Below are 57,671 nucleotides of genomic sequence, written 5' to 3'. Positions count from 1 at the left end.
CCGACCACGGCCCAGCGGGAGGGCAGGATGAGGAAGCAGAAGGCGGAGGCGGCGGCGTTGACGGCCGCGACGACCACCGTGTTGTAGAAGGGGGTGCGGGTGTCCTCGAAGGCGTAGAAGCCGCGCAGGATGACGTACTGCACCGAGTAGGGGATCAGGCCGCCGCCGAACGCCATCAGGACGAAGCCGATGTTGCGGGCCGAGCCGCCGCTGGTGCTCGCGTAGAGCAGGGTGCACATCGGGATGCCGAGCGCGAGGAAGGCGAAGGCGGCCGGCACGATCGCGACCGCCGAGGTGCGCAGGCCGTAGGAGATGTCGTCGCGCACCGCGGTGATGTCGCCGTCGGCCGCGGCCCGGGAGATCCGCGGCAGCACCGCGGCCATCACCGACACCGTGATGATCGCCTGCGGCATCTGCCAGATCAGCAGCGCGTTGTTGTACGCCGTGATGCCGGTGCCCTGGAAGCCGCTCTTGTCGGCGTTGGCGCCCGCCCAGGTGGCGAGCTGGGTGACCACGATCAGGCCGGCCTGGTTGGCCAGCACGAAGAAGAACGTCCACTTGGCGAGCCTGGCGGCCTTGCCCAGGCCGTGCCCGCGCCAGTCGAAGCGCGGCCGGAACCGGAAACCGGCGTCCCGCAGGTAGGGCAGCATCGCCAGCGACTGCACCACCAGGCCGAGCAGGGTGCCGATGCCCAGCAGCCGCACGCCCTCGGGCGAGATCGTCGTGGCGTCCATCCGCGTGGTGCTGTAGGAGCCGTAGACCCAGATGAACATGCCGAAGGTGAAGATCACCACGACGTTGTTCAGCACCGGCGTCCACATCATCGCGCCGAACTTCCCGCGCGCGTTGAGCACCTGGCCCATCACCACATGGATGCCCATGAAGAAGATCGTCGGCAGGCAGTAGCGGGCGAAGGTGATCGCCACGTCGTACGTGTCCGGGTTGTCGGCGATCTTCGCCGACATCAGCCGGATCAGCACCGGCGCCCCCAGCACGGTGACCATGACGATGGCGCCGAGCACCACCATCACGACGGTGAGCAGCCGGTTGGCGTACGCCGAGCCGCCGTCCTCGTCGTCCTTCATCGACCGCACGAGCTGCGGCACGAAGACCGAGTTCAGGCCGCCGCCGATGGTGAGGATGTAGATCATCGTCGGCAGGGTGTTGGCGACGGTGTAGGAGTCGCCGAGGGTCGCCACGCCGATCGCGCCGGCGATCACCAGGGTGCGGACGAAGCCGGTGAGGCGGGACACCAGGGTGCCGGCCGCCATCAGCGCGCTGGACTTGAGGATGCCGCCGGCCTTGCCCGTCGCGGCCGGGGCGGCCGTGGCGGCGGCAGCCGGAGCCGCCGCGCTGCCCGCACCGGCCGCCGCCGCGGCCCCCGCCGCCACCGGGGCCCTGCGCGGCGCTCCCGCGCCCACCGGGGCGCCCTGCTGCGGCTGCCCCTGCTGCACCTGCCCCTGGCCCTGCGGCGGGTACGGCTGCTGCTGCGGGTCCTGGTAGGGCTGCTCGTACGGTTCCTGGTACGGCTGCTGGTACGGGTAGCCGTAGCGGGGGTCGGCGTAGCGCGGGTCGACGTACTGCTGGTCGGCGTACCGCGGGTCGCCGTAGGACTGGCTCTGGTAGATCTCCTGGCCGTAGCCGGGGTCCTGGAAGACCGGGATCGAGAAGCCCGTCGTCTCGTTCGGCGACGGCATGTGCGGATAGCCCGCGGGGTAGCCGTAGCTCTGCTGCGGCTGGGGCTGAACCGGGGGCTGCTGCGCCGGGTAGCCGCCGTGCCCGCCCTGCCCGTGCCCGCCCTGCCCGTAGCCGTGCTGGCCGCCGTAGCCGTCCTGGTAGCCGCCGCCCTGCTGGTAGTGCGTCCGCGGGTCGTAGCCCTGCTGCGGATACTGCTGCTGGTAGCCGGCCTGCTGGTAGTCCTGCGGCGGGTACGGCTGCTGCTGTTGCTGCTGGGGATACTGCTGCTGGTCGCGGAAGAGGTGCGCGAACGGGTCCTCGCCCTGGCCGGGCGGGACCTGGCCGGGCGCGGGCGCGCCCTGGCCGCCGTACTGCGCCGCGGCGTCCTCGGGGTACGGGCCCTGCGGGTAGCCGCCCTGCTGCTGCCACTGCGCCGGATCCTGCTGCTGGTAGGGGTCGTAGGCGTAGGTGCCCTGCAGGTAGGGATCGGGCTGGGGCGCCGGCGGCTGCTCCGAAGAGTGGGGCAGCCGGCCCGCGGGGTCGCGGTCACCGTCGTACGGCGCGTTCATCAGTGCCCCACCTTATTGTCGCGGCTACCCGTCCACCTTCTCACCTGCCGGGGACGGCTCACGGCTTTCCTGCCCGGTGTCAGCGGCAGGGTCACCCGGGTGCCCCGGGTCCGTGCCGTCCGACTCGCCGCCCTCCCCGTCGTCCTCGCCGCCGCCGTCGGCGGCCTGCCTCTTGCGCTGGCGGTAGATCCGGACGCCGGCCAGGACCAACAGCAGCAGACCGGCGCCGATGACGAGCATCACCAGGTCGGTGACCTTGTTGACGTGGACCTCGAACGTGACGGGGTTACTCCTGTAGACGACATTGTCCACGGTGTAGAGAGCCGCGACGACCTGGACGGTGCCGTTCGCGCTGGCCTTGGTCTGGAACTTCAGGGTACGGGTGTGGCCGCCCTCGACGGTGATCGGCTGGTCGCCGCCCTTGATCTCCAACCGGATGTTCGCGCCGGACCTGAGCTTGAGCACCAGGTTCACCGGCTGGCTCAGCTCGTTCTTCACCGTGATCGGAATGGTGCCGCTGCGGCCCGACAGCGTCAGCGTGGTCTTGTCGATGATGTGGACCGCGTTGATCAGGTCCGTCAGATACCGGCCGGTCGCGTCGCGGTAGCCCTGCGCGCCACCGGGGTCGCCGCGCCAGCTGGTGGACATCGCCCGCATCATCGCGTTGCCGAACGGCACCGTCACACGGTCCTGGCGGGTCAGGATGACCACGAAGGCGTTCAGGTCGGCCTGGATCCGCTGGATCTGCTGGAAGGCGCCCGTGGGCAGCTCCTGGCGGCGCAGGCTCGCCGGGTAGGACTTGGCCGAGGGCACCTTGTCGTTGGCGCGCGGGTCCGGGTGGGCGGAGGCGACCTCGCCGAAGGCGACCGGGGTGACCCACAGCGCGGTGTAGGTGGCGTGGATGGCCTCGGCCATCGCGGTCGCCTGGGCGACGGTGGGCGTGCGCTGCGGGGCGAACAGCACCGTTCGCTGCTTCTCCGGCGACTCCATGGTGATCATCAGCGTCTGCGCGATGAAGTTCTGCACCGCGAGGTCGGCGTCCTGCGGGTCGGTGAGCGGACCGCTGAAGGCGGTGGACAGCGTCGCGTCGCTCACCACCGCCGTCGTGCCGCCGCCGATCGGACGGGCGGCGCTGGGGGTGTAGTCGAGGCTGTCGCTCTCGTGGAAGGTGTCGCTGCGCGCGATGATCCGCTTGGCGCCGCCGGACCGGGCCACCGACACGATGGACGGGTCGAGCGCTCCGTCGACCGGCCAGGCGGTGTCGCCGACCGGCGCGCCGCCGAGGATGGTCTGCACGGTGCTCACCCCGAGCTCGGCGCCGGTCTTGAGATGGCTCAGGGTGCCGGGGACGCTCTGCCCGTGGTGGGCGATCGACGCGAGGTCGGTGTCGCCGAACGGCAGGGCGATGACCTGGTCGCCGGCGACCGCAGTCTTGAGGTCGTTCAGCCACTCCCGCGCCGCTGTCGCGCCGGTGCCCGGGGTGGTCTTGGTGACGTCGCCGCCCGGGCCCGCGACGCGGTAGCCCTTGGTCATGAACTCCACGGTCGCCAGCAGGTCGGGATCGATGACCCAGGTCACCGGGAGGTTCCTGACCAGGTCGATCATGGTGCGCAGCCGGCCGCCCGCGGCGAGCTCGGTGGCCAGCTCGTCGTCCATGAAGATCGGGTTGCGCTGCGAGTCGGTGTCGCCGCGCGGCGCGATGTGCGACCGGTCGGTGAGCGGCCACAGATAGCCGATCTTGGTGTGCTTGGTGCTGTTGGCGTCCTGGTCGCTGTACCAGGGCAGGAACGTCCGCTTGATGCCCAGCACGCGCGTCGAGGAGTCCGACGGGGTGCCGCCCTCCAGCGCCACGCCGAGCTGGTAGACGCCGGCGTCGGACAGGCCGAGCGCGCTGACCGGCACGGTGAGGCTGAAAGTGCCGGTGCCGCCGGCCGGCAGGTCGGGGACGGCGGCGGTGTAGCCCTTCACCTCGTCGCCGTCCTGCGGGTAGCTGTAGCCGGTACGGGAGGCCGCGCTCTTGAGGGCGCTGCGGGTGTCCAGCGGGCCGTCGCCGCGGGTCAGCACGCCCACGTGGGCGCCGGTGACCGCGGTTTTGCCGTTGTTGGCGAGCCGGCCGGTCAGCGTGACGGAGTCGCCCTTGGCCGGGATGCGCGGGGAGATCCCGTCGACCGACACCGCGACCGTACGCGAGCCGGTGGCGGACGCCGCCCGGGCCGGGGCCGCGCCGGTGGCCTGCAGCAGCCCGGTCAGCAGGGTGGCTCCCGCCACCAGTGCGACGACCCGCGCCACCCGGCGGCGTGCCGGGGACGGGGGTTTCCCGGGTGACTGTGCCGCCTCGCCCACGCGTTCGCCCGTCCTCGTCATGTGTCGGGCGGTTCCGTCCGCCGCTGGTGGTCCATCGGATGTGCGTGCTGGCATGGTAACGAGCGGCGCTGTGCCGGAGTGCTGCGGAGCCCGGCTTGGTACGCGGTTGGTACGCGGCGCTGTACGCGGGGTGATCCGGCGCGCGGCCCGGGCCCGCGGACCCGTACCCTTTTACGTTGTGCCGAACGCCAACAACGCCGCTCAGACCCCGCCGCCCGTGCCCGCAGGACAGGCCGCCCGACGGGTCGAGCCCGTCGCGGAGGAACTGGGCCGCCGCTTCCGTGCCGCCGGATTCGCCCTCGCCCTGGTCGGCGGCTCCGTCCGGGACACCCTGCTCGGCCGGCTCGGCAACGACCTGGACTTCACCACGGACGCCCGGCCCGAGCAGGTGCTGACGATCCTGCGGCCGTGGGCGGACGCGGTGTGGGAGGTCGGCATCGCCTTCGGCACGGTCGGCGGCCGGAAGAAGGCGCCGGCCCTGGACGGCACCACCCGCGACTTCCAGATCGAGGTCACGACCTACCGCAGCGAGGCGTACGACCGGACCTCCCGCAAGCCGGAGGTCTCCTACGGCGACACCATCGAGGAGGACCTGGTCCGCCGGGACTTCACGGTCAACGCGATGGCGGTGGCGCTGCCCGGCAGCGACTTCATCGACCCGTACGGCGGCCTGGACGACCTTGCGGCCCGGACGCTGCGCACCCCGGGCTCCCCGGAGTCGTCGTTCTCCGACGACCCGCTGCGGATGCTGCGGGCCGCCCGGTTCGCCGCGCAGCTGGACTTCGAGGTCGCCCCGGAGGTCGTCGCGGCGATGACAGCGATGGCCGACCGGATCGGGATCGTCTCGGCGGAGCGGATCCGGGACGAGCTGAACAAGCTCGTCCTGTCCGCCCATCCGCGCAAGGGCCTGCGGCTGCTGGTCGAGACGGGGCTCGCCGACCGGGTGCTGCCCGAGCTGTCGGCGCTGCGGCTGGAGCGCGACGAGCACTTCCGGCACAAGGACGTCTACGAGCACACCCTGACGGTGCTGGAGCAGGCCATCGACCTGGAGGACGACGGGCCGGACCTGGTGCTGCGGCTGGCCGCGCTGCTGCATGACATCGGCAAGCCCAAGACCCGGCGCTTCGAGTCCGACGGCCGGGTCTCGTTCCACCACCACGAGGTGGTGGGCGCCAAGCTCGCCAAGGCGCGGATGCTGCAGCTGAAGTACTCCAACGAGATGGTCAAGGACGTCTCGCGGCTGGTCGAGCTGCATCTGCGCTTCCACGGCTACGGCAGCGGCGAGTGGACCGACTCCGCGGTGCGCCGCTACGTAAGGGACGCCGGGCCGCTGCTGGACCGGCTGCACAAGCTGACCCGGTCGGACTGCACGACCCGCAACAAGCGCAAGGCGGCGGCGCTGTCCCGGACGTACGACGCCCTGGAGGCGCGGATCGCCGAGTTGCAGGAGCAGGAGGAGCTGGACGCGATCCGGCCGGACCTGGACGGCAACCAGATCATGGCGGTGCTGGAGATCCCGCCGGGGCCGGCGGTCGGCAAGGCGTACCAGTATCTGCTGGAGCTGCGGCTGGAGAACGGGCCGCTGGGCGAGGAGGCCGCGACCGCGGCCCTGCGGGAGTGGTGGGCGGCGCAGTCGTCGCGGTGACGCTCCACGTCGCAGTGATGTTCCACGTGGAACATCGCGCCCGGCGGGCGGATCGCCGTCAGCCGGTCGGGGTGCGCACCGGCGATGTTTCACGTGGAACATCGCGCGTTCGCAGCATCCCGACCGCGGTTGCCGCGTAGATCAGGGCCAGCACCACGACCAGCCCGGTGGAGCGGCCGTCGGCCGGCAGCACCAGGGCCGCGACCGCTGCGGCGCCGACGAAGGCGACATTGAAGACGACGTCGTAGACGGAGAAGACCCGCCCCCGGTAGCCGTCGTCCACCTGGGCCTGGACGACGGTGTCGGTGGCGATCTTGGCGCCCTGGGTCGTGAGGCCCAGCAGTACGGCGGCCAGCATCATCGGCCCGATGCGGAAGCCGAGCGCCAGCGGCGGCAGCAGCACGGCGGAGGCGGCCGAGCAGCCGATGATCCAGCCGGCCGTGCCGAAGCGGGCGGTGGCCCACGGGGTGAGGAGCGCCGCCGCGAAGAACCCGGCCGCCGACAGCCCGACGGCCAGCCCCAGCAGCCCGAGCCCCGCGTCGGTGTCGGACGGGTCGGACCAGGCGTAGCGGCACAGCATCAGCAGCGTCACGGTGAGCGCGCCGAAGCAGAAGCGCATGGCGGTCATCGCGGCCATCGCCCGGGCGGCCGGCGGGCGCCGCCGCAGGTGCCGCAGCCCGTCCCCCAGGCCCTGGGCGGTGCCGGCGAGGGCGGCCAGGAACCGCGGGCGCACCCGGTCCGGCGCGGGGCCGAGCAGATCCCGGCCGAGCGTCAGCGCCGACAGGCCCGCGCACAGATAGAGCAGCGCCCCGAGCAGTACGGTCGCCGCGTTGGCGCCGTCCCCGTCGGGGGCGAACAGATGCACCACGAAGGCCGCGCCGCCGCCCACGGTGGCCGCGAGCGTACCCGCGGTCGGTGACAGGGCGTTGGCGGTCACCAGCCGGTCCCGGCCCACCACCCGGGGCAGGGCCGCGGACAGCCCCGCCAGGACGAAGCGGTTGACGGCGGTCACGGACAGCGCGGACAGATAGAACAGCCAGTCCGGCACCCGCAGCAGGATCAGCCCCGCGGTGCCGCAGGACAGCACGGCCCGCAGCAGGTTGCAGTAGAGCAGTACCTGGCGGCGCCGCCAGCGGTCGAGCAGCACCCCGGTGAACGGGCCGAGCAGCGAGTAGGGCAGCAGCAGGACCGCCATCGCGGAGGCGACGGCTCCAGCGGTCGCCTGCTTCTCCGGGGAGAAGACCACATAGGCGGCCAGCGCGACCTGGAAGACGCCGTCGGAGAGCTGGGACAGCAGCCGCACCCCGAGCAGCCGGCGGAAGTCCGGCAGCCGCAGCAGGACGCGGAGATCGCGCAGAAGGCCCATGGGCACAGCCTCACACGACGAGGAAGGCCCCGGGCACGCGACCCGGGGCCTTCCTGGCGTTCTTCACGTCCGCGCCCTACGTCCGCGCGTCACGCGAGCGCTGCGCGCTCGGCGCCATGACGGCTCAGCGCTCGACCTCGCCGCGGATGAACTTCTCGACGTTCTCGCGGGCCTCGTCGTCGAAGTACTGCACCGGCGGGGACTTCATGAAGTACGAGGAGGCCGACAGGATCGGGCCGCCGATGCCGCGGTCCTTGGCGATCTTCGCGGCCCGCAGCGCGTCGATGATGACGCCGGCGGAGTTCGGGGAGTCCCAGACCTCCAGCTTGTACTCCAGGTTCAGCGGGACGTCACCGAACGCGCGGCCCTCCAGCCGGACGTAGGCCCACTTGCGGTCGTCGAGCCACTGCACGTAGTCGGACGGGCCGATGTGCACGTTCTTGGCGCCGAGGTCGCGGTCGGGGATCTGCGAGGTGACGGCCTGCGTCTTGGAGATCTTCTTGGACTCCAGGCGCTCGCGCTCCAGCATGTTCTTGAAGTCCATGTTGCCGCCGACGTTCAGCTGCATGGTGCGCTCCAGGACGACACCGCGGTCCTCGAAGAGCTTGGCCATCACGCGGTGCGTGATGGTGGCGCCCACCTGGGACTTGATGTCGTCGCCGACGATCGGCACGCCGGCCTCGGTGAACTTGTCCGCCCACTCCTTCGTCCCGGCGATGAAGACCGGCAGGGCGTTGACGAAGGCGACCTTGGCGTCGATGGCGCACTGGGCGTAGAACTTCGCCGCGTCCTCGGAGCCGACCGGCAGGTAGCACACCAGCACGTCGACCTGGCGGTCCTTGAGGATCTGGACGACGTCCACCGGCTCCTCGTCGGACTCCTCGATGGTCAGCCGGTAGTACTTGCCGAGGCCGTCGAGGGTGTGGCCGCGCTGCACGGTCACTCCGGTCTGCGGCACGTCGCAGATCTTGATGGTGTTGTTCTCGCTCGCGCCGATGGCGTCGGCGAGGTCGAGGCCGACCTTCTTCGCGTCGACGTCGAAGGCGGCGACGAACTCGACGTCCCGCACGTGGTACTCACCGAACTGCACGTGCATGAGACCAGGCACCCTGCTGTCCGGGTCGGCGTCCTTGTAGTACTCGACGCCCTGCACCAGCGACGTGGCGCAGTTGCCCACGCCGACAATGGCTACGCGAACCGCACCCATACCCGTTGCTCCCTGTGTAATCGTCACGCGGTTCCCCGGGCTTCGGGTCGGCCGCCGTTCTCTTGGTTGTTGTCGTTGTCGTCCCGCTCGCCGGGCGGGCTCTGTGTCCGCCCCGCCCGCTCGGTCTCGATCAGCTCGTTGAGCCAGCGGACCTCGCGCTCCACCGACTCCATGCCGTGCCGCTGCAGCTCGAGCGTGTAGTCGTCGAGCCGTTCGCGGGTGCGGGCCAGTGAGGCGCGCATCTTCTCCAGGCGCTCTTCCAGCCGGCTGCGCCGGCCTTCGAGCACCCGCATCCTGACGTCCTTGGACGTCTGGCCGAAGAAGGCGAAGCGAGCGGCGAAGTGCTCGTCCTCCCAGGCATCGGGGCCGGAGTGGGCGAGGAGCTCCTCGAAGTGCTCCTTGCCGGCGGCCGTCAGCCGGTAGACGATCTTCGCCCGGCGGCCGGCGAGCGGCGCGGCGAGCGGATCGGCGTCCACCGCCGGCTCCTCCACCAGCCACCCCAGCGCGACCAGCGTCTTCAGGCAGGGGTACAAGCTCCCGTAACTGAAGGCCCGGAAGACCCCGAGCGAGGTGTTGAGCCGCTTGCGCAGCTCGTAACCGTGCATCGGGGACTCGCGCAGCAGACCGAGAACCGCGAACTCGAGGATTCCGGAGCGCTTGCTCACAACCGCGTCCCCTCGTCCTCTCGTCCGGTTCTGTCGTTCCGATGTATCGAGTCGATACATCGCGACGATAGAGCGGGCCGAGACATGATGCAAGGCGGCAGGTCGTGACCGGCGTCACATCCTCAAACCTGTGGGCCGCCAACTGTCCGCTATGTGATGAACATTCGCATCGTGCGTCTTTTGGCCCTGCGTACTCTGTTCGCCATGCAGAGCACCGGGAACCCCCCGCCGTCCGCGGGCGTCTTGATCCTCGGTGCGGTGCGGCCTGACACAGCCGCATCCAGGGGGACCGACCGCAATGTCATCGATGCCTTCAGGCGATCCCGCCTGTCGAGGAGTAGCTGTTCATGAGCGAGCACCGTCGCAAGCTGCCGCCGCAGTCGCCCTCGGGCGGCCGTGCTGCCGCCCGGCGCGGGGGGCAGCCACCGACGCCCCCGCCGTCCGGCGGCCACCGTTCCGCGGGCGGCCCACCGGCGGGCGCCCGCGGCGAACGTGACACCCCCACCGGCTCACCCAGCGGCGGCGAGCCGTACCAGGGCCGGGCGGCGGCCCGCCGCGCGGCCCAGTCGCGCGGCCGGCGCAGGGGCGCGGGCGGCGGCCCCGGTGGACCCGGCGGCCCGGGCGGTCCCGGCACCGGGGGCCCGGCCGGGCGCGGCGGTCGCGGACCCGGGCGGCGCCCGGCCAAGAAGCGCTTCATCGACTACCCGCGCTTCGGCAAGGAGGGCTGGCGCCGCTGGATGCCGTCCTGGCGCCAGGTCACCGCGCTGTTCATCGGCTTCGTCGGCACCCTGGTCGGTATCGCCGGCATCGCCTACGCCATGGTCGACATCCCCGACGTCAACAAGGCCTCCCAGGCCCAGAACAACGTCTACTACTGGGCCGACGGCTCCCGTATGGTCACCGGCGGCGGCAGCGTCAACCGGCAGAACATCCCGTACGAGAAGATCCCCAAGGCCATGCGCTACGCGGTGATCTCGGCGGAGAACAAGACGTTCGAGACCGACAAGGGCGTTGACCCGATGGGTATCGCCCGCGCGCTGGTCAACATGGCCAAGGGCGGCGAGACGCAGGGCGGCTCGACGATCACCCAGCAGTACGTCAAGAACACCATGCTCGACCAGTCGCAGACGATCAGCCGTAAGTTCAAGGAGCTGTTCATCTCGATAAAGGTGGGTGAGAAGGTCAGCAAGGACGACATCATGTCCGGCTACCTGAACACCTCCTACTTCGGCCGGGGCGCGTACGGCATCCAGGCCGCGGCCCAGACGTACTACGGCATCGACGCCGAGAAGCTCAACCCCAGCCAGTGCGCCGTGCTCGCCGCGCTGCTCAAGGGCCCGACGTACTACGACCCCAACGGCAACGAGAGCATCGACAAGACCGCGACGCCCGAGGCGAACCTGGCCAGGGCCAAGGAGCGCTGGGGGTCGATCCTCGACAATGAGGTCCGCTTCGGCCACATGAGCGCGGCCGAGCGCGCGAAGTACACCGAATTCCCGATGCCGCAGGGCCTCAAGGCGCAGGCCGGCATGAACGGCCAGATCGGCTATCTCGTCGACACCGCCAACAAGTACATAATCTCGCACTCCGATCCGAAGATCACCCAGGAGGAGCTGGAGCGCGGCGGTTACCAGATCTACACGACCTTCGACAAGGCCAAGGTCGAGGCGCTCAAGACGTCCGTCGAGACGGTCCAGAAGGCGAAGATCAAGCCCGGCGCCGGGCATATGTACACCGGCGACCAGAAGAAGGAGTTCGGCGGCGACGCCGACACCTATGTGCAGTTCGGCGCGGCCTCGGTCGTCCCCGGCGACGGCAAGATCGTGGCGCTCTACGGCGGCCCGGGCTACGACAAGGGCGAGTTCAACAACAACGCCGACACCCAGGGTGTCCCGGTCGGCTCGACCTTCAAGCCGTTCGTGCTCGCCGCGGCCATGACGTACGGCACGAACTACAGCGACGGCAAGCCGCTGACGCCGGACACCAAATACAACGCCGACGACCTGATCCCGATCAAGGACCACAACGGCAAGACGGTCCTCAACAAGGACAACAGCGTCTTCAAGCAGAAGAACGAGTCCGGCACCAAATGGGGCTACGTCACCTTGAACAAGGCGATGGAGCAGTCCATCAACTCGCCCTTCGTGCAGCTCGGCGAGGACGTCGGCCTGGACAAGGTCGAGCAGACCGCCCTCAAGGCCGGCCTGCTGGTGGACTCCATGAAGGCCACCGACAACGTCGCCTCGTTCTCCATCGGCACCTCGACCCCGAGCGCCATCCGGATGGCCAACGCCTACGGCACCTTCGCCGACTCCGGCCAGGCCGTCGAGCCGTACTCGGTGACCAAGGTCCTGCACAACGGCGAGGACTCCAAGGCGTTCAAGAAGCCGAAGGTCACCCGCACCCGCGCACTCGACGCCGACGTCGCGGACACCGTGACCAAGGTGCTGCAGAACGTCGTCAAGAACGGTACGGGCAAGAAGGCGCTGGAGCTGGACCGCGCGGTGGCCGGCAAGACGGGTACGACCGACACCCCGGGCGGTACCCGGTCGGCGTGGTTCGTCGGCTACACCCAGCAGCTGTCCACCTCCGTGGTGATGTTCCGGCAGAACTCCAAGGAGAAGATCCTGCTGCCGATGGCCGGCACCGGCGGTCCGACGTCCACCACCCACGGTGGTGACATCCCGGCCACCATCTGGACCGACTACATGAAGCAGGCGCTGGGCAACGCCAAGGACCCGGGCTTCCCGACGCCGGGCAAGATCGGCGAGGGCAAGACCATCAACGAGCCCGGCGCCCCGACGCCGACCCCGTCGATGACCCCGACGACGACGCCCACCACCGAGGCGCCCACCACCGCCCCGCCGACCAACACCCCGCCGACCGGCACGCCCACGTGGACGCCGCCGACCCAGCCCGATTCCCCGCCCCCCACCACGCCGTCGTGCAACTTCTTCAACCCGTGCGACACGACGACACCTCCAGGAGGGGAACCCCCGACCACCAGCGGGCCGCCACGTCACGGTCCCGGCGGCGGTGGCTGAGCACCCCTGACGGCGTGAACGCCTGAACCCCGGGCCCCGGACGGCCCGCCCAGGACCCCGTGGCAGTCGGCAGATCACATGACGACCGCCACGGGGTCTGCTGTACCCACAGCCCCGTACGGCAGGATGTCCGCATGACGAGCGTGCGGACACCACAAGAGGCCGACGGGCAGGACGTCCCGGTGCGCCCCACCGAAGAGGACGCGCTGGCCGCGGCGGCGAGCGAGCTCATCGGCGGCCCGGCCGGCCGTCATGCCGGCGCCGGCGGGCACCGCTGGTGGACCGCGCTACGCGTCATGGTGCTGGTCGTCATCGGGATGTTCGCGCTCGGCATGGTGCAGAAGGTGCCGTGCTACGACGGCGCCTGGTTCACCGGCGGCGACCCGCAGTACATCCACGCCTGCTACTCCGACATCCCGCACCTCTACCACGACCGCGGCTTCGCCGACGACGTGGTGCCGTACTTCGACAGCATCCCCGGCTCGCTGTCCGGCAGCGGCTTCCACTACCTGGAGTACCCGGTCCTGACCGGGCTCTTCATGGAGGTGGCCTCCTGGCTGACCCCGCACGGCGGCAGCATGCAGCACCGCTCGCAGGTGTTCTGGGTCGTCAACTCCGGCATGCTGATGATCTGCGCGGTCGCGCTCGTGGTGCTGGTGTCCCGCACCAGCCGGCGGCGGCCCTGGGACGGGCTGTTCATTGCCCTGTCCCCCGCGCTCGCCCTGTCGGCGACCATCAACTGGGACCTTTTCGCGGTGGCGCTGGCCGCCGCCGGGCTGATGCTGTGGTCCCGCAGCCGGCCACTGGCCGCCGGTGTGCTCATCGGACTCGCGACCGCCGCCAAGCTCTATCCGGTCCTGCTGCTGCTCGCGCTGTTCCTGCTGTGCCTGCGGGCCGGCCGTATGCGGGCCTACGGGGCGGCGCTGGGCGGCGCGATCGGGGCGTGGCTGGTGGTCAACCTGCCGGTGATCCTGCTGGCCAGGTCCGGCTGGGACCAGTTCTACGACTACAGCCGCACCCGGGGCGTCGACTACGGCTCGCTGTGGCTCATCGTCATGCAGCGCACCGGCAACCCGCTCAGCGGCGTCAGCGCGTACGCCGCCGCGCTGCTGATCCTGCTGTGCGCGGGCATCGCCGCCCTCACCTTCTACGCCCCGCGCCGGCCGCGGCTCGGGCAGGTCGCCTTCCTGGTGGTGGCCGCGCTCATCGTGAGCAACAAGGTCTACTCGCCGCAGTACGTGCTGTGGCTGCTGCCGCTTGCGGTGCTCGCCCGGCCGCGCTGGCGCGACCTGCTCATCTGGCAGGGCGCGGAGGTGCTGTACTTCCTGGCGATCTGGATGCAGCTGGCGTACGTCACCGGCGGCACCAAGCACCACGGGCTGTCCGCCGACGGCTACCAGCTGGCCGTCGCGATCCATCTGCTGGGGGTGCTGTACCTGTCCGCGGTGGTCGTCCGCGACATCCTGCTGCCGCAGTACGACGTGCTGCGGCAGGACGGCTCCGACGACCCGGCGGGCGGCGTGCTGGACGGGGCCGAGGACTCGTTCGTGCTCACCTTCGTCCCCGCCGAGCCCGGGCCGGGCCCGCAGGACGCGGCCGACGGCGGGTCCGTCCTGCCGCCGGCCGGTGCCCCCGGGGTGCCGGGGGCGCCTCGCTACGACGACTGACGGTCCACTATCCGGTCGAACTGCGTGGTGGTGTGCCGCAGGTGCGCCACCAGCTCGTCACCGACCGCGGGCGGCGCCACGTCGTTCGGCAGGAAGAGGATCGAGACCTGCATGTGCGGCGGCTCGGCGAACCACCGCTGCTTGCCCGCCCACACGAACGGCGACAGGTTGCGGTTGACGGTCGCCAGGCCCGCCCGCGCCACGCCCTTGGCCCGCGGCATCAGGCCGTGCAGCGCCTTGGGCGCCTCCAAGCCCACGCCGTGCGACGTACCGCCGGCCACCACGACCAGGTGGCCGGCGTCGGCGGCCTTCTCCTGCCGGTAGCCGTAGCGCTCGCCCTTGGCGATCCGGGTGACGTCCAGTACCGCGCCGCGGTACTCCGTCGCGTCATGGTCGCCGAGCCACATCCGGGTGCCGATCCGGGCCCGGAACCGGGTCTGCGGGAACTGCTGCTGGAGGGCCGCCTGCTCGGTGGCCTTCAAGTGGCTGACGAACATGGTGTGCAGCGGCAGCCGGGCGGCCCGCAGCCGCTCCATCCACGTGAAGACCTCCTCCACCGCGTCGCTGCCGTCCGGGCGGTCCAGCGGCAGGTGGATGGCGAAGCCCTCCAGCCGTACGTCGTCGATCGCGGTGTGCAGCTTGGCCAGGTCGTCCTCCGCGACGCCGTGCCGCCGCATCGAGCTCATCACCTCGATGACGACCCGGGCGCCGACCAAGCCCCGTACGCCCTCCACCGAGGACACCGAGCGGATCGCCCGGTCCGGCAGCGGCACCGGCTCCTCGCCGAGCCGGTAGGGGGTCAGCACCAGGATGTCGCCGCCGAAGAAGTCCTTGATCCGGGCCGCCTCGTACGTCGTGCCCACGGCGAGCATGTCGGCGCGCAGCCGGGTCGCCTCGTCGGCGAGCCGCTCATGGCCAAAACCGTAGCCGTTTCCCTTGCAGACCGGGACTATGCCGGGGAACTGGTCTGCCACCTGCTGCTGGTGGGCGCGCCAGCGCGCGGTGTCGACATACAGCGTGAGCGCCATGGCCTGGAGGACCTTCCTGTCGAGCGTCGGCCGGTCAGCGGCGCGACATGTAGATGTCGAGTGCCTTGTGGAGCAGCTTGTTGAGCGGGTAGTCCCACTCGCCCAGGTATTCGGCGGCCTGGCCGCCGGTGCCCACCTTGAACTGGATCAGGCCGAACAGGTGGTCGGTCTCGTCCAGGGAATCACTGATTCCGCGCAGATCGTAGACGCTCGCGCCCATCGCGTAGGCGTCCCGCAGCATCCGCCACTGCATCGCGTTGGACGGCCGGACCTCGCGCTTGTGGTTGGCGGAGGCGCCGTACGAATACCAGACGTGCCGCCCGACGGTGAGCATGGTGGCCGCGGCGACCGCCTCGCCCTCGTGCAGCGCCAGGTACAGCCGCATCCGGTTGGGGTCCTCGGCGTTGAGCTTGGTCCACATGCGCTGGAAGTACGACAGCGGGCGCGGGCGGAAGTGGTCGCGCTCCGCGGTGATCTCGTACAGCTGCTGCCACGTCGGCAGGTCGTCGTACCCGCCCTGGATGACCTGGACGCCGGCCTTCTCGGCCTTCTTGATGTTGCGGCGCCACAGCTGGTTGAAGTTCTTCAGGATGTCGTCGAGCGAGCGGTTCTCCAGCGGGACCTGGTAGACGTAGCGCGGCTGCACGTCACCAAAGCCGGCGCCGCCGTCCTCGCCCTGCTGCCAGCCCATCCGGCGCAGCCGCTCGGCCACCTCGAAGGCGCGCGGCTCGATGAAGTCCGCCTCGACGTCCCGCAGCCGCTTGATGTCGGGGTCGGCGATGCCGGCCTTGATGGTGTTCGCCTCCCACCGGCGGATGATCACCGGCGGGCCCATCTTCACGCTGAAGGCGCCCTGGGCCTTGAGGTGCTTGAGCATCGGCTGCAGCCACTCGTCCAGGTTGGGCGCGTACCAGTTGATGACCGGGCCCTCGGGCAGGTAGGCGAGATACCGCTTCACCTTGGGCAGCTGCCGGTAGAGCACCAGGCCGGCGCCGACCATCCGGCCGCCGCCCTTGGACAGCTGGCCCGGCTGCTCGTCGAACCAGCCCAGGCTCTCCGACCGCCACTCGGACTTGACGTCGGCCCATGCGGGGACCTGGCAGTGGCTCGCCGAGGGCAGGCTCTGGATGTAGGCCAGGTGCTGCTCTCGGCTGATGGTCCTCAGGGTCAGGCTCATGCGGGGCGCTCCCCATGCTCACGACTTCGGGGTTACTTGGCCCGAAGCCTACTGCTCAGGGGGAGCGGCCCCACCAGCCCTGTGGACAACGGCGCGGCTTTCCACAGCCCGCCGCGGCGCGCGTGCGGGGCGCCCGGCGCGCTACCAGAGCCCGCCGGTCAGGCCGCCGTGCGCCACGCCGATGTAGAAGCCGACGGCGGACGCGCCCAGTCCGATGATCAGGGCGAAGCGCTCGGCCGTGGTGACCGAGATGAACTGGCCGAAGCCGCCGGTGAAGATGCCGACCAGACCGGTCCAGGAACTCAGCAGATGCAGGTTGGACCAGATGGACGAGATCGCCGCGATGCCGCCGAGGACCAGCGTGACGATCGCGAGCGAGTTGACCAGGGGATGGCGTCGGCCGTCGGTGTTGAAGGTGAGGCGGTGGGGTCCTGCCGCGTGCTGTGCCATCAGTACCTCCGTTTCGGAGCCGTGGCACGCTGTGGCGCGTGCCACACCCGATGTGTACAGATTGCGGCCATAAGGGGGCGGATTTCAACCCGGGAGGCGGAGCCAGGTAGTGTGTACCGTCTGCACCGGTGTCTGCGCCGGGCCCGCTGGGGCAGTCCGGGGGATCGCCCTCGACTGTCAGTGGCCCGCGCTACCGTTGCGACGCAGATAGAAACCCTCCTGCCACGGAAACGCCGTGGCCGCCTGAGTCCGAAGGAGGTGGGTTCCACTATGCGTCACTACGAGCTCATGCTCATCCTCGACCCCGATCTGGAGGAGCGCGCCGTCGCCCCGCTGATCGAGTCCTTCCTGTCCGTCGTCCGCAACGGCGGCGGCAGCGTGGAGAAGGTCGACACCTGGGGCCGTCGTCGTCTCGCTTATGAGATCAACAAGAAGCCCGAGGGCATCTACTCGGTCGTCGACCTCAAGGCCACGCCTGATGTCGTCAAGGAGCTGGACCGCCAGCTCAACCTGAACGAGTCGGTGCTGCGGACCAAGGTCCTGCGTCCGGAACTGCACTAGCAGTACCGGACAGTCCGAGCAGCAGTTACCAGCACTGCCCAGAGCCAGTCGAGAGGTCACCCCATGGCAGGCGAGACCGTCATCACGGTCGTCGGCAATCTTGTCGACGACCCCGAGCTGCGCTTCACCCCGTCCGGTGCGGCGGTCGCGAAGTTCCGCGTCGCGTCCACTCCCCGCACCTTCGACCGGCAGACCAATGAGTGGAAGGACGGCGAGAGCCTGTTCCTGACCTGCTCGGTCTGGCGTCAGGCGGCGGAGAACGTCGCGGAGTCCCTGCAGCGCGGCATGCGCGTCATCGTGCAGGGCCGCCTCAAGCAGCGGTCGTACGACGACCGCGAGGGCGTCAAGCGGACGGTCTACGAGCTGGACGTCGACGAGGTCGGCGCCAGCCTGCGGAGCGCCACGGCCAAGGTCACCAAGACCAGCGGCGGTGGCGGCCGGGGCCAGCAGGGCGGCTACGGCGGCGGTGGCGGTGGCGGCCAGCAGGGCGGCGGCTGGGGCGGCGGCCCCGGCGGCGGCGGGGCTCCCGCCGACGACCCCTGGGCCACCAGCGCACCGGCCGGCGGCGGCCAGCAGGGCGGCGGTGGCGGCGGTGGCGGCTGGGGCGGCGGCTCCGGCGGCAACGGCGGCGGCTACTCGGACGAGCCGCCCTTCTAAGGGCGGACCCCTCACACACTTGTTGATCGCATAGGAGAAACACCATGGCGAAGCCGCCTCCGCGCAAGCCGAAGAAGAAGGTCTGCGCGTTCTGCAAGGACAAGACCGTGTACGTGGACTACAAGGACACCAACATGCTGCGGAAGTTCATTTCCGACCGCGGCAAGATCCGTGCCCGCCGCGTCACCGGCAACTGCACGCAGCACCAGCGTGACGTCGCCACGGCTGTGAAGAACAGCCGTGAGATGGCGCTGCTGCCGTACACGTCGACCGCGCGCTAAGGAAGGATGACCGCAATGTCCAAGATCATCCTTACCAACGAGGTCAGCGGCCTCGGTGCCGCCGGCGACATCGTCGACGTCAAGCCGGGCTACGCCCGCAACTACCTGATCCCGCGGGGCTTCGCCATCGCGTGGACCAAGGGTGGCGAGAAGGACGTCGAGCAGATCCGCCGCGCCCGCCGTATCCGCGAGATCCACTCGCTGGACGACGCGAACGTGGTCAAGGGCCAGCTGGAGGCCGTCAAGGTCAAGCTGAGCACCCGCGCCGGTGACACGGGCCGGCTGTTCGGCTCCATCACCCCGGCCGACATCGCCACGGCGATCAAGGCCGCCGGTGGCCCGGCCGTCGACAAGCGCCGGGTCGAGGTCGTCGCGCCGATCAAGACGCTCGGCGCGCACAAGGTGTCGGTGCGGCTGCACCCCGAGGTCGAGGCCGTCCTCGAGCTCGAGGTCGTCGCGGCGTAACGCGCCTGGACGGTACGTGGCCGGCCGTTGCGCGGCTGGCCGTCGCGTGCCTGCACGTAAGCGCACGTAAGCGCCGAGGGCCGGGCATCCCCGCGGGGGTGCCCGGCCCTTCGTGCTGCCCGGAGCGGGCGTGCTCAGCGGGCGGCGCCGGTCACGATCCAGCGGCCCGAGCGGGCCCGCAGCCACAGGGCGGCCAGGCGGGTCAGCATCATCAGCCCCATGGCCCACCACAGCGCCGTCAGCCCCGCGCCCAGGGCCGGTACGGCGAAGGCGGCCGGGGCGAAGACCGCCAGCGTCACCAGCATCGACCAGGCCAGGTACGGGCCGTCGCCGGCGCCCATCAGCACGCCGTCCAGGACGAAGACCACCCCGGCGACCGGCTGCGTGAGCGCCACCACCAGCAGCGCGGCGGTCAGCGCGTGCTGTACGGCCGGGTCGGAGCTGAACAGCGGCCCGACCAGCGGCCGGGCCAGCACCAGCAGCACCCCCAGGGCGACACCGCACGCCACGCCCCACTCGATCATCCGGCGGCAGGCCGCCTTGGCGCCCTCGGCGTCGTCCGCGCCCAGGTAGCGGCCGATGATGGCCTGCCCGGCGATCGCGATCGCGTCCAGCGCGAAGGCCAGCAGCGACCAGACGGTGAGGGTGACCTGGTGGGCGGCGATCGCGGTGTCCCCCAGCCGGGCGGCGACCGCGGTGGCGATCATCAGCACACCGCGCAGGCTGACGGTACGCACCAGGAGCGGGAGGCCGGCGCGGGCGCAGGCGCGTATGCCGGCGGCGTCGGGGCGCAGCGCCGTCCACCAGGGGGCGCCGGTTGTCGCCGTGGCGTGCTGCCGGCGGATGCCGCGGACCACGACCCGCAGGTAGACCGCGGCCATGCCGGTCTGGGCGATGACCGTGCCCCAGGCGGAGCCGGCGATGCCGAGGCCGGCGCCGTAGACGAGCCCGGCGTTGAGCCCGGCGTTGGCGGTGAAGCCGGCGACGGCGACGTAGAGCGGGGTGCGGGTGTCCTGGAGGCCGCGCAGCACACCGGTGGCGGCCAGCACCACGAGCATGCCGGGGATGCCGAGCGAGCTGATCCGCAGATAGCTGACGGCGTACGGGGCGGCGGTGCCGGAGGCGCCGAAGAGGTCGACGAGGGCGGGCGCGGCGGGCAGCACGGCGGCGATGACCGCGGCGCCCAGTAGCAGGGCGAGCCAGATGCCGTCCACGCCCTGCCGCAGTGCGGCGGCCGGGTCGCCGGCGCCGATCCGGCGGGCGACCGCGGCGGTGGTGGCGTAGGCGAGGAAGACGAAGATGCCGACGGCGGTGGTGAGCAGGGTGGCGGCGACGCCGAGGCCGGCCAGCTGGGCGGTGCCGAGGTGGCCGACGACGGCGCTGTCGACCATGACGAAGAGGGGTTCGGCGACGAGCGCGCCGAAGGCGGGCAGCGCGAGGGCGACGATCTCCCGGTCGTGCCGGCGGCGGGCCGTACGGCTGCGGCGGGGGCCGGGGGCGGCTCCGGGTGCGGTGCCGGAAGCGCTGCCGGGTGCGCGGGTGTCCGGGGGCTCGACGGCGGGATTCACAAGCACAGCTTAATCGTCCACAAGTAAGAGGCAAGAGCCGTGAGGGACTATTACGGGCGACTGCGTAGCGTGATCTCCTCCGCGTCGTTTGTGGCGATCTTGGCATCGGCGGAAAACTTTTTCTCCTGCACAGCCTATGGATGAAGAAAGACCAGGTCAGACCCTGTGGATAACCGGGCGGCGCGGCTTGTCCACAGCGCTGTCCCAAGGGCTGTACACAGGTTGGGGGCAGTTCTCCACAGGTATCCCGCGGTCGTCCACACCCCCTGTGGATAACCGCCTTGGTCTGGGCCGCCGCGCGCCCTACCGTGGACCCCTCCCCTGGCGTGCGCTCGGCGCCGACGGGTGGTTCGAGGAACGTCCGCGGCGCCATGAAAGAGTGGCCCGCAGCGGGGGTCCGGCCGCACCGGCCGGCCGGGAGGAGGTGGGCGGGGGTGACACAACCCGTCGGCGACCAGTGGGCCGACCTCCCGCCCGGCGACCGCCAGGGCCCCTCCTCCGGCGTCGCCCCCTTCCGCAAGAAGTCCGCCCCGGACGAGGGCCGCTACTCCGAGGGCGGCACCGGCTTCGAGCGGGTCCCCCCGCAGGACCTCGACGCCGAGCAGTCCGTGCTCGGCGGCATGCTGCTGTCCAAGGACGCCATCGCCGATGTCGTCGAGGTCCTCAAGGGCGCGGACTTCTACCGCCCGGCCCACGAGACGATCTACTCCGCGATCCTCGACCTCTACGCGCGCGGCGAACCCGCCGACCCCATCACCACCGCCGCCGAACTCACCAAGCGCGGCGAGATCGCCCGGGTCGGCGGCGCCCCCTACCTCCACACCCTCGTCAACGCCGTCCCCACCGCCGCCAACGCCGAGTTCTACGCCGAGATCGTCCACGAACGGGCGGTCCTGCGCCGCCTCGTCGAAGCCGGCACCCGCATCACCCAGATGGGCTACGCCGCCGACGGCGACGTCGACGATATCGTCAACAACGCCCAGGCCGAGATCTACGCCGTCACCGAACAGCGCACCTCCGAGGACTACCTCCCCCTCGGCGACATCATGGAGGGCGCCCTCGACGAGATCGAGGCGATCGGCTCCCGCAGCGGCCAGATGTCCGGCGTCCCCACCGGCTTCACCGACCTCGACTCCCTCACCAACGGCCTCCACCCGGGCCAAATGATCGTCATCGCCGCCCGCCCGGCCATGGGCAAATCTACGCTGGCGCTGGATTTTGCCCGGACCTGCTCCATCGCCAACAAGATGCCCAGCGTCATCTTCTCGCTGGAGATGGGGCGCAACGAGATCGCGATGCGGCTGCTGTCGGCGGAGGCGCGGGTCGCGCTGCATCACATGCGGTCCGGGACGATGACCGATGACGACTGGACGAAGGTCGCGCGGCGGATGTCGGACGTCACCGAGGCGCCGCTGTATATCGACGACTCGCCGAACCTGTCGATGATGGAGATCCGGGCGAAGTGCCGGCGGCTCAAGCAGCGCAACGATCTGCGGCTGGTCGTCATCGACTATCTGCAGCTCATGCAGTCCGGCGGGTCGCGGCGGCCGGAGAGCCGGCAGCAGGAGGTCTCGGACATGTCCCGGAACCTCAAGCTGCTGGCCAAGGAGCTGGAGGTCCCGGTCATCGCGCTCTCCCAGCTCAACCGTGGGCCCGAGCAGCGCACCGACAAGAAGCCGATGGTGTCCGACCTGCGTGAGTCCGGCTCCATCGAGCAGGACGCGGACATGGTGATCCTGCTGCACCGCGAGGACGCCTACGAGAAGGAGTCCCCGCGCGCCGGCGAGGCCGACCTGATCGTCGCCAAGCACCGCAACGGCCCGACGGCCACCATCACCGTCGCCTTCCAGGGCCACTACTCCCGCTTCGTGGACATGGCCCAGACCTGACGCGCGCCTGTTGTAGGTTCTCAGATCGCGTGTCCATTTCTCACTGGGAATGTCCACCGCGCGTCCAATAGGACATGGAGGTGAGAATCATGCTTCTTGATCGAGTGATTCCCCTCTTTGTGTACATGACTGTCTCCGGTCGCATCCGCGTGTGTGCCTAGGGCAGGACCCCAGCGTTCGGCGGCCAGCGAGGCTGCTCCGGAAGACATGGGGTCGGTCCGATGAGTACAGGGGTTGCCACGCCCGTTTGGCTGAGCGTCCGGCGCAGTGATGCATCCGTGGCGGAGGACTTGGAGTGGCAGTCGGTGCCGCTCGGACTGCTGCGTGAGGCCCGACCGTGGCGGACGTTTCGCTGGCACAAGGGGCAGCAGCACTACTCGGGCACGTACTGGTCGGCGACCGTGGGCGATCATGTGATCTACGAGTCCCGGCTGGAGCTGGGTCGGTTGCTGTTCGCCGACTTTGCCTCGGAGGTGCGGCACATTGTCGCTCAGCCGTTCCTGCTCAAGGCCGACATCGATGGCAAGGTCTGCAAGCACATCCCGGACTACCTGCTGCTGACGGATGACGGTCCGCTGGTCGTGGACGTCAAGCCTCGTCACCGGTTGAAGAAGCCGGAGGTTGCCTTCACGTTCTCCTGGACACGGGAGGCAGTCACTTCGCGGGGATGGCAGTACGAGGTGTGGAGCGAGGCGGAGCCAGCCGTGCTGGAGAACATCCGGTTTCTCGCGGGCTATCGGCGCGAGTGGCTGTTCGACCCCGACCTGGTCGGCGCCTTACGGGCTGCGGGTCTGGATGGGATGTTGCTGGGTGATGCCTTCCGACTGCTGCCTGATTGTCCTCGTCCCCTGGTGAAGTCGGCGGTGCTGCACCTGCTGTGGTCCGGGCATGTGACGACCGCCTTGGACCGGCCGCTGAGTGCAGGGCACGTGTTGCGGAGGGCTGCATGAGCGGGGCAGGGACGAAACTGGGAGTGGGGACGCATTTCCGCCTGGACGGTGAGACGGTCAAGGTCGTGGATTTTGCCATCCTGGCCACGGGCATGGAGGTCATCCTCAGGGATGGGCGCGACCGGCTGGCCCGGATTTCGGTGAGTGAGCTGCTGACCTCGGATCGTGCCGAACTGATCCACGACAGATCTGGTCCGTCTTCCGTCGATGACGAAGATCTTGCGGCCGTGGTGCTGAACCGGCTGGCCGAGCATGAGAGGAAGGAGGTTCTGGAACGTGCCGAGCACGTCCGGGAGATGGTGACGGGCTACCGTTCCGGCAGCGAAGATCTTGCGCGGGCGGATGAGCCGCGCCCTCAGTACGCCCCAGCCTTGCCCCTGCTGGCCCGGTATGCGGCCAAGGCCGCAGAACTGGGGGTGACCGAGCGAACAGTGCGCCGGTGGGCACGCGCGTTCCGTGAGCTGGGCGAGGCAGGACTGGTGCCGAAGCCTGTGCAGGCGGACGGCGGACTTGGCGGTGCTGATCAGCGTTGGGTCGAGGCGGCGGTGGAGGTGCTGAAGGAGTACGAGGAAAAGTCGCGGCCATCGGTGAAGGTAGTGCTGGAGGAGGTAGAGGCCCGCGTCAAGACGAAGTTCAAGCTGGTCAAGGTGCCGGTGCCATCGCAGGCGTCGGGCTATCGGTGGATGAAGGAGTTGGAGCGGCGCTATCCGACTTTCCGGCTCAGTACCCAGCGCAATCGGGACATCGCAGCCCGGCCGAGGGGGGTTTACGGGAAGCTGCGGCCCACACGGCCGGGCGAGTACGTGTTGATGGACACGACGCGGTTGGACGTGTTCGCCCTGGACCCGGTGACGCTGCGGTGGATGCAGGCAGAGCTGACCGTGGCGATGGATTGGTACACCCGCTGCATCATCGGTCTGCGCGTGACTCCGGTGTCGACGAAGGCCATCGACGCGGCAGCCGTGCTCTATCAGGCATACCGTCCTCAGCCGGTGCCGGAGAGCTGGCCGAGGGACGCGGCCTGGCCCGAGCACGGGATTCCCCGCGGAGTGCTGGTGGAGGCCGAGGCCGTCCACGGGCCCGTCACCGGGGTCTGGGGGCCGAAGATTGCGCCGGAGACGCTGATCGTCGACCACGGCAAGATCTACCTGTCGGCGCATCTGACCAGCGTCTGTCACCGGATGGGGATCTCGGTGCAGCCGGCGAGGCTGCGCACGGGCCGGGATAAAGGCCCGGTGGAGCGGTTCTTCCGGACCTTGCGGGAAGACCTGCTGCAGCGTCTGCCGGGCTACAAGGGGCCCAACATCCACTCGCGTGGTTTGAACCCGGAGAAGGACGCCTTCTTCTTCCACCACGAGCTTGAGGCGATCATCCGCGAGTGGGTCGCGGTGGACTACCACCGCACACCGCATGAGGGGCTGCTCGACCCCCACCTGCCGAAGGTGGAAGTGTCCCCGGCGAGGATGTTCGAGCACGGTCTCGCGCGGGCGGGCTACATTGAGGTGCCCCGTGACCCGAATCTTGCCTTCGAGTTCCTCGACGTCACGATGCGCACGGTCCAGCCCTACGGCGTCGAGATCAACGGCCGCCGCTACAACGGTCCCTGTCTCGATGGGCTGCGCGACATGGCCGGCTCCGACCTCGGCCTGGACAAGCGGCGCCTGGAGTTCTTCGCCGATCCCGACGACGCCACCCGGATCCACTTCCGGGACCACGAACGCATCTGGCACACCCTTGAGTGGGAGCACTCACCCAGCCTGGACATGCCGCTGAGCGACGAAGCGCTTCAGTTCGCCCGACGCCTGGCGGCGAAGGAGTACACCTATCCCGACGACCGGCTCGCCATCGCCATGCTGCTGAAGCGGTGGAACCTTGGCCTGGGTACTTCCCTGGTCGAACGTCGGATGGCCCTGCGGCTCTCCCGTGAACAGGCTGCCTTGGACCTTCCCGAACCGCGAGCTGACGCTGTCAGTTCGCTGCCGTCGGTCGCCCGCGTGCTGTCCCTTCCCGAACAGCCGTTGCCGCTGGTGATCGAGACCGGCCAGGTCCAGGAGCTGGAAGCGGGCGATGACGACGCTGACGGCCTGGAGGAGCTGGAAGAGGAACTCGACTTCTACGCCACCGCTTTGAAGGACGTCGATGACGATGAGTAAGCCAGCCCGCCCCCAGGCAGAGGAAGACGATCTGCGCGCTCGGCTTGATCACCTCACGCTGTCCCGCAAGGAAGGCTTCGCTCGCCTCGCGGACACCCCGCGCCGGGTCCGTCCGGAGTTCCTGTCCCACCGGCAGCTGAAAAAGCTGGGCGAGGAAGCGCTGGCTGAGTACAACCGCGCGCGCCGCAAATGGCATGCGAACCTCGGCCCGCTCGGAACCCCGCAGATGGAGGTCCTGCACGAAGATCTCTGGGACATCTTTGACAGCAACGACCAGGACGGCGACAAGGTCAAGGGAGGGATCGCCCTCGATGCCTTTCCCGGGCTGGGCAAGACCACTGCCGTGCTCGCGTTCGCCCGCAAGCTCCACCGCCGCATCATCCGAGAGGAAGGCAAGTACACCGACGACGGACATGAGCGCTGGCCCGTCTGCCGCGTCGGCTTGACCAGTAACACCGGGATGCGTGACTTCAACCGGGCCATCTTGGAGTACTTCGGGCACCCCGGCCGTCACCGTGGCACCACGGCCGACTTCGGCTACCGCGCTCTTGACTGCGTCCTGTCTGCGGAGACGAAGCTGCTGATCGTCGACGACCTGCACTTTCTGAAGTGGCGGAACCAGAACGGGATCGAGGTCAGCAACCACTTCAAATACATTGCCAACGAATTCCCCGTGACCCTCTTGATGGTCGGAGTCGGCTTGGAGAAGCGGGGACTGTTCAGCGAGGGATCAACCTACGAGGACGGGGTCCTGGCTCAGACTGGACGCCGCACGACCCGGCTGGGGATGGAACCGTTCGACATCAAGACCGACCAAGGGCGCCGCGGATGGCGTGACACCCTCCTCGCGATCGAGGAACGCGTCCTCCTCGCGAACAAGCACCCCGGCATGATCGTGGACGGCCTGTCCGACTACCTCTTCGCCCGCAGCACCGGACACATCGGATCGCTCATGACGCTGATCAACCGCGGCTGTCAAAGAGCCGTACGCACTGGCACCGAGCGGCTGGACGAAGCCCTGCTGAGCGGTGTCAAGAACGATGCTGCTTCCGAGAAGGCCCGTCGGGAGCTGCAGTTGGCCTTCGAGACCGGCAAACTGACCAGCCGTCTCAAGATCCCGTCCCGCACAACCGCATGACAGAGATTCTGCGGACACTGCCGATCCGCGTCGTCCCGCGTCCCGGCGAGTCCCTGGACTCCTGGCTGGAGGCACTGGCCCATCGCAACAGGGTCGATTTTCGCGAGATCCTTGTCTCGCTGGGCCTCCACCACCGACGCGGTGGCGAGATCCCCGACCACACGATCTACCTTCAGCCGGAAGAGGCAAGGCGGGCCGCTGCCGCCAGCGGGGTCCCTGCCAAGCAGTTGCACACGATGACCCTGCGCCAGTACGACGGACACGCCGTCGTCCTCCACGCCGAGCGCCGGTCGGTGAACCGCATGCAGCTGTGGGGTCGCGCCGGCTCACGCTTCTGCCCTGAGTGTCTTCGTGAGCAAGACGGCCGCTGGCAGGTGCGTTGGCGCCTACCCTGGAGTTTCGCATGCGTGCGCCACCGCACCCTGTTGGCCCACGCCTGTCCTGCCTGCGGGCAGCGCGCCCGGCACGGCCGGGTCACGCTTTACCGCGCAATTCCGCCCCACCAGTGCTCCAGGTCGCTGGAGCGATCTGGCCCCTTCTGCCAGGCAGACCTCACCCTGACCCCTACCACCCCGATCTCCAGCGGTAGTCCGGTCCTGGCCGCTCAGGAATGCATTAACGACCTGTTGTCCCAGGTCGAGAGCGGACAACCTGACGGGCAACTCGAACCTCGCTCCTTCTTCAACGACCTTCGTGCTCTGGCCGGTTGGACACTGCGCGGGGCCCGGCCCGGCGACTTCCACGGCCTCGGCCACCACATCGAACGAGCCTGTCAGGAGTACTCCGGTGACGGCCGGTTCTCGCCCGCCTCCGCAGCCGTGACCGCCGGCGGTCTGACCCGCGCGGTTCAGTTCCTGCAGGATGGCTCCAGCCAAGACAACATCGCCGCCGTCCGAGCCCTCATCGAGCGTGACGGCGAGCGACTGGACTTGATGCCACCCGGAGACGTCAACAAGCGCTGGAAAACCCACTCCAGCGGCCTGCAGCAGCTGATCTGGCGGGCAATGGATCCGCGTCTAGAAACCGTTGAACGGCTCCGCTATCGCAGTTGCACGAGCCGTCCGTGTCCGCCAGAGAAGGACGATCCGCGCATTACCGCACGAGTTGCTCGAATCCCGCAGCTACTCTGGCGAGGCTGGACAGCCCGCCTCATGCCGACCACCGGCGTCCGGCACGTCAACAAGTTTCGCGGGGCCTTGGCCGTCGCTTTGCTGCTGCCTGGATGGTCCAAACGCCGCTTCGACCCGCTGATCGGCATGTTGCACCACAATCGGAAGATCGACATCCACTACATGCTCGCCGAACTGGCTCAGCAGGGTCACGGCAGCGTCTTCACCGCGCTCTGCGAGATCGCCGAACACCTGGACACCTGTCCCATTCCTATCGACTACGGGCGGCGTCGCAAACTGGACGGGAGCGGGCTCCTGCCCGCCGACGCTTGGATGACCATCTGCGCGAACACCGGAATCCACCCGGGACACGACATGCGGTTGCTGACCATGCGTCGCTACCTCTACCAGCGCATCACCGGCAATAATCTCCGGCAGGCATCAGCGCCCCTTCAGATCAAGACCAACACGGAGGCGGCCGCCCTCGCAGAGATCCCGTTTCGGATCACCGCAGCACTGCTGCGAGCCCTCGATGACCACGCCAGCGCCTACCTGCGGGACCTGAGCATCGATGAACCCCCGACCTGGGAGCCCCCAGCTGGCCTCACAGCAGACCTTTCTCTACCCGGTCAACAGGTGAACATCCAAAAGGCACACCGCCTGATCTGTATCGATGATCAAGCACCCGCAGCCGCAGCGAAACAGATGGGCGTCACCCTGGAATCCCTTCGGCACTGCTTCGAAGAGCATCCGCCCGACGTTCCCTGGCCTTCCAACGGCCGCGGGTCGTGGATCGACCCAACCAAACCCCTCGCTCGACGTTCCCGGCTCGCAGCCGCACAAAGCCGGCATCGAGCACAGAACCTACTGACCGACGAGTTCCTCCGACATGAGTACGTCGAGTCCCGGAAGCCCATTAAGAAGATCGCCGCAGAGACCGGTCTGCCCAAGGTCCTCATTAGCGAACGGCTAGACCACGCCGGCCTCCTCACCAGCCGCAAATCGCCTCGGGCGAACCACATCGACGAGCAGTGGCTCCGCGATCAGTACCTCCGACAGGCTCGATCGTTGGCCAGCATCGCCGCCGAACTTGGCATGAGTGACACGCACCTGGGCCGGCGCGCCCGAGCCATGGGCATCGAACTCCGCCCCCGCGGCGGACATCACATCGTGAGCCCAGCTGGACTCGACGCACTGCCTCCGTTCCTTAAACCCGCTCTCACAGATCGCCGCGGGTGGGGGCGCCTACAACGCTTTCGGCATGCGATGGAGCACCGCACCATCACCGAAGCTGCCTTCCATCTGGGCATTCGACAAGCAGTCCTATCCGATCAGATCGCCCGACTGGAAAAGGACCTGGGAGCCCCGCTCTACATCCGCCCCCACAGGGGCGAATCGCTCCGCCCCACCCCTATAGGACTTGTTGTTCTCGACGTATCGGCCACGATCAACGCTTCGAGCCTGTATCGCTGCAGCGGCTGAGGGAATGGAAACGCCAGCGGTTAGGTAACCGCCGGACACGGAGTGGGACGACAGCGGAACCCGCTGGCCAGGGATCATCCGGAGGCGTTGGAATCGAGGATCTAAAAGTGCTGTACGACCATCTCAAACCTGCAGTGCCAGAGTCGGCGGGAATACGTCCGCATCCTTTTCCGACGGCTCAAGGAATTCCATTCGCCTCGACGCGATCGATCGCGACTGGCTGCCCGTCCGCGGACGGATGCTCAAAGACCTCACTTGTGGAAAGGGCAGGAGTGCGGGCAGCACGCGTCGTCTGATCGTCAGCCCCGGACCCTTGGCGGTCGAGAGGTGCCAGCAAACCCCGCAAGCCACAAACGCAACAGATATAGACAGGCGCAAGCATCTGGCCATCCGTAGAAATAATGCGTCGCAAGAAGGGAGTCCCTCGTGTCATAGTTCAGGTACCGTTCTTCAACCGGTGCTGGCTACGGCACCTAGTGCGGCTGCAAGCGCCAGAATGGATAGCTGGCCTGAGGTGTTCGACGGAGCCAGTAGATGAACGTGCAGCGGAGTGGCTGGCGGGTTGAGCGTGGCCACGGCCAAGGTCGGTCAAGATTTGTTACGGGAGGGCTGATGGGTGGCGACGATGCCGCGCAGCAGATCGATAGAATCAGGAAACTACTCTCATCAGAGGAGCCTGACTCCCTCCGTAACGGCTATATAGCAGTGCCCGCGGCCGGACGCCCGGTCCTCCGGGGATCTACCGCTACTGCGCTGGTACCCGCGTGGCAAAAACGGGACAGTGGACTACTTGTTCCAGCTTCCATGCAGCCCGTGAGCCCCATCGATCTGGTGTTGACCTTCCTCACACCCCAAGAGATCTATGGTTTTGCGCTACCGGCTGATTATACAGATAGCCAACTGGAGCGTATTCCAGTGGACGGTGTTCTGCGATTCTGTGCTCAGGCCATTCACTCTCTCGCGTTGCCGGGAGTTTCGCGCAGCGATATCGACAGGCACTTTGTTGGCAACTGGTTCCACGAGCCGACTCGCACCAGGATTCTCAACCTTCTGCAGGAACCAAACCGCGGCCTTGTTGTCCCTCAAGCCCTCATGCTCCTTGCCAGGAGGGCTCTCGAAATCTGTCCAGATTATGTTCCTGACGGCATTCACGGGGACGTAGTTGGCGCTCTCCTAGTCCTGAACCAGTACATGGGATCCGGTCTTGACGATGGACCTACGGTGATATCCGACAGCCCTGGTCCCTTGGGGAGAGAGTTGATCGCCAACCAGCACTTCAACCGAACGCGGGCAGCCACACACACTCTCGCGCGCTATCAAAGGCGTTGGAGACAGATTCATCACGATTTGCGAAACCAGCCGGGCATGACCAGCCTGGACGATGCATATCTGGAGTGCACTGGTGTAACCCTGGACGACTTGGCGGCTGTCGGAGGTTACCTCTGGGCGGCGGTCGCTACGCAGGGGCGCTTCGTTGTTCCACGCGATGAGCTGAATGCTTTGAATATTCCGGAAGAGCGTGTTGCCGGAGTGCTCGATTTGATCAGCGCGGATCTGCCAGCGATGCGTGCTGAGTTGCTGACCGGCCGCCCAGAGCATCGCACTGAATGGACTTTCGATCCATTTGAACGCTATCCAGTGATCCGGCTTGCTGGCGACCTTCTTCTTACTCTGGACGCCCGTTATCTAATAGATCGAATCTTCGGTTGGCTGCCAATCCTCGACATTAAATTTCCCCCGAGTGCACGAACAAAACCATCAGGGCACAGGAAGCTTGCCACCCAGGCCATGCAAACGCTCCGCCACGTGAGTGAGGTTTATACTTCCGAGGTACTTCACGCTATCGCGGGTGACGTGAGTTCAAATCGTCGGGTCTATGACGATGCCGATCTTAAAAAGGTTTTCACAGCACCGGGACAGAGGGTTGCCGACGCGGCGATCGACTACCCGGGATCATGGATCGTGATCGAGGTCACCACGACTCAACTGAGACGTGAAGCCGCGACAGCAGTACCTGGTGAATCGCAGACCCAAGACATCGACAAACTCGTCGATGAATTGGACCAGATCGATTCCACGATCAAGGCCCTCCGCGTTGGGGAATCCAAACTGACTGGTACGCCGGCTCCAGCTCACCGGAGATACCTTCCGCTGCTTGTACTTCCGGAGGGCTTCCCGGTTAATCCGATCACGCTCACGGTGATCCGTGAGCGAGCCGCAGCCAGAGGTCTGTTGCAGAAGGCTGATGTGGACCCGATCGAGATCGTGGACATCGAAGAGCTGGAAATGATTGAGGCTCTTCAGGAAGATTCGGGCCCTAGCCTCCTCGAAATTCTACGAAGCAAGCAGACCAGCAGTCTCCGCAACGCCTCGATGAGGGACTACATCATTTGTGGACTGAATCTGCACCCGGGCGCCCCTCAGCGATTCTGGCCTCTCTTCCTTGCCGCTCTTGAACCCTTGCGTCGTGCTCTTCCCGGATCAAGCGGGGATGGTATCGGCGATCGTCCCTGAGCCTCCAGCTGTGAAACCCGAGACTATTGGCGAAGCGAGCCGACCCCGGGAGGTCGATCGTCATCATGGTAGATATGACCAACCCGAACCTGACCGTCGGCAGTATCTGGCGGCTCCACCGCGGTGACCAAGAGATTGTCCGGCTGACCGTGACCGGTGCCGATATGCCCTGGACGCATGCCGAAGTCGAGACGCTCCCTGGTTTTGAAGAGTTTCGTCCCCTCTTCAGTGAGCAGGAGCGGGCTGCTGAAGAGGAGGACTGGGAGCGGGCCGACGTCTGCTACACCCAGATACGCAGTGCGCTCACGCTGACGTTCCCCGACGGCGGCCGGGTCGCCGAGTTCATGCTGTACATCCACGACGACGGCACCGCTGGCTGGCGCTGGCATGACGAGCCCTTCGACGCGGTGAATCCGTGACGATCTGGGTTCGCTGTACCTGAGACAAGGAAACCGTCTGGTTGTACTTCGAAGTGGACGGCGATGGCTGGGTGATCCAGCAAGGGACACAGAGCCTTGCTCTGAGCGATAGCTCCCGAGGAAATGGACACGGCCGCGAGAATCCGCGGCTGGACATGGCATGAGAAGTCGTGAAAAACCGCAGGTCACAGAGTCGGCGTTGGACACGAGCGGCGAGAACCTACACCTGTGGGTTCTCAATCGCTATGTCATGTGACTGACCGATCTGACACGGGATTGAGAATCGCTGGCCAATCCCATCACTCGTTCGGGTGGCCTTGCTTCAGGTCCGGCGTGGACGCCTCGCGCAAATGCGAACGGCGGCCTGGTCGAGAACCGGGAGTGGACCGCGTCATCGATCGACGGGCTTGCGGCAGCGGCACCCTGGCGGACCTTCCGCTGGTATGGGGGCCAGCGGCACTATTCGGATACTTACTGGTCCGCCACGACGTGCGACCACATCATCTACGAGTCGCGCCTTGAACTGGCGCGGCTCCTCTTCGCTGATTTCGAGCCGTCCGTTCCATCGTGGCCCAGCCCTTAGTAGGGAGCCTCCCAGGCGGCATCAGAAGCCCGACCCTCAGACGCCGGGCCCTGCGAAGTGATCAACCAGGCCAGCACCTGCTCCGTGAGAGGTGGTCCACCCGGCCCTTCATCCGTCCAATGTGCCCGCCATCCCCTACCGGGTATCGCGGCAACGACCTGATCGGCCCGCTCCAAGGGGGAGAAGTCCACGTAGTCCGTGACCTGGCGCAGTGCCCCTCGCTGCGGGTCGACCACCAAGGCTGTCCCGGTTGCGGGATCCCATCCCTCCACACGCACCATGCGACCGATCTCGGTCTCAGTGCCATTGAAGATGGCGGTCCATCCGGTCTGACAAAGACCCGACGGACGGTGGAAGCGGACCCAGACATTCCTGTAGGGCTCACGGAGCTTGTGACCGACCGGCGGGCAGCCGGGTCAGAGTTGCTGCCCCAGATCCGTCAGAAGCACCCGCGCATCTCCAGTCAGTGGTGCCCACGTTCACTCGTTGGGGGACTCCGTTGCCAGTGGGATACCGCACCGCCGGCAGTCGTTCGCGTGGTCGTCCTGGCAGACGTAGCGGATGGCACCATCTACGCACCATTCGGCGGCCTCCTCGGACAGCAGGTCGGGCCCGGCAAGGAGTAGCCGACGAAATTCCGTGGTGTCCGCAATGTCGGCCGGGCGGTTGGTGAACCACTCGTCGAACCAAGGCTTGTCCCGGTGTATGCCCCAGTGCGCATTCTCCCGGTCGTCGACAGCCGTGAGGAACCGATCGACGATGCGCTCCCAACTCGGAGCTCCGAACCAGCCGTTGTCGAACGCGCAGAAGGATTCGATCAGGGTTCGCAGGCCGAACTCCTTCTCGTGAAGGCAGTACCTTCGCCCCCATGAGATCGCGACCTGTGCCATCTCCGCGAGTTCTTCTCGCGGATCAACCTCGTGCGCCGGGTCGTCAGCGTTGTGGCAGGCCAACCCGAGCTCGAGCACGGACTGCCCTGTCGGTAGAACCCGAGACGGGTTGACGATCGCGAGACCGACAGCGATCCAGTCGACATGATCGAACGACAGCATCGAGCGCACGAGTCGGGTGGTTGCCACGTTGATCCGCATCATCGTGCCGTCGTGGAGCGGACTCATACCCGCATGCCAGTTCTCGACGGGTGTGTTGCGCCACACGTCGAGCGTGATGCGGGTGGCAGCCAGCCACAGCAGGGCGTCGTCGTCAAGGTGCCCGAACCGCTTGGCACACTCCTGGGCCCCGTAGGGGATCAACTCTCCGGGTTTTGGCCACCTATGGCTGTCAGGCCCTTCAGGCGCGTACTCGTAGTCGTCGGCGTACTCGTCAAGGATCTCGCTCAACTCGGCTGCGCTGTAAGCCTCGCTGTACTCCGATCCGTCCGGCCCCTCGACGGTGTACATGTCGTGGTCCCATGACACATACACGTCGTCCCAGAGCACGACGTCGTCGCACTCGACGGCGTTATCCGTCACAACCGGCCTGATGGTGATCGGCGCAATAAGCCCGTCGGTTCGCTCACCGTCCTTCTTGGCGGCCCATGCGGTGATGATCCCGAGCGGCTTCGGAAGGAGAGGGCCGACCTCGGTGATGCTGAACGGCTCGTCGTCGTCATCGGTGTCGAACCGACTGTTGACGAACGCAACCGCCTCGGAGGGCGTGCTGACGATGGACTGGGTACCACTCTGGTTGTCAACGACTCGCCACAACGCGCTGTTCTTCACGATGCTCTCCGATCGCGGTGAATGCACTCGTGGCTCTCAATGATGCCTGGACGCCGGTTGGGTCGAAACCACCCCCGAGCAGACCAGGGAGGCTGCCGTTTTCCGGTGCTGGCGGCCTCGGGACCGGCCCCATCTCACCGCACTCTAGGCGCAGGGTCTGACAATTCAGACCGGGCAGCACTTTCATATGGTCGACAATGAGCGCATGGACGTCCCTACGTTGCTCGAAGCAGCTTCCCTGCTGGTTCCGGAAGAGGACGCCACCGAGAACGACGTCACGGTGCGAGACATCTGGGACTACCTCGTCCACGACGAGTGGGAGATCGCCCTGGTCCTGCTGGAGGAGCTCGGGGACGCTCGCTCGCTCCCTCTGGCGTTCTGGGAGCAGCTCGCCGAAGCGGCTGAGGAGCTCAAGCTGGAGCGGAGCGCGACGTGGTGCCATTGGCGATGCTCCGAGATCCGCAACGGTGTGATCCGGGCGGATCTGACGCTCCGCTCTGCTGCCGAGGCGCGACGCACGACGCCAATCTCCGGCGGCAGTGTTCTGCGGCCCATGTGGGACATCGGACGCCTCTCACCCACCGGCGGACGTGCGGTCAGCATCGCTGGGCTCTGGGTTGAGAACGTGCCGGTGCTGGAGCCTGGTGGGCGAGCCACGGTTCGCCTTGTGCCCCTCACTCCCTCCCACTGGACGCACGTCCAGCCCGGCCAGCAGATCACCATGCACGAGAACCGAACCGTGGCCGGCACCGGAGTCGTCTTGGAGGTTTGCCTCCCTGCCACCACCATGCCCACGAGGTGACATGAGCCGCTGGTGCACGTATCTCCGTACGTGGTGGTGCACCCAGACCGGGTATGCGGGGAGCCGGGGCTGTCGGCGGCACGTAGGAGGGCAGGCCGCCGGGGCACGCGGGGGCGAGGGTGCCGTTCGGCCGGCGCCTTCGGGCGGGGGCCCTCGCGGGCTGCCGCCGGGCGGTCGTACGCATGAGGTGCGTCGTACGGGCGACGTGGGTTGCAGCGGAGGTGCGTGCGGGGTCGAAGCGGGCGAACCACAGGGCCGGGAGCAGGGCGGTCGCCGTCGCGAGCAGGACGCGGCGTGGACACCGAGGCCGCGGAGCGGGGCGTGCGGGCCCTGGCCTGCGAAGGCGAGGGCGAGCCAGCCGAAGAACCAGAGGACGTTGCCGCGCCCGCCGCGCCGTCCCGGCACAGTGTCGGTCAGCAGCGTCCGCGGGCCGGCCCGGACGGCGGAGGCGTAGCCCGCGTCCCAGGTGTAGACGGCGATGCGCACCCGGTTGCGGGCGCCAAGCGGGGCCCGACCGTTTGGGCAGGAAGCCGGAGGCACCGTGCCGCAGCGCCGGGTCTGCCGGGCGAGAGTCGGCGCGGCGATCCCGTCGGCGGCCCCGTTCAGCCGGTCAGGGCGAGCCGGTGGTGGCCGTCGGGTGCACGCCCGCACCGTGACCCGGGGGGTCGACGACGGCGGTTCGGGATGTGGGCCGCCCCCGCGGCCGGGGGCTGCGGGGGCGGCTTCGGGGTGGTGAGGCGCTACGGGGTCAGGTTGTGGTCCAGACGAAGGTCGCTGAACCGGTGGCGCCTGAGGTGGCCTTCGCTGTGACGGTCACCGTGTAGGTTCCCTTCGTCGTGGCCGCGCCGGTGAACTGGCCGATGGGGGAGAGGGAGATGCCCGGCGGGAGGCCGGTCGCGGTGTAGGTGTGGTGCGCGGCGGCGTCGGCCGGGTCGAAGGCCCAGTCGACGGCGGCGTGCAGCGGGCTGCTCATGCCGTGCGGGTTGGGCACGGACAGCGCGGCGGCGGTCGCGGCGGGAGCCGACGCGGCGGAGGCGGCCTGGGGTGCCGTCGCCGCGGCGATCGCCCCGTTGACGGTGGTCGGCACATTGAGCGTGCCGGTCACCGGCAGGTTGCGGGAGGAGTCGCCGACCAGGATCTGGTAGGTGCCCGCGGCCGTCGTCCAGTTGTTGCTGCCGGTGTTCCAGTACGCCAGGTCGTGCGTGCTGACGGTGAAGGTCAGCGTCTGCGACTGGCCCGGGTTGAGCGTCACCCGCTGGTAGCCGCGCAGCTGGTGCGGCGGCTCACCCGTCGACGACGGGAAGCCGACGTACAGCTGGGCGACGTCCGTGCCGGCCCGCGACCCGGTGTTGGTCACCGTGACGTGCACCGTGGCGTTGCCGCCGCTGAGCGCGCCCACCTGGAGGTTGCTGTAGCCGAAGGTGGTGTACGACAGGCCGAAGCCGAACGGGAAGAGCGGCTCGATGTTCTGCGAGTCGTACCAGCGGTAGCCGACCTTGAGGCCCTCGCTGTACTGCACCTGCCCGTTGGTGCCGGGCCACTGGGCCGCGGTGTGGGCGGGCACGTCCGCGATCGACTTGGGGAAGGTCACCGGCAGCTTGCCGGACGGGTTGACGTCACCGAAGATCAGCGCGGCCATCGCCGTGCCGATCTGCTGGCCCGGGTAGAAGCCCTCGAAGACGCCCGCGACCTGGTTCAGCCACGGCATGTTGATCGCCGAGTTGTTGTTGAGCACGACGATGGTGTGCGGGTTCGCCGCGGCGACCTGCGCGATCATGTCGTTCTGGCTGACGGAGCTGCCGCCGTTGTTGGGCAGGTCCAGCGTCGTCGTGTCGTGTTCCTCGTTGCCGTAGTTGTCGCTGGCGAAGACGATCGCGACATCCGAGCTGCGGGCCAGCGTGACGGCCGAGGCCAGGTTCGTCGCGTCGTTGTACTGCACGGTCGTCCCCGTGCCGGCGACCCGGTTCTGGATGCCGGTGATCGGCCAGACCGTGCCGGAGCTGGTCACGGTGGCGCTGCCGCCGCCGATGGACTGCACGCCCGCGCCGCCGTCCCAGCCGATCACGGCGATCGAGTGGGTGGTGGACGTGGACAGCGGCAGGATGCCGTTGTTCTTCAGCAGGACGGTGCCCTCCTCGGCGCCCTGCAGCGCGACCTGCACATGCGCGGGCGTCGACACATTGGCGTCCCGGTTGCCGGTGGGCGCCTTGTCGAACAGGCCGAAGGCGAAGAACTGCGTGAGCAGCCGGCTGACCATGGTGTCCAGCGTCGCCTGGCTGACCGTGCCGTTCGCGACCGCCTGGGCGAGGAAGTCGGCGAAGAAGTAGCCGTTGGGCATCTCCACCGTCAGACCGGCGTTGGCGGACTCCACGGTGGAGTGGGTGCCGCCCCAGTCACTGGTGATGAAGCCGCCGAAGTTGGCCTGCTGGTAGAGCGCGGTGTTCATCAGGTCCGGGTCCTGGCACGCCGGGGTGTTGTTGACGACGCTGTACGCGCACATCGCGGCGGCCGGCGAGCCGAGCTGCACGGCGGTCTGGAAGGCCGGCAGGTAGAGCTCCTGCATGGTGCGCTTGTCGACGATGACCGTGCCGGCCGGGTTCTCGATGTTGTAGACGGCCAGATGCTTCATCTCGGCCATCACACCCTGGCTCTGGATGCCCTTGATGTCGGCCGCGGCCATCTGCCCGTTGAGGTACGGGTCCTCGCTGAAGGTCTCGAAGGAGCGGCCCCAGCGCGGGTCGCGCACGATGTTGAGCGTCGGGCCGAGCGCGACCTGCGCGCCCTTGCCGGCGAACTCCTGGCCGATCGCGGCGCCGTACTGCTGCTCCAGGGCGGTGTCGAAGGTCGCCGCCGACAGGTTCGCGGACGGCATCTGGGTGACGCCGCCAAGACCGTCGCCGACGCCGTGCGGGCCGTCCTGCAGGCCGATGCCGGGGATGCACAGCGACGGGATGCCGGTGATGTTGCCGATGTAGGGCGAGGCGTTGTTGTTGCCGTGCAGGATGGAGACCTTTTGCGCATTGGTCATCTGCGCCATGACCTGCGAGACCCGGGTGGAGACCGGCGCGGTGGAGCCGACCCACGGGCAGTTGCCGTCACCGCCGCTCGGCGGCGGGGTGGTGCTGCCGCTGCCGGGGGTCAGCAGGGTGAACTCCCACAGCGAGTAGCCCCACTGGGTGGCGCGGACAGTGCCGTACATCCGGACGTAGCGGCCGGTGGCGTTGAAGGAGAGGTTCTCCACCCCGCCGGGCCCGTTGGTCGTGGAGTAGACGGTGTTCCACGTGGAACCGTTGTCCGAGACCTGGATCTGGTACGCCTTGGCGTATGCGGTCTCCCAGCTCAGCTGGGCGCCGCAGAGGGTCTGCGAGGAGCCGAGGTCGACCTGGACCCACTGCGGGTCGGAGGCCGCGCTGGACCAGCGGGTGCCCGCGTTGCCGTCGAAGGCCGCGCTGGCCGGGGTGCCGTCGTTCTCGGTCGAGGAGGCGGTGGCGGGCTTGCCGAGCGCCGCGGTGGTGTTGCCGCACACGGCGGGCGGGGTGCCGCCGCCGCCCGAGCCGCCGTACACCTGGAACTCCCACAGCGAGTAGCCCCACTGGGTGCCGCGGGCGGTGCCGTACATCCGGACGTAGCGGCCGGTGCCGGTGACATTGAGGGTCTGGACGCCGCCGGTGCCGGTGGTCGTGGAGTAGATGTTGTTCCACGTGGAACCGTTGTCGGACACCTGGATCTGGAAGGACTTGCCGTAGGCGGTCTCCCAGTTGAGCACCACCTGGGTGATCGGCTGGCTGGAGCCCAGGTCCACCTGGAGCCACTGCGGGTCGGAGGCCGCGCTGGACCAGCGGGTGCCGGGGTCGCCGTCGACGGCGGCATTGGCCGTGAAGGCGTCCTGTACGGACGAGGCCGTCGCCGGCTTGCCCTGGGAGAGCAGCACCGGGGTGGCCGCGCGGGACGAGGTCGCCGTGATCGACAGATAGGCCGAGGCGATCATCACCAGGATGAGCAGGACGACGGCCTGCGGATTCTGTCGGAAACGTTTACGGGACAGGGAGAGCCCTTGTGGGGTGACCCTCATATGTCTGCTCCTACGTGTCGGATGCGATCGGTTGTGGGGGGTGGTAGGAGGAACCGCCAGCGGGCAGCTGAGAGCGCTCTCTGGCAGGGGATGTCTACGCCGGGCCCTCGGGGGTGTCAATATTTCTGACAGCCGACGGCCCGTGAAACCGCTTGCTTTGCACAGCCGTTGACCTGGGAGTGCGCTCGGGGTGCGTTGGGAGCGCTCCCGTCCCCCACCTCGGGCCGCTCGGATGGCAGCCTGGGTCCATGGACGAGCAGGGAACGGACCGGCAGGGCGACGACGGCGGGCGGATCAGGGTCGAGCTGGAGGGCGTCCCCGAGACGCTGCTGTGGAACCTCCACCAGCGGGCGATCGAGGCCGCCCGCCCCGGGCGCCGGGTGCTCGACGACCCGCGCGCCGTGGAGCTGGTGGAGCGGATCGACTACCCCTTCGCCCGCTTCGGCGGCGACGGCGGCGTGCTGGCGCAGTGGCACGCGCTGCGGATCGCCGCGCTCGACGGCGAGGTGCGGCGCTTCCTCGCCGCGCACCCGGGCGGCACGGTGGTGGCGCTGGGCGAGGGGCTGGAGACGCAGTTCTGGCGGGTCGACGACGGCCTGGTGCGCTGGCTCTCGGTGGACCTGCCGGAGACCGTGGCGGTACGCGAGCGGCTGCTGCCGGACGACCCGCCGCGCCGCCGCACGCTGGCCTGCTCGGCCCTGGACCTGCGCTGGATGGACGCGGTGGAGCCCGGCACGCCGCCGCAGAACGTGCTGGTCACCGCGCAGGGCCTGCTGATGTATCTGCCCGGGCGGGATGTCCGGCGGCTCATCGCGGCGTGCGCCGAGCGCTTCCCCGGCGGGTCCTTCCTCTTCGACGCACTGCCGCGGGCGATGGTCGCCCGCAGCCAGGCCGCGGCGGGCAAGGAGCGAGGGCCCGAGGCCGAGGCCGGCGGCTACCGGGCGCCGCAGTGGCAGTGGGGCATGAACGCCGGCGAATACCGCAAGGTGGCGACCGCCTCACCGCGTATCGCCGAGGTCCGAAGCCTGCCGCTGCCGCGCGGCCGGGGGCCGTTCGCGATCGCGCCGGTCTCGCATCTGCTGCCCGGCCTGCGCTCGCTGCGGATGTCGATCGTGGCGGTGCGCTTCGGCCCGGCGGACTACCGTAACAACGCGGCGCGGGGCTGAACCCGCGGCGCACCTCGGCGCTCGGACGGTGGGCGCGGGCGGGGTGAGAGCTGCGGGCGACTGGACGTGGAAGGACGTGGACGGGTGACGGTGCGGGCCGGGACCGAGGGGCTGGGCGGGCAGCCGGGCGGCGGGTCGAGTGCTGGGCCGGGCGGTGGTGCGGGCGACGGCGGGGAGTTGCTGCCCAGTACACGGCGGGCGTTGCTGCAGCGGGTGGCGGTGGGGCAGCGTGACGGGCGGGCGCCCTCGCTGGTCGGTGCGGTGGTACGGGACGGGTCGCTGGTCTGGTGCGGGTCGCGCAGCATGATCGAGGGGCACGCCCCGGACGCCGACACGCAGTACCGCATCGGCTCCCTCACCAAGTCCTTCGTCGCGGTGCTGGTCATGCGGCTGCGCGACGAGGGCCTGATCGACCTGGCCGACCCGCTGTCCCGCCATCTGCCGGAGACCACCGCACCCTCCCGCCCCGGATCGGCGGCGGACCTCGGCGGTACGGGCCTGGACGCCGACGGGCTGCGGGCGGCCGGCCGGCTGACGGTGGCCCAACTGCTCAGCCACACCTCGGGTATCGCGTCGGAGACACCGGGCCCGTGGTGGGAGCGCACGCCGGGCGATCTGCGGCCCGAGCTCGCCGATGTGCTGGGCGCCGACCCGGTCAAGCACCCGGCGGGCCGCCGCTACCACTACTCCAACCCCGGCTTCGCGCTGCTGGGCGCGCTGGTGGAGCGGCTGCGCGGCACGCACTGGTACGAGGCGCTGCGCGCGGAGGTCCTGGAGCCGCTGGGCATGTCGCGGACGACGCTGCTGCCGCAGGCACCGGCCGCCGGCGGCTTCGCCGTCCACCCGTGGGCGGATGTGATGCGGCCCGAGGCCGTACAGGACACCGGGCTCATGGCGCCGGCCGGGCAGTTGTGGTCGACGGCCGGGGATCTGGCGCGCTGGGCGGCGTTCTTGACGGACGGTCGGGCCGGGGTGCTGGGCGAGGCGACGCTGGAGGAGATGCGGCGGCCGGCCGCGCCGCCGGAGGACCCGGGCGGGGGCTATGGGCTGGGGCTCCAGCTCGGGCAGTACGGCAAGCGGCGGCTGTCGGGGCACACCGGGTCGATGCCGGGCTTCCTGGCGACGCTGTGGGTGAGCCCGCAGGAGCGGGTCGGGGCGATCGTGCTGGCCAATGCGACCTCGGGGCCGCAGGTCGGCACGATCGCGGCCGATCTGCTGGCGATCACCGCCGACGCCGAGCCGGTGCTGCCGCCCGCGTGGCGCCCGGCCGACTCCCTGCCGCCGGAGCTGCTGGAGCTGGCCGGGCCCTGGTACTGGGGCACCAACGCCTATGCGCTGCGGGTCCACGCGGACGGCGGGCTGAGCCTCGGCCCGCTCACCGGATCGGGCCGCGCCGCGAGGTTCCACGTGGAACATAACGGGACAGGCGACACCTGGATCGGCCGCGAGGGCTACTACGCGGGTGAGCGGCTGCGGCCGGTGCGCCGCCCGGACGGTTCGCTGAGCCACCTCGACCTCGGCTCCTTCGTCTTCACGCGCGAGCCGTACGATCCCGCGGCTCCGGTACCCGGTGGGTTTCCGGGCTGGAGCTGACCACCTCCTCCGCCTCCCCGGCCGCTGCATCCGCGGACTCCCCCGGACCCGGCGCCGCCCCCGTACCCGCGTCCCCCGCGGCCGGCCCCCCGGCGCGTACCGGTGCACGTAGCAGCACCGCCGCCGCCAGCGCGGCCAGCGCGAGCAGGCCCGCGGCGACCAGGAAGGCCAGGTGGTAGCCGCCGGTCAGGGCGTCGGGCTGGGAGTGCCCGCGGGACAGCAGCCGGTCGGTGCGGGCGGCGGAGAGCGCGGCCAGCACCGCGAGGCCGAGCGCGGCGCCGACCTGCTGGGCGGTGTTGAAGACACCGGAGATCAGGCCGGAGTCCGCGGGCGTGGCGTCCGCCATGCCCAGCGTCATGATCGCGGGCATGGCCAGACCGAAGGCGACACCGAAGACGACCGTCACCGGCAGGATGTCCACGACGTACGAGGCGTGGCCCGCGGGCACCCGCGCCAGCAGCAGGAAGCCGCCGGCGAAGAGCAGCAGGCTCGGCAGCAGCACCGCCCGCTCGCCGAACCGGGCGCCGAGCCGGGCGGACAGCACGAGCGACATCACGCCGATGACGATCCCGGTGGGCAGCAGCGCCAGGCCGATCTCCAGCGGGTCGTAGCCCTGCACCTTCTGGAGGTAGAGCGAGACGGTGAACTGGAAGCCGAAGCCGCCCGCGACCATCAGCGCCTGCACGATGTTGGCGCCCGTCACCCTCCGGGAGCGGAAGATCCGCAGCGGCATGAGCGGCTGCGCCGCCTTGGTCTGCCGGACCAGGAAGCCGGCGAGCAGCGCGAGTGCGAGCAGGGTGAAGCCGAGGGTGGAGCCGGAGGTCCAGCCGTGGTCGGCAGTGCCGACGATGGCGTAGACCCCGAGCATGAGGGCCGCGGTGACCAGCAGCGCGCCGGAGGCGTCGGCGCCCCGCAGCGATCCCGCGGCCCGCGCCTCACGCCGGTCCGCAGTGGCGGCGGCCACCTTGCCGGGCCGGTCGTCGGGGAGCAGCCGCAGGCTCAGGGCGGCGGCTGCGGCGCCGATCGGCAGGTTGACGAAGAAGATCCAGTGCCAGTTCACGGCCTGGGTGAGGATGCCGCCGGCCAGCAGCCCGATCGTGCCGCCCGCGGACTGCACGAAGCTGTAGACGCCCATGGCCCGGCCACGTCCGCGCGGGTCCGGGTAGAGCGCGATGACCATGCCGAGGCTGACCGCGGAGACCATCGCGCCGGCCGCGCCCTGCACGAAGCGCGCGGTGATCAGCAGCCCCGCGGAGTCGGCGAGCCCGCAGGCGAGGGAGGCGGCGGTGAAGACGGTGAGGCCGCCGACGAGGATCCGGCGGCGCCCGACGAGGTCGCCGAGCCGGCCGGACAGCAGCAGCAGACCGGCGAAGGCGATCAGGTAGGCGTTCACCACCCACGCCAGCGCCGACTGGGAGAAGTGCAGGTCGTGCTGGATGGACGGCAGGGCGACGGTCACGATCGTGCCGTCGAGGATGATCATCAGGGTCCCCGCGCTGAGCACGCCGAGCGCGGCGCCGCGGGAGCGGAGAGGGGTTGGGGCAGGGGCAGGAGCAGGCAGTGGCATGAACGGTCGCCTCCTGGCGCGGATGGGATGCCAGGACTGACCGTAGCAGAAGGTTTTGTTGGAGACTATCTTTTACGGGCCGAGCTGTCGGGTGGCGCGCGCCAGCTGCCCCGCCGGGCCCAACCCGTGGGCGCCAGGCGCTACTTGCGGGACTGGCGCGGCCTGCGGACCACCTCGGGGCAGTCGACCGGCTCGGCGAGATGCCCGGTGGCCAGCCGGTTCAGCGCCGAGACGAACACGGTCCGCTCGGCGTCCGGCAGCGCGTCCAGCACCTCCTGGTGCACCCGGTCGACGATGGCCTGCCCGGCCCGCACCATGTCGGCGCCGGCCGGCGTGACCCGGATGATGCGCGCCCTGCGGTCGGTCGGCGACGGCACCCGCTCGGCGAGCCCGGCGCGCTCCAGGGTGTCGACGGTGACGACCATCGTGGTCTTGTCCAGGTCGCACAGCTCGGCGAGCTGCGCCTGCGTCCGGTCGCGCTGGGCGGCGTGCGCGAGCACGCAGTGCTCCCGCGGCGACATGCCCAGCTCGGCGAGGGCGGCGGTCATCCGGGTGGTCAGCGTGTGCGCGGTGTGCTGGAGCAGGAACGAGACGTCGGTGGTGGTGGCGCTCAGGGCGCCCCCGGGCGGGGCGGCGACGGGCTCGGTGGCGAGGGCTTCGGTGGTGGCGGGCTCGGTGGCGAGGGCTTCGGTGGTGACGGCTTCGGTGGTGGCGGTCATGCCGTCGAGCGTAGCAAGATAGGTCCGTTACGGGACGATCCCGTAACGGACCTATCTTTGGGCGGCGATAGGCGCGGCCACCGGCCGGCGGACGGCGACGACCGGGCGCGGCGGTCCGGCCCGGCCACGGGCCGGCACTGTGCGAGCCGGCGCCGTGCGAGCCGGCACCGTGCGGCCCGGGCGCGTCAGCCCAGGTCGGGGCCGAGCAGGCCCAGCACGCCCTCGATGTTCGCATCCAGGTAGTGCCGCAGCGTCAGCGGCACGATGCCGACCGAGGCGATGCCCAGCCGGCTGAACGGCACCCGCACCACCTCGTACTCCCCGCACGGGTCGTCCACCTCGGGGCCGTGCCGGCGGTCGAGGTCCATCGACTCCAGCCGGCAGGCGAAGAAGAACTGCACCTTCACGCCGTGCGCCCCGTCGCCCGTGATGTGCTCGACGGTGTCGACGAACGCGGGCACCACGTCGGTGATCTTCGCGCCCAGCTCCTCGTCGACCTCGCGGTGCAGCGCGGCCACCACGCTCGCGTCGTCGTCCTCGACACCGCCGCCGGGCGTGACCCAGTAGGGCGCGATGCCGGGCTTGGTGCGCTTGATCAGGACGAGCTGGTCCCCGTCGAGGACCAGGGCGCGGGCGGTGCGCTTGACCACCGGGCGGGCGGTCGCGGAGCTGGGGTGCGGATCCGGAGGCATGCCTGTCATCTGCCGCGGCCGGGCCGGCATAAAACGTGCCGGCGGCCGTCAATCGGGGTGAACGCCGGGCTCACCTCACCGCCGGCCGGGGTGAACGCAGCACGCACCTCACCGCAGACGGAGGTGAACGCCCGGCTCACTTCGCCGCCTCGTCCAAGGCGCGCAGCACGTCCGCGACGATGTCCTCGGCGTCCTCGATGCCGACCGAGAAGCGGATGAAGCCGGCCGGCACCGCGTCGCCGCCCCAGCGGGCGCGCCGCTCGGCGGTGCTCTGGATGCTGCCGAAGCTGGTGGCCTCCGAGGTCATCCGCAGCGCGGCGAGGAAGCGCTCGGCGTGGGCCCGGTCGGGCAGGGTGAAGGAGACCACGCCGCCGAAGCGCCGCATCTGCCGGGCGGCGAGCGCGTGGGAGGGGTCGGTGGGCAGGCCCGGGTACCGCAGGCCGGTGACCTCGGGGCGGTCCTGGAGCGCGGTCGCGAGCGCGAGGGCGTTCGCGCACTGGCGGTCCACCCGCAGCGCGAAGGTCGCGATCGAGCGGTGCGCGAGCCACGCCTCCATGGGCCCGGGGATCGCGCCGACCGTCTTGCGCCAGTAGCGCACGCTCGCCGCCAGGTCCGGGTCGCGCGTGGCGACGTAACCGAGTAGCAGGTCGCCGTGCCCGCTGAGCGCCTTGGTGCCGCTGGCCACGGAGAAGTCCGCGCCGAGCGCGAGCGGGCGCTGGCCGAGCGGGGTGGCCAGCGTGTTGTCGACGGCGACCAGCGCGCCGGCCGTGTGCGCGGCGTCCGCGAGCCGGCGGATGTCGCACACGTCCAGGCCCGGGTTCGAGGGTGTCTCCAGCCACACCAGCGCGACGCCCTCCAGCGCCGCGAGCTGCGCGTCCCCCGCGGTGGGCGCGAGCCGCACCCGTACCCCGTACGACTCCAGGCGCTCACGCAGCGCCCGCGTCGTCTGGTAGCTGTCGGACGGCAGCAGCACCGTCTGACCCGCCCTGACCTGCGAGAGCAGCACCGCAGCGACGGCCGCCATGCCCGAGGCGAACACCGCGGTCGTCACGTCCTGCTCGCCGGGCGCCTCCAGCTCCGAGACGGCCGCCTCCAGGCGCTCCCACGTCGGATTGTCGTCGCGCCCGTAGACGTAAGGACCGGTCGGCTCGCCGGGCAGGTGGTAGTGCGATACGAAGACCGGCCCGGGCAGCGACGGCTCGTACGCCCGCGCCGCCGGCCGCCCGGCGTGCACACTGCGCGTGCTGTCCCCCACCGGAGCCGCCGGGTCCCCCAGAGCCCCCGGGCCCGCCGGGAAGTGCGTGTCCCCCTGCTCGGCGCTCACTCGTCGTCCGGCAGGACGACGTGCATCGCCCACGACACGATGCTGACGATCAGCGCGCCCACCACCGCGGTCCAGAAGCCGTGCACATGGAAGTCCAGGTCCAGCTTGCCCGCCAGCCACGACGTCAGCAGCAGCATCAGGGCGTTGACCACCAGCGTGATCAGCCCCAGGGTGAGGATGAACAGCGGGAAGGACAGCACCTTGACGACCGGCTTGACCAGCCAGTTCACCACGCCGAAGACCAGGGCGACCAATATCAGGCTCAGGGCCTTGCGCGCGGTCGAATCGCCGGTGAGGGTGATGTCCTTGATCACCCATGTGGCGATGCCGAGCGCCGCCGCGTTCGCCAGCGTTTTGACGATGAAATTCTTCATGGTGTGATCGTCGCAGACTCGATCGACAGGGCAAGAGACGGAGCAAAACCGTAGCCCGACCGCAGCGGAGGAGTGGCTGAGCAGTGGTGGAGCAGCACCGATGAAGTCCTTCCGACTGGATGACCTGGACGCCGAGCGGGCCGCCAACCAGGGCGCCTACCTGCGCTTCCTCAAGGAGCGCCAGATGTCCGCCGGGCTGTACGCGCTGCGCGCGGGGGAGAGCGACCCGCAGACGCCGCACGCCCAGGACGAGATCTACTTCGTCGTGAGCGGCCGGGCCGCGCTCACGGTGGGTGACGAGACGCAGACCGTGGCGCGCGGCAGCGTCGTCTACGTCCCGGCCGGCACCCCGCACCGCTTCCACCACATCACCGAGGACCTCAGGGTCATGGTGGTCTTCTCCCCTCCCGAACCCTAAGGGCTTTGTCAGGGTCGTATCCGGCGTCCGCGGGTCCCGCCGCGGGGTGGAGTGGCCCTACAGTCGAAGTACCGGCGGAAGAAGCCGGCACACCGACCCGATGCGGGGACGAAGGAGAGTCAAGGCGTCATGGACAAGCTGCTGAAGGGCCTGCCGTGGTGGGTCAAGTGGGTCGCGGTCCCGGTCATCGCGCTGGTGGTCTTCGGCTCCCTGGTCGCGGCCCTGGTCAGTTTCGTGATCGGTCTGCTGTTCAAGCTGATCGTGTTCGTGATCCTGGTGGGCGCGCTGGTGCTGGTCGTCAAGCGCGTCACGTCGGGAGGTTCGAGGTCGAACAAGCGCGACTGGTGACGCCCGAGGCCCCGCCCGTACGCCCTGCGTCCCCCCGTTCCGCCCGCCGCCGGTGGCTGCTGCCACCGGCGGCGTCTGCTGTCCGCGGGCCGGTCACCGCCAGGCCCCCTGGTCCCTGTACGCACCCGGCCGCTACCGTTAGGGCCACCTTTGCACACGCGGGAGCTCGGAGCACCGGGCTGAGAGGGCGCTGACAGCGGACGCGGACGTACCCCGTACGGACGCCGACGGCACAGCTGCGCCGACCGCCGAACCTGTTACCGGGTAATGCCGGCGTAGGGAGTAGGTCTGATGACCACGCAGGAATCACGCACGCGCGACGACGCCGCGATCGGCTCGCACAAGGACTACGTCACCGGGTCGCGGCCCGACCTCAGGGTCCCGGTGCGCCGGGTGCACCTGACCGACGGGCGCGACGTCACGCTCTACGACACCTCGGGCCCGTACACCGACCCCACCGCGCACACCGACGTCCGGCGCGGCCTGGAGCCGGTACGGGCCGGGTGGATCGCCGCGCGCGGCGACACCGAGGAGTACCCGGGCCGCCCGGTCCGGCCCGAGGACGACGGCCGGGGGCCCGCCGCCGGCGACTTGCGCAACCTCGACGCGCTCTTCCCCGGCCGCCCCCGGCTCCCCCGCCGGGGCCTGCCCGGCCGGCCCGTCACCCAGCTCGCCTACGCCCGGCGCGGCGAGATCACCCCCGAGATGGAGTTCGTGGCGCTGCGCGAGAACGTCGCGCCCGAGGTCGTCCGCGAGGAGATCGCCGCCGGGCGCGCGGTGCTCCCGGCCAACGTCAACCACCCCGAGACCGAGCCGATGATCATCGGCAAGCGGTTCCTGGTGAAGGTCAACGCCAACATCGGCAACTCCGCCGTCACCTCCTCCATCGAGGAGGAGGTGGAGAAGATGACGTGGGCCACCCGCTGGGGCGCCGACACCGTCATGGACCTGTCCACCGGCCGCAACATCCACACGACCCGCGAGTGGGTGCTGCGCAACTCCCCCGTGCCCATCGGCACCGTCCCGCTCTACCAGGCGCTGGAGAAGGTCGACGGCCGCGCCGAGGAGCTGACCTGGGAGATCTACAAGGACACCGTCATCGAGCAGGCCGAGCAGGGCGTCGACTACATGACCGTGCACGCCGGCGTCCTGCTGCGCTACGTGCCGCTGACCGCGCGCCGCAAGACCGGCATCGTCTCGCGCGGCGGCTCGATCATGGCGGCGTGGTGCCTGGCGCACCACCGGGAGAGCTTCCTCTACACGCACTTCGCCGAGCTGTGCGACATCCTCGCCGCCTACGACGTCACCTTCTCCCTCGGCGACGGCCTGCGCCCCGGCTCCATCGCCGACGCCAACGACGAGGCCCAGTTCGCCGAGCTGCGCACCCTCGGCGAGCTCAACGCCATCGCCAAGGAGCACCACGTCCAGACGATGATCGAGGGCCCGGGGCATGTCCCCATGCACAAGATCAAGGAGAACGTCGAGCTCCAGCAGGAGATCTGCGACGAGGCGCCGTTCTACACCCTCGGCCCCCTCACCACCGACATCGCGCCCGCCTACGACCACATCACCTCCGGCATCGGCGCGGCGATGATCGCCTGGTGGGGCACGGCGATGCTCTGCTACGTCACCCCCAAGGAGCACCTGGGCCTGCCCGACCGGGACGACGTCAAGACCGGCGTGATCACCTACAAGATCGCCGCGCACGCCGCCGACCTCGCCAAGGGCCACCCCGGCGCGCAGGCGTGGGACGACGCCCTGTCCGACGCCCGGTTCGAATTCCGCTGGGAGGACCAGTTCAACCTGGCCCTCGACCCCGACACCGCCCGCTCCTTCCACGACGAGACGCTGCCGGCCGAGCCGGCGAAGACCGCGCACTTCTGCTCCATGTGCGGGCCGAAGTTCTGCTCGATGCGCATCTCCCACGACATCCGCCGCACCCACGGCTCCGGCGCCGACGTCGGCTCCGACGCCGGCGCGGTGCCGGGCCAGGACCCGGCCCTCGACGAGGAGATCGCGGCGGGCATGGCGGCGAAGTCCGCCGAGTTCGCCGCCGCGGGCAACCGGGTGTACCTCCCGCTGGCCGACTGACGGCCTTTCCGCGCCCGGGCGGCGGCCTTCACGGCGCCGCCCGGGCGCCGGGCCCGGGCCAGGACTCGGGTTCAGGCCGCGGGGACCGGCGGGGGCCAGCCGACGGTGGAGAAGCTGCGGTAGAGGCCCAGTTGGGCGACCGCGGTCGTGGAGTAGGTCGCCGCCAGGTAGAAGCTGGGGCGGCCGGGCGGGTCGGTGCAGTTGGGGCCCTTGTGGAGCACGATGTCCACGCCCGTGTTGTTGGTGACCTGGTCCACGCCGCTCGGGGCGAAGGAGTGGCACTTGTCGTGCACCGGGTTGCTCACGGCCTGCCGGAAGGTCGTCCCCCGGGTGCCGACGACCTGGCCGGCCGAGGAGTCCGAGCACCCCGCGGCGGCCCAGGCGAGCGGGACGACCGCACACAGGGCGGCGAGCGTACGGCGGACGCGCATGACCTTCTCCCGTCTGGTCCCCGCTGGGCAGGTACGGGACGAGTCAACCGCCGCCGCCGGGCCGGCGCGAGCCGGGCGGGGCCAACCGGGGGCCACTCCGCCGGGGGCTACTCCGGGGTGTGATCGGAGCCGCTACTCCGGGGTGTGGTCCGGGCCGCCGAAGTCGGGGCTGGTGAAGTCCGGGCTGCTGTAGCGCGGCGCCGTACGCGGGGACGCCGCGTCGTGCGGCGAGCTGAAGTCGGGGCGCGAGTAGCCCAGCCGCGGCATGCGCGGCGCGGCGGGCGCCGGGGCGGGCGCGGCGGCAGCGGCGGTGGCCGGGTCGCGCAGCGCGTCGTCGAGGAAGGGCAGCAGCCCGCGTTCCAGCAGCGCCTGCTGCCACGCCTCGCGCGCCGCGTGCACCTCGGGCGGCAGCCCGTCGGGCGCGTCGTGGAGGGCGGTGGAGCCGTCCCGCAGCGCGGTGAGCAGCAGCCCTATCGCCCCGAGCAGGACCGCCGCCGCGGCGACCGCCGCGAAGAACCAGCCGGCCGTGCGCAGCGGCTGGGCGATCGCCGGCTGCGGGTGCACCGCGCCCATCGCGTACCCGATCAGCAGGAATATCAGCGCCGCGGCTCCCGCGAGCAGCGGCGTCAGGACCGCGAGGACGGCGAAGAGCCCGGCCCCGGAGCCGGCGCCGTCCGCGACGCCCAGCGCCCCGTAGCTGAAGGCCCGGCTCTCCCGGGTGCGCGCCGCGTCCCGTACATCCTGCCGGGCCTGGGTCCGCAGCCGGCGGTAGGCGTCGTACTCCTCCTCGGCCCGGCTGCTGATCCGGTCGGCGGCCGAGAGCGCGAGCGTACGCAACTGCTCGCCGTTCAGCGGCAGTTCAGCACTCCTGGAGTCGTCGGGGCCCAGCACGATGCGCAGGGCCTCGTCCAGTACGTGCTCGAAGTCGGGGCGGTCTTCGTTGAGCAGGTGTGGGGCGGTGGTCATGTGCATCCCCCGATGCTCCGACTCCCCGAATCCGGGCCGGTGTTCCGGTGCCGCCGGTCGTCCGGTGGCGGAACGGGCTCGGCCGGCCGGATGCGCGGAGAGCGGTGTGCCTACGGATAAAGCGATGGTAGAGCGGGGAGGTCAGACCGTGACAGGGTGCAACCAGGAAACAGCGAGGAAATGCGGAGGTTAGCCGATGAGCGGGAGTTGGGCAACCAGGAGCCGCCCTTCCATCGTGACTCCGCCGTCCATCGCGACCGCGAGGTTGTCCGCGTAGATCATCGGACCGCTCACCTGATGGCGCGGCTCCTCGCTGTCGGGCACCTCGCCGCCGACCTCGCCGAGCAGGTACGGGATCGGGCTGTGGCCGTGCACGACGCGCTGGCCCCCGTAGACGCCGAGCAGTTCACGTGCCGCGTCGGCGCCGCCGTCGCCGCGGAAGGCGAAGCGCTTGGTGAACTTGCGGAACAGGTCCCAGCATTCGTCGGCGTCGTTGCGCTGCAGCACACCGGTGACGGCGTCGTTCATCTCCTCGATGCTGCGGCCGTAGTCCAGATACGCGGTGGTGTCGGAGTGCACCAGCAGGTGGCCGTCGGTGAGGTGCGCGGCGTCCAGCCGGGAGATCCACGTCAGGTGCCGGTCCTCCAGCCGCTCCATGTCGGAGGGCTGCCCGCCGTTGAGCCGCCACGCGGCGAGGAAGGACGCGGTGCCGCCGGTGGAGTTGACCGGCGTGTCGCCGAACCGGTGGGCGCCCAGCAGCAGCAGCTCGTGGTTGCCCATCAGGGCGCGGCAGTAGCCGCCGGCGGCGGCGGCCTCCGCGGACAGCTGCATGACCAGCTCGATGACGCCGATGCCGTCGGGGCCGCGGTCGGTGAAGTCGCCGAGGAACCACAGCCGGGCGTTGCCCGCGGCCCAGTGGCCCGTCTCGTCCACCAGCCCGCGCTCGCCCAGCGCGGCCAGCAGCTCGTCGAGGTAGCCGTGCACATCGCCGACGACGTAGAGCGGCCCGGCGTGCTCGGGGCGGTCGCCGGGCGTGTCCGCGGGGTCGGACAGCACCGGCAGGTCACGGGCGGTGGGGGTGTAGTCGACGGGGACCAACGGCGTGTCGCGCTGGGTCGGCTCGTACGGGCGGGGCGGCGCGGGCACGGTGGGGATGTGCGCGGGCGCGGGCGGCGCGCCGTCGTACCCGGGCTCCGGCGCGTGGGCGTGCTCGTGCGCGTGCTGCTGCTCGTAGCCGGGGCCCTCGTAGCCGGCGGGCGCGGGCCCGTAACCGGCGGGCTGCCCGAACCACTCGGCCCCCTGACCTGCCCCCTGAGTCATCGACCCCTCCACACTCGCGCCGCCATCCGCCCATCATAGGAATGACGCTGTCGCGTTGTGACATACCCGGGCAGCTGGATTTCGCAGGGTACAGACAAACCTGCCCGTAGTCCCCGCGGCAATGCCAAGCCTTGACGTGGTGACGGGGATTCAGCCCTCCTCCCGCGCGGGGCCGCGCGGCGGGCTGACGGTGGTGCGGTGCAGGCGCCGCTGGGACGAGGTGCGCACGATCAGCTCGGTCGGCATCACCTGCTGCACCGGCTGCGCCGGGCCCACGCCCTCGATCGCGTCGATGAGCAGCTGGACGACGGCGGTGCCGATCCGGCGCGGCTTGAGCGACAGCGTGGTGATGGGCGGCTCGGTGGCCGCGTAGCCGGTGCTCTCGCTGCAGCACACCAGCATGAGGTCGTCGGGCACCCGCAGGCCGTAGCGGCGGGCGGCGGCGAGCAGGTCGGTGCCGTTGGGGTCGAAGAGCCCGTAGACCGCGTCGGGGCGGTCGGGCCGGGCGAGTAACCGGTCGGCGGCGACCGAGCCCGCGCACGGGTCGTGCGCCGGGTACGCCTCGTAGACCGGCTCCTGGCCGACGCGCTCGCACCACTCCAGATACGCCGTCGTCGACAGCCGGGTGTACGTGTCGGTGCTGGTGCCGGTGAGCAGGCCGATACGGCGGGCGCCGGCGGCGGCGAGGTGGTCGAGGATGCCGAGCACGGCCTCCTCGTGGTCGTTGTCGACCCACGCGTGCACCGGCAGGCTGCCGGCCGGGCGGCCGTCGCTGACCACCGGCACGCCCTGCCGGACCAGTTCGGTGACCACCGGGTCCTGGTCGGAGGGGTCGACGACGACGGTGCCGTCCAGCGCGACGTTGCCCCACACGTCGTGGCGGGAGGACGCGGGCAGGATGACCAGCGCGTAGCCGCGGGCCAGCGCGGCGGAGGTGGCGGCCCTGGCCATCTCCGCGAAGTACGCGAACTCGGTGAAGGTGAACGGTTCTTCGCCGTATGTCGTCACCGTCAGGCCGATCAGGCCCGACCTGCCGGTGCGCAGTGTGCGGGCCGCGGCCGACGGGCGGTAGCCCAGCCGGTCGGCGACCTCGCGGACATGGCGACGGGTGGCGTCGGGCAGTCGGCCCTTGCCGTTGAGCGCGTCGGAGACGGTCGTGATCGAGACGCCGGCCGCCGCGGCGACGTCCCTGATCCCCGCGCGCTCCAGCCGGCGTCCGACGGGCCGGCTCGCCTGGTGATTCCCTGCTGCTGTCATGGCGTGCCGATAGTAGGGCGGGGTTGGGCCGTCCGGCCGTTACAACGATCTACCCTGAGAAGAAAGGTTTCTGCATGATCCAAGTCCTTATGCAAGGTGGAATATGCAGGCGGCAGGGCCGGTGTTGAGGGCCTTACGCCTCCGGGTGCCCCCGGGAATCGGCCATTGGCCCAATACGGACGGCTTCCGCAACTCACCCCTACGAGGGACGCGCGCCACCCGGCGCGCCACCAGGGCACGCCGGATTCCGTCGCGGGCGGGGGGCTCGTAGGGTGAGGGCATGAGTCGCGAGAACCCCAAGCTGCGGGCGGAGCTGGACGGTATTCCCACGTACAAGCCGGGGCGGCCCCCGGCGGCGGCCGAGGGGGTGCCGGCGTTCAAGCTGTCCTCGAACGAGAACCCGTATCCGCCGCTGCCCGGGGTGCTGGAGGCGGCGGTGGCCGCCGCGACGAAGATCAACCGCTATCCGGACCTCGCCTGCGCGGAGCTCACCGCGGAGCTCGCCGAGCGGTTCGGGGTGCCGGCCGCGCATGTGGCGACCGGGACCGGCTCGGTCGGGGTGGCGCAGCAGCTCGTGCAGGCGACCGCGGGGCCGGGCGACGAGGTGGTCTACGCCTGGCGGTCCTTCGAGGCGTATCCGATCATCACGCAGATCAGCGGCGCCCGCGCCGTACAGATCCCGCTGGACGCCGAGGAGCGGCACGACCTCGACGCCATGGCGGAGGCGATAACCGACCGGACGCGGCTGGTCTTCGTGTGCAACCCCAACAACCCCACCGGCACCGCCGTGCGCCGCGCCGAGCTGGAGCGCTTCCTGGACCGGGTGCCGGGCGATGTGCTGGTGGTGCTCGACGAGGCGTACCGCGAGTTCAACACCGACCCCGACGTGCCGGACGGCGTGCAGGTCTACCGGGACCGGCCCAATGTCGCCGTGCTGCGGACCTTCTCCAAGGCGTACGGCCTGGCGGGCCTGCGGATCGGCTTCGCCTTCGCGCACGAGCCGGTCGCCGAGGCGCTGCGCAAGACCGCCGTCCCCTTCGGGGTGAGCCAGCTCGCGCAGGACGCGGCCGTGGCGAGCCTGCGCGCGGAGCCGGCGCTGCTGGAGCGGGTCATGGGCCTGGTCGCCGAGCGCTCCCGGGTGGTGTCCGAGCTGACCGCGCAGGGCTGGACGGTCCCGGAGACGCAGGCGAACTTCGTCTGGCTGCGGCTGGGGGAGCGCACGATGGACTTCGCGGCGGTGTGCGAGCGGGCCGGCGCGACGGTCCGCCCGTTCGCGGGCGAGGGCGTACGTATCACGGTCGGCGAGAGCGAGGCCAACGACCTGCTGCTGCGGACGGCCGCCCAGTACCGCAAGGACCTCTGACAAACCGGCTCTGAGCTGCATCTTCGCCCCCTGACCACCCCCCGGTGGCAGGGGGCGAACGCATGTGCGCGATACTGCTTGTGAATGAGTTCACGTTCACAAGCGCGACGCAAAAGGAGACGTATCGTGCAGCTCGCACTGGAGCCACTGAACGTCGCCAGGTGGCAGTTCGGCGTGACGACCGTCTACCACTTCCTCTTCGTCCCCCTCACGATCTCGCTCTCCGCGCTGACCGCGGGACTGCAGACCGCCTGGGTGCGGACCTCCAAGGAGAAGTACCTCCGGGCCACCAAGTTCTGGGGCAAGCTCTTCCTGATCAACATCGCCATGGGCGTGGTGACGGGCATCGTCCAGGAGTTCCAGTTCGGCATGAACTGGTCGGACTACTCCCGCTTCGTGGGCGACATCTTCGGCGCCCCGCTCGCCTTTGAAGCGCTCATCGCCTTCTTCTTCGAGTCGACCTTCGTCGGCCTGTGGATCTTCGGCTGGGACAAGCTCCCGAAGAAGATCCACCTGGCCTGCATATGGATGGTCTCGATCGGCACGATCCTGTCGGCGTACTTCATCCTCGCCGCCAACTCCTGGATGCAGCACCCGGTCGGCTACCGCTACAACCCGGTGACCAAGCGCGCCGAGCTGACCGACTTCTGGGCCGTGCTGACCCAGAACACCGCGCTCGCGCAGTTCGCCCACACCATCTCCGCCGCCTTCCTCACCGGCGCCGCCTTCATGATCGGCATCGCCGCCTACCACCTGGCCCGCAAGCGGCACATCGCCGTGATGCGCTCCTCGCTGCGGCTGGCGCTGGTGGTCGCGGTCGTCGCCGGGGCGCTCACCGCGATCAGCGGCGACCAGCTCGGCAAGGTCATGTTCAAGCAGCAGCCGATGAAGATGGCCGCGGCCGAGGCGCTGTGGGACGGCCAGGACGGCGCGCCCTTCTCGATCTTCGCCGTCGGCAACGTGAACAAGGGCCACAACGAGGTCGCGATCGACGTCCCCGACCTGCTCTCCTTCCTCGCCACCGACGACTTCGGCGCGTACGTCGGCGGCATCAACGACGTGAACAAGGCCGAGCAGCAGAAGTTCGGCCCCGGCGACTACCGGCCGAACATCCCGGTCGCCTACTGGGGCTTCCGCTGGATGATCGGCTTCGGCGTGGTCTCGATCGGCGTCGGCGCGGCCGGCCTGTGGCTCACCCGCCGGAAGTTCTGGCTGGCGCCTGAGCTGCGCACCGGTCCCGACGAGGTGCCCCACCTCATGCTCACCCGCAGCACCCGCTTCGGCCCGGGCCTCTCCCGCTGGTATTGGCGGATCGCCCTGCTGACCATGGTCTTCCCGCTGCTCGCCAACTCCTGGGGCTGGATCTTCACCGAGACCGGCCGCCAGCCCTGGGTCGTCTACGGCCTGCTGCGCACCCAGGACGCGGTCTCCCCCGGCGTCTCGACCGGCCAGGTGCTCACCTCGCTCATCGTCTTCACGCTGCTGTACGGGATCCTCGCCGTCGTCGAGGTCCGGCTGATGGTCAAGTACGTCAAGGCCGGCCCGCCGGAGCTGACCGAGGACGACCTGCGGCCCCCCACCCGTATCGGCGGCGGCAGCGGCAGCGGCGAGGGCGCCGAGGCCGACGACCGCCCGATGGCCTTCTCGTACTGAGCGGCAGGAGGAGAGATCATGCATCTGCACGACGTCTGGTTCGTCCTGATCGCCGTTCTGTGGACCGGCTACTTCTTCCTGGAGGGCTTCGACTTCGGGATCGGCGTGCTGACCAAGCTGGTGGCGCGCGACCGTACCGAGCGGCGGGTGCTGATCAACACGATCGGCCCGGTCTGGGACGGCAACGAGGTGTGGCTGCTCAGCGCGGGCGGCGCGACCTTCGCCGCCTTCCCCGACTGGTACGCGACCCTCTTCTCGGGCTTCTACCTGCCGCTGCTGATCATCCTGGTGTGCCTGATCGTGCGCGGGGTCGCCTTCGAATACCGCGCCAAGCGGCCGGACGAGCGCTGGCAGCGCAACTGGGAGCATGCGATCTTCTGGACCTCGCTGCTGCCGGCCTTCCTGTGGGGCGTCGCCTTCGCCGACATCACGCACGGCGTGAAGATCGACGCGCACAAGGAGTACGTGGGCGGCTTCTGGGACCTGCTCACCCCGTATGCGCTGCTCGGCGGGCTGGTGACGCTCACGCTCTTCACCTTCCACGGCGCGGTCTTCGCCTCGCTCAAGACGGTCGGCCCGATCCGGCAGCGGTCGCGGGCCTTCGCGGCGGGCGTCGGGGCGCTCGCGGCGGTGCTGGCGGTGGCGTTCCTGGTGTGGACGCAGGTCGCCAGCGGCAACGGGCGCAGCCTGGTCGCGCTGGTCGTGGCCGTCGTGGCGCTGCTGCTGGCGCTGGGCGCGAACGCGGCGGGGCGCGAGGGCTGGTCGTTCGCCTTCTCCGGGGTGACGATCGCCTCGGCGGTCGCGCTGCTCTTCCTGAGCCTCTTCCCGGACGTGATGCCGTCGTCGCTGGACAGCGCGTGGAGCCTGACCGTCACGAACGCGTCGGCGACGCCGTACACGCTGAAGATCATGACGTGGTGCGCGGGGATCGCGACACCGCTGGTGCTGCTGTATCAGGGGTGGACGTACTGGGTGTTCCGCAAGCGGATCGGGACGCAGCACATCGCGGGCGGGCTGCCGCAGCCGGCGGTGGCCGGTGCGGCGGCCGGTGCGGTGGCGTTGCCGGCGGCGCGGGCGGAGGGCTCCTCGGCGGCGGACGAGGCGCGGTGATGAGGGGTTCGGCGGTGCCGGTGCTGATGCCAGTGCTGGTGCCAGGGTCAGGGCCA

General features: G+C 69.7%; 43 protein-coding genes (1 of these 43 running past the window's edge). 23 read left to right on the top strand and 20 right to left on the bottom strand.

Features of this window, described 5'->3' with window-relative positions:
• On the bottom strand, positions 1-2,246 hold the 5' portion of the coding sequence (murJ, locus tag HCN08_RS06155; protein ID WP_167981844.1) for a murein biosynthesis integral membrane protein MurJ. 331 nt of this gene lie to the left of the window's left edge; 2,246 of the gene's 2,577 nt are visible here — the first part of the coding sequence; it begins with the start codon at positions 2,244-2,246; the stop codon falls past the left edge of the window.
• Positions 2,247-2,270: 24 nt separating this feature from the next.
• Positions 2,271-4,610, bottom strand: a complete 2,340-nt coding sequence (locus tag HCN08_RS06150) for a DUF6049 family protein (RefSeq protein WP_167981843.1) — start codon at positions 4,608-4,610, stop codon at positions 2,271-2,273.
• Positions 4,611-4,788: 178 nt separating this feature from the next.
• On the opposite strand from HCN08_RS06150, the gene HCN08_RS06145 reads away from it, so the two are divergent.
• Entirely contained in the window at positions 4,789-6,255 is a 1,467-nt protein-coding gene (locus tag HCN08_RS06145) for a CCA tRNA nucleotidyltransferase (protein WP_167981842.1), read from the top strand.
• 58 nt (positions 6,256-6,313) lie between these two features.
• Here HCN08_RS06145 and HCN08_RS06140 read toward each other — a convergent pair whose 3' ends face one another.
• The 3 genes from HCN08_RS06140 to HCN08_RS06130 all read right to left on the bottom strand — a co-directional run bounded on the left by HCN08_RS06140 (position 6,314) and on the right by HCN08_RS06130 (position 9,493).
• On the bottom strand, positions 6,314-7,621 hold the full coding sequence (locus HCN08_RS06140) for an MFS transporter (RefSeq protein ID WP_167981841.1): 1,308 nt from the start codon (positions 7,619-7,621) through the stop codon (positions 6,314-6,316).
• A 124-nt stretch (positions 7,622-7,745) separates the two neighbouring features.
• The gene (locus tag HCN08_RS06135) at positions 7,746-8,828 is read right to left on the bottom strand and encodes an inositol-3-phosphate synthase (RefSeq protein ID WP_167981840.1); all 1,083 of its coding nucleotides are present in this window, start codon (positions 8,826-8,828) and stop codon (positions 7,746-7,748) included.
• Positions 8,829-8,851: 23 nt separating this feature from the next.
• The gene (locus HCN08_RS06130) at positions 8,852-9,493 is read right to left on the bottom strand and encodes a PadR family transcriptional regulator (protein WP_167981839.1); all 642 of its coding nucleotides are present in this window, start codon (positions 9,491-9,493) and stop codon (positions 8,852-8,854) included.
• Between the two features lie 347 nt (positions 9,494-9,840).
• Here HCN08_RS06130 and HCN08_RS06125 point away from each other — a divergent pair, with 347 nt between their 5' ends.
• Positions 9,841-12,537 carry a transglycosylase domain-containing protein gene (locus HCN08_RS06125; protein WP_240969806.1) on the top strand — a complete coding sequence of 899 codons (2,697 nt, stop codon included), beginning with the start codon at positions 9,841-9,843 and terminating at the stop codon, positions 12,535-12,537.
• A 134-nt stretch (positions 12,538-12,671) separates the two neighbouring features.
• Complete coding sequence (locus tag HCN08_RS06120; protein ID WP_206318415.1) at positions 12,672-14,204, top strand: glycosyltransferase family 87 protein; 1,533 nt, start codon at positions 12,672-12,674, stop codon at positions 14,202-14,204.
• Here the strand turns inward: HCN08_RS06120 and HCN08_RS06115 are convergent.
• From HCN08_RS06115 to HCN08_RS06105, 3 genes are all read right to left on the bottom strand, one after another.
• Positions 14,192-15,232, bottom strand: a complete 1,041-nt coding sequence (locus HCN08_RS06115) for an alanine racemase (protein ID WP_167981838.1) — start codon at positions 15,230-15,232, stop codon at positions 14,192-14,194. The two genes, HCN08_RS06120 and HCN08_RS06115, sit on opposite strands and share 13 nt — an antisense overlap.
• Before the next feature lie 34 nt (positions 15,233-15,266).
• On the bottom strand, positions 15,267-16,409 hold the full coding sequence (locus HCN08_RS06110; protein WP_167981837.1) for a lipid II:glycine glycyltransferase FemX: 1,143 nt from the start codon (positions 16,407-16,409) through the stop codon (positions 15,267-15,269).
• Between the two features lie 141 nt (positions 16,410-16,550).
• Positions 16,551-16,859, bottom strand: coding sequence for a hypothetical protein (locus tag HCN08_RS06105; protein WP_167981836.1), 309 nt, complete (start codon positions 16,857-16,859; stop codon positions 16,551-16,553).
• A 270-nt stretch (positions 16,860-17,129) separates the two neighbouring features.
• Between HCN08_RS06105 and rpsF the strand changes: the two genes are divergently transcribed.
• The 4 genes from rpsF to rplI all read left to right on the top strand — a co-directional run bounded on the left by rpsF (position 17,130) and on the right by rplI (position 18,823).
• Positions 17,130-17,420: a 30S ribosomal protein S6 gene (rpsF, locus tag HCN08_RS06100; protein WP_167981835.1), complete on the top strand. Its 291-nt coding sequence runs from the start codon at positions 17,130-17,132 to the stop codon at positions 17,418-17,420.
• A gap of 63 nt (positions 17,421-17,483) precedes the next feature.
• Positions 17,484-18,077 carry a single-stranded DNA-binding protein gene (locus HCN08_RS06095; RefSeq protein ID WP_167981834.1) on the top strand — a complete coding sequence of 198 codons (594 nt, stop codon included), beginning with the start codon at positions 17,484-17,486 and terminating at the stop codon, positions 18,075-18,077.
• Positions 18,078-18,121: 44 nt separating this feature from the next.
• Complete coding sequence (gene rpsR, locus HCN08_RS06090) at positions 18,122-18,358, top strand: 30S ribosomal protein S18 (protein ID WP_031512678.1); 237 nt, start codon at positions 18,122-18,124, stop codon at positions 18,356-18,358.
• A gap of 15 nt (positions 18,359-18,373) precedes the next feature.
• A complete protein-coding gene (gene rplI / locus HCN08_RS06085; protein WP_167981833.1) occupies positions 18,374-18,823 on the top strand; it encodes a 50S ribosomal protein L9 in 450 nt (149 codons plus the stop codon).
• A 134-nt stretch (positions 18,824-18,957) separates the two neighbouring features.
• Here rplI and HCN08_RS06080 read toward each other — a convergent pair whose 3' ends face one another.
• Positions 18,958-20,271, bottom strand: coding sequence for an MATE family efflux transporter (locus HCN08_RS06080; protein WP_322974282.1), 1,314 nt, complete (start codon positions 20,269-20,271; stop codon positions 18,958-18,960).
• Positions 20,272-20,825: 554 nt separating this feature from the next.
• On the opposite strand from HCN08_RS06080, the gene dnaB reads away from it, so the two are divergent.
• The 7 genes from dnaB to HCN08_RS06045 all read left to right on the top strand — a co-directional run bounded on the left by dnaB (position 20,826) and on the right by HCN08_RS06045 (position 32,045).
• On the top strand, positions 20,826-22,280 hold the full coding sequence (gene dnaB / locus HCN08_RS06075) for a replicative DNA helicase (protein ID WP_167981832.1): 1,455 nt from the start codon (positions 20,826-20,828) through the stop codon (positions 22,278-22,280).
• A 278-nt stretch (positions 22,281-22,558) separates the two neighbouring features.
• Entirely contained in the window at positions 22,559-23,230 is a 672-nt protein-coding gene (locus tag HCN08_RS06070; RefSeq protein ID WP_322974258.1) for a TnsA-like heteromeric transposase endonuclease subunit, read from the top strand.
• Entirely contained in the window at positions 23,227-25,383 is a 2,157-nt protein-coding gene (locus tag HCN08_RS06065; RefSeq protein WP_167981831.1) for a helix-turn-helix domain-containing protein, read from the top strand. The genes HCN08_RS06070 and HCN08_RS06065 overlap by 4 nt, the downstream gene beginning before the upstream one ends.
• Complete coding sequence (locus HCN08_RS06060; protein ID WP_167981830.1) at positions 25,370-26,521, top strand: ATP-binding protein; 1,152 nt, start codon at positions 25,370-25,372, stop codon at positions 26,519-26,521. The genes HCN08_RS06065 and HCN08_RS06060 overlap by 14 nt, the downstream gene beginning before the upstream one ends.
• Positions 26,518-29,112, top strand: coding sequence for a TniQ family protein (locus HCN08_RS06055; RefSeq protein ID WP_167981829.1), 2,595 nt, complete (start codon positions 26,518-26,520; stop codon positions 29,110-29,112). Before HCN08_RS06060 ends, HCN08_RS06055 begins: the two co-directional genes overlap by 4 nt.
• Before the next feature lie 804 nt (positions 29,113-29,916).
• Positions 29,917-31,626, top strand: a complete 1,710-nt coding sequence (locus HCN08_RS06050) for a hypothetical protein (RefSeq protein ID WP_240969805.1) — start codon at positions 29,917-29,919, stop codon at positions 31,624-31,626.
• A 74-nt stretch (positions 31,627-31,700) separates the two neighbouring features.
• Positions 31,701-32,045, top strand: coding sequence for a hypothetical protein (locus tag HCN08_RS06045; protein WP_206318414.1), 345 nt, complete (start codon positions 31,701-31,703; stop codon positions 32,043-32,045).
• A 1,062-nt stretch (positions 32,046-33,107) separates the two neighbouring features.
• Here HCN08_RS06045 and HCN08_RS06035 read toward each other — a convergent pair.
• Positions 33,108-34,349, bottom strand: coding sequence for a hypothetical protein (locus tag HCN08_RS06035; protein ID WP_167981827.1), 1,242 nt, complete (start codon positions 34,347-34,349; stop codon positions 33,108-33,110).
• A 187-nt stretch (positions 34,350-34,536) separates the two neighbouring features.
• On the opposite strand from HCN08_RS06035, the gene HCN08_RS06030 reads away from it, so the two are divergent.
• Positions 34,537-35,151: a hypothetical protein gene (locus tag HCN08_RS06030; protein WP_240969804.1), complete on the top strand. Its 615-nt coding sequence runs from the start codon at positions 34,537-34,539 to the stop codon at positions 35,149-35,151.
• Between the two features lie 748 nt (positions 35,152-35,899).
• Here HCN08_RS06030 and HCN08_RS06025 read toward each other — a convergent pair.
• On the bottom strand, positions 35,900-39,139 hold the full coding sequence (locus HCN08_RS06025) for a discoidin domain-containing protein (protein WP_322974280.1): 3,240 nt from the start codon (positions 39,137-39,139) through the stop codon (positions 35,900-35,902).
• A 332-nt stretch (positions 39,140-39,471) separates the two neighbouring features.
• Between HCN08_RS06025 and HCN08_RS06020 the strand changes: the two genes are divergently transcribed.
• Positions 39,472-40,389 (top strand): class I SAM-dependent methyltransferase, encoded by a 918-nt coding sequence (locus tag HCN08_RS06020; protein ID WP_167981826.1) that lies wholly within the window; start codon positions 39,472-39,474, stop codon positions 40,387-40,389.
• A gap of 177 nt (positions 40,390-40,566) precedes the next feature.
• A complete protein-coding gene (locus HCN08_RS06015; protein WP_167982046.1) occupies positions 40,567-41,982 on the top strand; it encodes a serine hydrolase domain-containing protein in 1,416 nt (471 codons plus the stop codon).
• On the opposite strand, the gene HCN08_RS06010 is transcribed toward HCN08_RS06015, so the two are convergent.
• The 5 genes from HCN08_RS06010 to HCN08_RS05990 form a co-directional block, all read right to left on the bottom strand.
• Positions 41,921-43,549, bottom strand: a complete 1,629-nt coding sequence (locus tag HCN08_RS06010; RefSeq protein ID WP_240969803.1) for an MFS transporter — start codon at positions 43,547-43,549, stop codon at positions 41,921-41,923. The two genes, HCN08_RS06015 and HCN08_RS06010, sit on opposite strands and share 62 nt — an antisense overlap.
• A gap of 140 nt (positions 43,550-43,689) precedes the next feature.
• Complete coding sequence (locus HCN08_RS06005; protein ID WP_167981825.1) at positions 43,690-44,268, bottom strand: MarR family winged helix-turn-helix transcriptional regulator; 579 nt, start codon at positions 44,266-44,268, stop codon at positions 43,690-43,692.
• Between the two features lie 185 nt (positions 44,269-44,453).
• Positions 44,454-44,960 carry an NUDIX domain-containing protein gene (locus tag HCN08_RS06000; RefSeq protein ID WP_167981824.1) on the bottom strand — a complete coding sequence of 169 codons (507 nt, stop codon included), beginning with the start codon at positions 44,958-44,960 and terminating at the stop codon, positions 44,454-44,456.
• Between the two features lie 136 nt (positions 44,961-45,096).
• A complete protein-coding gene (locus HCN08_RS05995; RefSeq protein WP_167982044.1) occupies positions 45,097-46,236 on the bottom strand; it encodes a cystathionine gamma-lyase in 1,140 nt (379 codons plus the stop codon).
• 44 nt (positions 46,237-46,280) lie between these two features.
• A complete protein-coding gene (locus HCN08_RS05990; protein WP_167981823.1) occupies positions 46,281-46,658 on the bottom strand; it encodes a phage holin family protein in 378 nt (125 codons plus the stop codon).
• A 100-nt stretch (positions 46,659-46,758) separates the two neighbouring features.
• Between HCN08_RS05990 and HCN08_RS05985 the strand changes: the two genes are divergently transcribed.
• From HCN08_RS05985 to thiC, 3 genes are all read left to right on the top strand, one after another.
• On the top strand, positions 46,759-47,076 hold the full coding sequence (locus HCN08_RS05985) for a cupin domain-containing protein (RefSeq protein ID WP_167981822.1): 318 nt from the start codon (positions 46,759-46,761) through the stop codon (positions 47,074-47,076).
• A 129-nt stretch (positions 47,077-47,205) separates the two neighbouring features.
• Positions 47,206-47,424 carry a DUF5326 family protein gene (locus HCN08_RS05980; RefSeq protein ID WP_167981821.1) on the top strand — a complete coding sequence of 73 codons (219 nt, stop codon included), beginning with the start codon at positions 47,206-47,208 and terminating at the stop codon, positions 47,422-47,424.
• A gap of 291 nt (positions 47,425-47,715) precedes the next feature.
• Positions 47,716-49,515 carry a phosphomethylpyrimidine synthase ThiC gene (gene thiC / locus HCN08_RS05975; RefSeq protein WP_167981820.1) on the top strand — a complete coding sequence of 600 codons (1,800 nt, stop codon included), beginning with the start codon at positions 47,716-47,718 and terminating at the stop codon, positions 49,513-49,515.
• Between the two features lie 71 nt (positions 49,516-49,586).
• On the opposite strand, the gene HCN08_RS05970 is transcribed toward thiC, so the two are convergent.
• The 4 genes from HCN08_RS05970 to HCN08_RS05955 form a co-directional block, all read right to left on the bottom strand.
• Positions 49,587-49,946, bottom strand: coding sequence for a hypothetical protein (locus HCN08_RS05970; protein ID WP_167981819.1), 360 nt, complete (start codon positions 49,944-49,946; stop codon positions 49,587-49,589).
• Positions 49,947-50,078: 132 nt separating this feature from the next.
• The gene (locus HCN08_RS05965) at positions 50,079-50,918 is read right to left on the bottom strand and encodes a hypothetical protein (RefSeq protein WP_167981818.1); all 840 of its coding nucleotides are present in this window, start codon (positions 50,916-50,918) and stop codon (positions 50,079-50,081) included.
• A gap of 183 nt (positions 50,919-51,101) precedes the next feature.
• Positions 51,102-52,232, bottom strand: coding sequence for a metallophosphoesterase (locus tag HCN08_RS05960; RefSeq protein WP_167981817.1), 1,131 nt, complete (start codon positions 52,230-52,232; stop codon positions 51,102-51,104).
• 150 nt (positions 52,233-52,382) lie between these two features.
• Positions 52,383-53,489, bottom strand: coding sequence for a LacI family DNA-binding transcriptional regulator (locus HCN08_RS05955; RefSeq protein ID WP_167981816.1), 1,107 nt, complete (start codon positions 53,487-53,489; stop codon positions 52,383-52,385).
• A 280-nt stretch (positions 53,490-53,769) separates the two neighbouring features.
• On the opposite strand from HCN08_RS05955, the gene hisC reads away from it, so the two are divergent.
• The 3 genes from hisC (at position 53,770) to cydB (ending at position 57,615) form a co-directional block, all read left to right on the top strand.
• Positions 53,770-54,852 (top strand): histidinol-phosphate transaminase, encoded by a 1,083-nt coding sequence (gene hisC, locus HCN08_RS05950; RefSeq protein WP_167981815.1) that lies wholly within the window; start codon positions 53,770-53,772, stop codon positions 54,850-54,852.
• A gap of 126 nt (positions 54,853-54,978) precedes the next feature.
• Positions 54,979-56,505 carry a cytochrome ubiquinol oxidase subunit I gene (locus tag HCN08_RS05945; RefSeq protein ID WP_167981814.1) on the top strand — a complete coding sequence of 509 codons (1,527 nt, stop codon included), beginning with the start codon at positions 54,979-54,981 and terminating at the stop codon, positions 56,503-56,505.
• A gap of 18 nt (positions 56,506-56,523) precedes the next feature.
• Positions 56,524-57,615: a cytochrome d ubiquinol oxidase subunit II gene (gene cydB, locus HCN08_RS05940; protein ID WP_167981813.1), complete on the top strand. Its 1,092-nt coding sequence runs from the start codon at positions 56,524-56,526 to the stop codon at positions 57,613-57,615.
• Positions 57,616-57,671: the final 56 nt, after the last annotated feature.

It is taken from the genome of Actinacidiphila epipremni (assembly GCF_012034175.1).
GTDB lineage: Bacteria > Actinomycetota > Actinomycetes > Streptomycetales > Streptomycetaceae > Actinacidiphila > Actinacidiphila epipremni.
This window is presented reverse-complemented; position numbering and strand designations above follow the sequence as displayed.

What these genes read in the sequence shown, in the direction of transcription:
- HCN08_RS06150 (WP_167981843.1), bottom strand. Translation starts at nt 4,610, where the DNA reads ATGACGAGGACGGGCGAACGCGTGGGCGAGGCGGCACAGTCACCCGGG.
- HCN08_RS06140 (WP_167981841.1), bottom strand. Translation starts at nt 7,621, where the DNA reads ATGGGCCTTCTGCGCGATCTCCGCGTCCTGCTGCGGCTGCCGGACTTC.
- HCN08_RS06135 (WP_167981840.1), bottom strand. Translation starts at nt 8,828, where the DNA reads ATGGGTGCGGTTCGCGTAGCCATTGTCGGCGTGGGCAACTGCGCCACG.
- HCN08_RS06125 (WP_240969806.1), top strand. Translation starts at nt 9,841, where the DNA reads ATGAGCGAGCACCGTCGCAAGCTGCCGCCGCAGTCGCCCTCGGGCGGC.
- HCN08_RS06120 (WP_206318415.1), top strand. Translation starts at nt 12,672, where the DNA reads ATGACGAGCGTGCGGACACCACAAGAGGCCGACGGGCAGGACGTCCCG.
- HCN08_RS06115 (WP_167981838.1), bottom strand. Translation starts at nt 15,232, where the DNA reads ATGGCGCTCACGCTGTATGTCGACACCGCGCGCTGGCGCGCCCACCAG.
- HCN08_RS06110 (WP_167981837.1), bottom strand. Translation starts at nt 16,409, where the DNA reads ATGAGCCTGACCCTGAGGACCATCAGCCGAGAGCAGCACCTGGCCTAC.
- HCN08_RS06105 (WP_167981836.1), bottom strand. Translation starts at nt 16,859, where the DNA reads ATGGCACAGCACGCGGCAGGACCCCACCGCCTCACCTTCAACACCGAC.
- rpsF (WP_167981835.1), top strand. Translation starts at nt 17,130, where the DNA reads ATGCGTCACTACGAGCTCATGCTCATCCTCGACCCCGATCTGGAGGAG.
- HCN08_RS06095 (WP_167981834.1), top strand. Translation starts at nt 17,484, where the DNA reads ATGGCAGGCGAGACCGTCATCACGGTCGTCGGCAATCTTGTCGACGAC.
- rpsR (WP_031512678.1), top strand. Translation starts at nt 18,122, where the DNA reads ATGGCGAAGCCGCCTCCGCGCAAGCCGAAGAAGAAGGTCTGCGCGTTC.
- rplI (WP_167981833.1), top strand. Translation starts at nt 18,374, where the DNA reads ATGTCCAAGATCATCCTTACCAACGAGGTCAGCGGCCTCGGTGCCGCC.
- HCN08_RS06065 (WP_167981831.1), top strand. Translation starts at nt 23,227, where the DNA reads ATGAGCGGGGCAGGGACGAAACTGGGAGTGGGGACGCATTTCCGCCTG.
- HCN08_RS06060 (WP_167981830.1), top strand. Translation starts at nt 25,370, where the DNA reads ATGACGATGAGTAAGCCAGCCCGCCCCCAGGCAGAGGAAGACGATCTG.
- HCN08_RS06055 (WP_167981829.1), top strand. Translation starts at nt 26,518, where the DNA reads ATGACAGAGATTCTGCGGACACTGCCGATCCGCGTCGTCCCGCGTCCC.
- HCN08_RS06050 (WP_240969805.1), top strand. Translation starts at nt 29,917, where the DNA reads ATGCAGCCCGTGAGCCCCATCGATCTGGTGTTGACCTTCCTCACACCC.
- HCN08_RS06045 (WP_206318414.1), top strand. Translation starts at nt 31,701, where the DNA reads ATGACCAACCCGAACCTGACCGTCGGCAGTATCTGGCGGCTCCACCGC.
- HCN08_RS06030 (WP_240969804.1), top strand. Translation starts at nt 34,537, where the DNA reads ATGGTCGACAATGAGCGCATGGACGTCCCTACGTTGCTCGAAGCAGCT.
- HCN08_RS06025 (WP_322974280.1), bottom strand. Translation starts at nt 39,139, where the DNA reads ATGATCGCCTCGGCCTATCTGTCGATCACGGCGACCTCGTCCCGCGCG.
- HCN08_RS06020 (WP_167981826.1), top strand. Translation starts at nt 39,472, where the DNA reads ATGGACGAGCAGGGAACGGACCGGCAGGGCGACGACGGCGGGCGGATC.
- HCN08_RS06010 (WP_240969803.1), bottom strand. Translation starts at nt 43,549, where the DNA reads ATGCCACTGCCTGCTCCTGCCCCTGCCCCAACCCCTCTCCGCTCCCGC.
- HCN08_RS06005 (WP_167981825.1), bottom strand. Translation starts at nt 44,268, where the DNA reads ATGACCGCCACCACCGAAGCCGTCACCACCGAAGCCCTCGCCACCGAG.
- HCN08_RS06000 (WP_167981824.1), bottom strand. Translation starts at nt 44,960, where the DNA reads ATGCCTCCGGATCCGCACCCCAGCTCCGCGACCGCCCGCCCGGTGGTC.
- HCN08_RS05990 (WP_167981823.1), bottom strand. Translation starts at nt 46,658, where the DNA reads ATGAAGAATTTCATCGTCAAAACGCTGGCGAACGCGGCGGCGCTCGGC.
- HCN08_RS05985 (WP_167981822.1), top strand. Translation starts at nt 46,759, where the DNA reads ATGAAGTCCTTCCGACTGGATGACCTGGACGCCGAGCGGGCCGCCAAC.
- HCN08_RS05980 (WP_167981821.1), top strand. Translation starts at nt 47,206, where the DNA reads ATGGACAAGCTGCTGAAGGGCCTGCCGTGGTGGGTCAAGTGGGTCGCG.
- thiC (WP_167981820.1), top strand. Translation starts at nt 47,716, where the DNA reads ATGACCACGCAGGAATCACGCACGCGCGACGACGCCGCGATCGGCTCG.
- HCN08_RS05970 (WP_167981819.1), bottom strand. Translation starts at nt 49,946, where the DNA reads ATGCGCGTCCGCCGTACGCTCGCCGCCCTGTGTGCGGTCGTCCCGCTC.
- HCN08_RS05965 (WP_167981818.1), bottom strand. Translation starts at nt 50,918, where the DNA reads ATGCACATGACCACCGCCCCACACCTGCTCAACGAAGACCGCCCCGAC.
- HCN08_RS05960 (WP_167981817.1), bottom strand. Translation starts at nt 52,232, where the DNA reads ATGACTCAGGGGGCAGGTCAGGGGGCCGAGTGGTTCGGGCAGCCCGCC.
- HCN08_RS05955 (WP_167981816.1), bottom strand. Translation starts at nt 53,489, where the DNA reads ATGACAGCAGCAGGGAATCACCAGGCGAGCCGGCCCGTCGGACGCCGG.
- hisC (WP_167981815.1), top strand. Translation starts at nt 53,770, where the DNA reads ATGAGTCGCGAGAACCCCAAGCTGCGGGCGGAGCTGGACGGTATTCCC.
- cydB (WP_167981813.1), top strand. Translation starts at nt 56,524, where the DNA reads ATGCATCTGCACGACGTCTGGTTCGTCCTGATCGCCGTTCTGTGGACC.